56 protein-coding genes, 1 other RNA gene and 5 pseudogenes (2 of these 62 cut by a window edge) are annotated in these 57,671 nt (G+C 42.3%); 39 read left to right on the forward strand and 23 right to left on the reverse strand.

Annotated elements, in window-relative coordinates; translation table 11 throughout:
• From JCM16418_RS01765 to JCM16418_RS01775, 3 genes and pseudogenes are all read right to left on the reverse strand, one after another.
• On the reverse strand, positions 1–947 hold the 5' portion of the coding sequence (locus JCM16418_RS01765; protein WP_036645516.1) for an MFS transporter. The gene continues 274 nt to the left of window position 1, outside the view; only the first 947 of its 1,221 coding nucleotides appear in the window; the start codon lies at positions 945–947; its stop codon lies beyond the left edge, outside the window.
• Positions 948–1,114: 167 nt separating this feature from the next.
• Positions 1,115–1,312 (reverse strand): hypothetical protein, encoded by a 198-nt coding sequence (locus JCM16418_RS01770; protein WP_036645518.1) that lies wholly within the window; start codon positions 1,310–1,312, stop codon positions 1,115–1,117.
• Between the two features lie 140 nt (positions 1,313–1,452).
• A pseudogene (locus JCM16418_RS01775) lies at positions 1,453–2,057 on the reverse strand (helix-turn-helix domain-containing protein).
• A 310-nt stretch (positions 2,058–2,367) separates the two neighbouring features.
• Here JCM16418_RS01775 and JCM16418_RS01780 point away from each other — a divergent pair.
• The 10 genes and pseudogenes from JCM16418_RS01780 to JCM16418_RS01825 all read left to right on the forward strand — a co-directional run bounded on the left by JCM16418_RS01780 (position 2,368) and on the right by JCM16418_RS01825 (position 9,921).
• On the forward strand, positions 2,368–3,510 hold the full coding sequence (locus JCM16418_RS01780) for a polysaccharide deacetylase family protein (protein ID WP_036645520.1): 1,143 nt from the start codon (positions 2,368–2,370) through the stop codon (positions 3,508–3,510).
• Positions 3,511–3,650: 140 nt separating this feature from the next.
• Positions 3,651–4,055, forward strand: coding sequence for a phage holin family protein (locus JCM16418_RS01785; protein ID WP_036645522.1), 405 nt, complete (start codon positions 3,651–3,653; stop codon positions 4,053–4,055).
• Positions 4,056–4,155: 100 nt separating this feature from the next.
• A complete protein-coding gene (locus tag JCM16418_RS01790; RefSeq protein ID WP_036645524.1) occupies positions 4,156–4,443 on the forward strand; it encodes a Dabb family protein in 288 nt (95 codons plus the stop codon).
• A gap of 151 nt (positions 4,444–4,594) precedes the next feature.
• On the forward strand, positions 4,595–5,020 hold the full coding sequence (locus JCM16418_RS01795; protein ID WP_036645526.1) for a DUF86 domain-containing protein: 426 nt from the start codon (positions 4,595–4,597) through the stop codon (positions 5,018–5,020).
• Positions 5,021–5,191: 171 nt separating this feature from the next.
• On the forward strand, positions 5,192–5,563 hold the full coding sequence (locus JCM16418_RS01800; protein ID WP_036645528.1) for a YtxH domain-containing protein: 372 nt from the start codon (positions 5,192–5,194) through the stop codon (positions 5,561–5,563).
• Positions 5,564–5,762: 199 nt separating this feature from the next.
• Positions 5,763–6,581, forward strand: a complete 819-nt coding sequence (gene racE, locus JCM16418_RS01805; RefSeq protein WP_036645530.1) for a glutamate racemase — start codon at positions 5,763–5,765, stop codon at positions 6,579–6,581.
• Positions 6,582–6,762: 181 nt separating this feature from the next.
• Positions 6,763–7,962, forward strand: coding sequence for a M14 family metallopeptidase (locus JCM16418_RS01810; protein WP_036645532.1), 1,200 nt, complete (start codon positions 6,763–6,765; stop codon positions 7,960–7,962).
• A gap of 211 nt (positions 7,963–8,173) precedes the next feature.
• On the forward strand, positions 8,174–8,422 hold the full coding sequence (locus tag JCM16418_RS01815; protein ID WP_036645533.1) for a hypothetical protein: 249 nt from the start codon (positions 8,174–8,176) through the stop codon (positions 8,420–8,422).
• A gap of 115 nt (positions 8,423–8,537) precedes the next feature.
• The gene (locus JCM16418_RS01820) at positions 8,538–8,840 is read left to right on the forward strand and encodes a HesB/IscA family protein (protein WP_036645535.1); all 303 of its coding nucleotides are present in this window, start codon (positions 8,538–8,540) and stop codon (positions 8,838–8,840) included.
• 257 nt (positions 8,841–9,097) lie between these two features.
• Positions 9,098–9,921 (forward strand): annotated as a pseudogene (locus JCM16418_RS01825) (aldo/keto reductase).
• Positions 9,922–10,101: 180 nt separating this feature from the next.
• Here the strand turns inward: JCM16418_RS01825 and JCM16418_RS01830 are convergent.
• Both JCM16418_RS01830 and JCM16418_RS01835 read right to left on the reverse strand, forming a co-directional pair.
• Positions 10,102–11,961, reverse strand: coding sequence for an LTA synthase family protein (locus tag JCM16418_RS01830; RefSeq protein ID WP_306304738.1), 1,860 nt, complete (start codon positions 11,959–11,961; stop codon positions 10,102–10,104).
• A 79-nt stretch (positions 11,962–12,040) separates the two neighbouring features.
• Positions 12,041–13,177: a THUMP domain-containing class I SAM-dependent RNA methyltransferase gene (locus JCM16418_RS01835; RefSeq protein ID WP_036645537.1), complete on the reverse strand. Its 1,137-nt coding sequence runs from the start codon at positions 13,175–13,177 to the stop codon at positions 12,041–12,043.
• Between the two features lie 170 nt (positions 13,178–13,347).
• Here JCM16418_RS01835 and JCM16418_RS01840 point away from each other — a divergent pair, with 170 nt between their 5' ends.
• Positions 13,348–13,980, forward strand: a complete 633-nt coding sequence (locus JCM16418_RS01840) for an O-methyltransferase (RefSeq protein WP_036645539.1) — start codon at positions 13,348–13,350, stop codon at positions 13,978–13,980.
• A 107-nt stretch (positions 13,981–14,087) separates the two neighbouring features.
• Here the strand turns inward: JCM16418_RS01840 and JCM16418_RS01845 are convergent, their stop codons facing one another.
• A complete protein-coding gene (locus JCM16418_RS01845) occupies positions 14,088–15,341 on the reverse strand; it encodes an MFS transporter (protein WP_052019985.1) in 1,254 nt (417 codons plus the stop codon).
• Positions 15,342–15,506: 165 nt separating this feature from the next.
• On the opposite strand from JCM16418_RS01845, the gene hemE reads away from it, so the two are divergent.
• The 8 genes and pseudogenes from hemE (at position 15,507) to JCM16418_RS01885 (ending at position 24,457) form a co-directional block, all read left to right on the forward strand.
• Entirely contained in the window at positions 15,507–16,553 is a 1,047-nt protein-coding gene (gene hemE, locus JCM16418_RS01850; RefSeq protein WP_036645542.1) for a uroporphyrinogen decarboxylase, read from the forward strand.
• 56 nt (positions 16,554–16,609) lie between these two features.
• A complete protein-coding gene (gene hemH, locus JCM16418_RS01855) occupies positions 16,610–17,554 on the forward strand; it encodes a ferrochelatase (RefSeq protein ID WP_036646089.1) in 945 nt (314 codons plus the stop codon).
• Between the two features lie 137 nt (positions 17,555–17,691).
• Entirely contained in the window at positions 17,692–19,137 is a 1,446-nt protein-coding gene (locus tag JCM16418_RS01860; protein WP_036645545.1) for a CapA family protein, read from the forward strand.
• Between the two features lie 33 nt (positions 19,138–19,170).
• Positions 19,171–19,895, forward strand: a pseudogene (locus tag JCM16418_RS01865) (glycerophosphodiester phosphodiesterase).
• Between the two features lie 61 nt (positions 19,896–19,956).
• Positions 19,957–20,571, forward strand: coding sequence for a fumarylacetoacetate hydrolase family protein (locus tag JCM16418_RS01870; RefSeq protein ID WP_036645547.1), 615 nt, complete (start codon positions 19,957–19,959; stop codon positions 20,569–20,571).
• A 3-nt stretch (positions 20,572–20,574) separates the two neighbouring features.
• A complete protein-coding gene (locus tag JCM16418_RS01875) occupies positions 20,575–21,399 on the forward strand; it encodes a DUF92 domain-containing protein (RefSeq protein WP_036645549.1) in 825 nt (274 codons plus the stop codon).
• A 235-nt stretch (positions 21,400–21,634) separates the two neighbouring features.
• A complete protein-coding gene (locus JCM16418_RS01880) occupies positions 21,635–23,590 on the forward strand; it encodes an ABC-F family ATP-binding cassette domain-containing protein (protein ID WP_036645551.1) in 1,956 nt (651 codons plus the stop codon).
• 141 nt (positions 23,591–23,731) lie between these two features.
• Entirely contained in the window at positions 23,732–24,457 is a 726-nt protein-coding gene (locus tag JCM16418_RS01885) for a YjgB family protein (RefSeq protein WP_052019986.1), read from the forward strand.
• A 101-nt stretch (positions 24,458–24,558) separates the two neighbouring features.
• On the opposite strand, the gene JCM16418_RS01890 is transcribed toward JCM16418_RS01885, so the two are convergent.
• The 5 genes from JCM16418_RS01890 to JCM16418_RS01910 all read right to left on the reverse strand — a co-directional run bounded on the left by JCM16418_RS01890 (position 24,559) and on the right by JCM16418_RS01910 (position 28,449).
• Positions 24,559–25,599, reverse strand: a complete 1,041-nt coding sequence (locus JCM16418_RS01890; protein ID WP_036645553.1) for a M42 family metallopeptidase — start codon at positions 25,597–25,599, stop codon at positions 24,559–24,561.
• 8 nt (positions 25,600–25,607) lie between these two features.
• Positions 25,608–25,943 carry a LapA family protein gene (locus JCM16418_RS01895; RefSeq protein ID WP_036645556.1) on the reverse strand — a complete coding sequence of 112 codons (336 nt, stop codon included), beginning with the start codon at positions 25,941–25,943 and terminating at the stop codon, positions 25,608–25,610.
• Positions 25,944–26,014: 71 nt separating this feature from the next.
• A complete protein-coding gene (gene pepF / locus JCM16418_RS01900; protein ID WP_036645558.1) occupies positions 26,015–27,805 on the reverse strand; it encodes an oligoendopeptidase F in 1,791 nt (596 codons plus the stop codon).
• Between the two features lie 220 nt (positions 27,806–28,025).
• The gene (locus JCM16418_RS01905; RefSeq protein ID WP_036645561.1) at positions 28,026–28,208 is read right to left on the reverse strand and encodes a hypothetical protein; all 183 of its coding nucleotides are present in this window, start codon (positions 28,206–28,208) and stop codon (positions 28,026–28,028) included.
• Positions 28,209–28,215: 7 nt separating this feature from the next.
• On the reverse strand, positions 28,216–28,449 hold the full coding sequence (locus tag JCM16418_RS01910) for a hypothetical protein (protein ID WP_036645563.1): 234 nt from the start codon (positions 28,447–28,449) through the stop codon (positions 28,216–28,218).
• A gap of 164 nt (positions 28,450–28,613) precedes the next feature.
• Here JCM16418_RS01910 and JCM16418_RS01915 point away from each other — a divergent pair, with 164 nt between their 5' ends.
• Together JCM16418_RS01915 and JCM16418_RS01920 are read left to right on the forward strand one after the other, a co-directional pair.
• A complete protein-coding gene (locus JCM16418_RS01915) occupies positions 28,614–28,811 on the forward strand; it encodes a cold shock domain-containing protein (protein ID WP_036645565.1) in 198 nt (65 codons plus the stop codon).
• Between the two features lie 209 nt (positions 28,812–29,020).
• Positions 29,021–29,767, forward strand: a complete 747-nt coding sequence (locus JCM16418_RS01920; RefSeq protein ID WP_036645567.1) for a YebC/PmpR family DNA-binding transcriptional regulator — start codon at positions 29,021–29,023, stop codon at positions 29,765–29,767.
• Positions 29,768–29,835: 68 nt separating this feature from the next.
• Here the strand turns inward: JCM16418_RS01920 and JCM16418_RS01925 are convergent, their stop codons facing one another.
• Entirely contained in the window at positions 29,836–31,023 is a 1,188-nt protein-coding gene (locus JCM16418_RS01925; protein ID WP_036645569.1) for an MFS transporter, read from the reverse strand.
• A gap of 381 nt (positions 31,024–31,404) precedes the next feature.
• Here JCM16418_RS01925 and JCM16418_RS01930 point away from each other — a divergent pair, with 381 nt between their 5' ends.
• Positions 31,405–32,436, forward strand: a complete 1,032-nt coding sequence (locus JCM16418_RS01930; RefSeq protein ID WP_373280686.1) for a tetraprenyl-beta-curcumene synthase family protein — start codon at positions 31,405–31,407, stop codon at positions 32,434–32,436.
• 19 nt (positions 32,437–32,455) lie between these two features.
• A pseudogene (pfkA, locus tag JCM16418_RS01935) lies at positions 32,456–33,423 on the forward strand (6-phosphofructokinase).
• Positions 33,424–33,533: 110 nt separating this feature from the next.
• Here pfkA and JCM16418_RS01940 read toward each other — a convergent pair.
• From JCM16418_RS01940 to JCM16418_RS01955, 4 genes are all read right to left on the reverse strand, one after another.
• On the reverse strand, positions 33,534–34,895 hold the full coding sequence (locus JCM16418_RS01940; RefSeq protein ID WP_036645571.1) for an MATE family efflux transporter: 1,362 nt from the start codon (positions 34,893–34,895) through the stop codon (positions 33,534–33,536).
• Between the two features lie 129 nt (positions 34,896–35,024).
• Positions 35,025–36,200: a putative glycoside hydrolase gene (locus JCM16418_RS01945; protein ID WP_036645573.1), complete on the reverse strand. Its 1,176-nt coding sequence runs from the start codon at positions 36,198–36,200 to the stop codon at positions 35,025–35,027.
• Between the two features lie 308 nt (positions 36,201–36,508).
• Positions 36,509–36,703: a hypothetical protein gene (locus tag JCM16418_RS01950; RefSeq protein WP_036646095.1), complete on the reverse strand. Its 195-nt coding sequence runs from the start codon at positions 36,701–36,703 to the stop codon at positions 36,509–36,511.
• A gap of 183 nt (positions 36,704–36,886) precedes the next feature.
• On the reverse strand, positions 36,887–37,708 hold the full coding sequence (locus JCM16418_RS01955; protein WP_036646097.1) for a YitT family protein: 822 nt from the start codon (positions 37,706–37,708) through the stop codon (positions 36,887–36,889).
• Between the two features lie 319 nt (positions 37,709–38,027).
• On the opposite strand from JCM16418_RS01955, the gene cshA reads away from it, so the two are divergent.
• Positions 38,028–39,662 (forward strand): degradosome RNA helicase CshA, encoded by a 1,635-nt coding sequence (cshA, locus tag JCM16418_RS01960; protein WP_148298716.1) that lies wholly within the window; start codon positions 38,028–38,030, stop codon positions 39,660–39,662.
• A 70-nt stretch (positions 39,663–39,732) separates the two neighbouring features.
• On the opposite strand, the gene JCM16418_RS25440 is transcribed toward cshA, so the two are convergent.
• Entirely contained in the window at positions 39,733–39,864 is a 132-nt protein-coding gene (locus tag JCM16418_RS25440; protein WP_201769745.1) for a sporulation protein YjcZ, read from the reverse strand.
• A gap of 174 nt (positions 39,865–40,038) precedes the next feature.
• Between JCM16418_RS25440 and JCM16418_RS01965 the strand changes: the two genes are divergently transcribed.
• The 3 genes from JCM16418_RS01965 (at position 40,039) to JCM16418_RS01970 (ending at position 41,673) form a co-directional block, all read left to right on the forward strand.
• On the forward strand, positions 40,039–40,848 hold the full coding sequence (locus tag JCM16418_RS01965) for a YesL family protein (protein WP_036645577.1): 810 nt from the start codon (positions 40,039–40,041) through the stop codon (positions 40,846–40,848).
• Between the two features lie 82 nt (positions 40,849–40,930).
• Positions 40,931–41,124, forward strand: a non-coding RNA gene (gene ssrS / locus JCM16418_RS24115) — 6S RNA.
• A gap of 156 nt (positions 41,125–41,280) precedes the next feature.
• The gene (locus tag JCM16418_RS01970) at positions 41,281–41,673 is read left to right on the forward strand and encodes a DUF1499 domain-containing protein (protein WP_036645579.1); all 393 of its coding nucleotides are present in this window, start codon (positions 41,281–41,283) and stop codon (positions 41,671–41,673) included.
• Between the two features lie 63 nt (positions 41,674–41,736).
• Here JCM16418_RS01970 and tpx read toward each other — a convergent pair whose 3' ends face one another.
• Complete coding sequence (gene tpx, locus JCM16418_RS01975; protein ID WP_036646100.1) at positions 41,737–42,249, reverse strand: thiol peroxidase; 513 nt, start codon at positions 42,247–42,249, stop codon at positions 41,737–41,739.
• A gap of 130 nt (positions 42,250–42,379) precedes the next feature.
• Here tpx and JCM16418_RS01980 point away from each other — a divergent pair, with 130 nt between their 5' ends.
• Complete coding sequence (locus tag JCM16418_RS01980) at positions 42,380–43,006, forward strand: rhomboid family intramembrane serine protease (protein ID WP_036645581.1); 627 nt, start codon at positions 42,380–42,382, stop codon at positions 43,004–43,006.
• A gap of 88 nt (positions 43,007–43,094) precedes the next feature.
• A complete protein-coding gene (gene gltC, locus JCM16418_RS01985) occupies positions 43,095–44,027 on the forward strand; it encodes a glutamate biosynthesis transcriptional regulator GltC (RefSeq protein WP_036645583.1) in 933 nt (310 codons plus the stop codon).
• A 37-nt stretch (positions 44,028–44,064) separates the two neighbouring features.
• On the opposite strand, the gene JCM16418_RS01990 is transcribed toward gltC, so the two are convergent.
• Both JCM16418_RS01990 and JCM16418_RS01995 read right to left on the reverse strand, forming a co-directional pair.
• Positions 44,065–44,736: a zinc metallopeptidase gene (locus JCM16418_RS01990; protein WP_036645585.1), complete on the reverse strand. Its 672-nt coding sequence runs from the start codon at positions 44,734–44,736 to the stop codon at positions 44,065–44,067.
• Between the two features lie 41 nt (positions 44,737–44,777).
• Positions 44,778–45,217: pseudogene (locus JCM16418_RS01995) on the reverse strand (MerR family transcriptional regulator).
• A gap of 260 nt (positions 45,218–45,477) precedes the next feature.
• Between JCM16418_RS01995 and JCM16418_RS02000 the strand changes: the two are divergent.
• The 3 genes from JCM16418_RS02000 to JCM16418_RS02010 are packed head-to-tail and all read left to right on the forward strand — an operon-like array spanning position 45,478 to position 48,787.
• Positions 45,478–46,932 carry an ammonium transporter gene (locus JCM16418_RS02000; RefSeq protein WP_052019987.1) on the forward strand — a complete coding sequence of 485 codons (1,455 nt, stop codon included), beginning with the start codon at positions 45,478–45,480 and terminating at the stop codon, positions 46,930–46,932.
• Positions 46,933–46,967: 35 nt separating this feature from the next.
• Positions 46,968–48,047 (forward strand): DUF294 nucleotidyltransferase-like domain-containing protein, encoded by a 1,080-nt coding sequence (locus JCM16418_RS02005; RefSeq protein ID WP_036645587.1) that lies wholly within the window; start codon positions 46,968–46,970, stop codon positions 48,045–48,047.
• Positions 48,044–48,787: an exonuclease domain-containing protein gene (locus tag JCM16418_RS02010; RefSeq protein ID WP_036645590.1), complete on the forward strand. Its 744-nt coding sequence runs from the start codon at positions 48,044–48,046 to the stop codon at positions 48,785–48,787. The genes JCM16418_RS02005 and JCM16418_RS02010 overlap by 4 nt, the downstream gene beginning before the upstream one ends.
• A 2-nt stretch (positions 48,788–48,789) precedes the next feature.
• Here JCM16418_RS02010 and JCM16418_RS02015 read toward each other — a convergent pair whose 3' ends face one another.
• Complete coding sequence (locus JCM16418_RS02015; RefSeq protein WP_052019988.1) at positions 48,790–49,251, reverse strand: Mov34/MPN/PAD-1 family protein; 462 nt, start codon at positions 49,249–49,251, stop codon at positions 48,790–48,792.
• A gap of 97 nt (positions 49,252–49,348) precedes the next feature.
• Here JCM16418_RS02015 and JCM16418_RS02020 point away from each other — a divergent pair, with 97 nt between their 5' ends.
• Positions 49,349–49,900: a TlpA disulfide reductase family protein gene (locus tag JCM16418_RS02020; RefSeq protein ID WP_036645592.1), complete on the forward strand. Its 552-nt coding sequence runs from the start codon at positions 49,349–49,351 to the stop codon at positions 49,898–49,900.
• Positions 49,901–49,997: 97 nt separating this feature from the next.
• Here JCM16418_RS02020 and cimA read toward each other — a convergent pair whose 3' ends face one another.
• A complete protein-coding gene (gene cimA, locus JCM16418_RS02025; RefSeq protein ID WP_036645593.1) occupies positions 49,998–51,617 on the reverse strand; it encodes a citramalate synthase in 1,620 nt (539 codons plus the stop codon).
• A 179-nt stretch (positions 51,618–51,796) separates the two neighbouring features.
• Here cimA and JCM16418_RS02030 point away from each other — a divergent pair, with 179 nt between their 5' ends.
• The 3 genes from JCM16418_RS02030 (at position 51,797) to JCM16418_RS02040 (ending at position 55,060) form a co-directional block, all read left to right on the forward strand.
• Positions 51,797–53,119 (forward strand): DNA polymerase IV, encoded by a 1,323-nt coding sequence (locus JCM16418_RS02030; RefSeq protein ID WP_036645595.1) that lies wholly within the window; start codon positions 51,797–51,799, stop codon positions 53,117–53,119.
• 112 nt (positions 53,120–53,231) lie between these two features.
• Positions 53,232–53,501, forward strand: coding sequence for a ferredoxin (locus JCM16418_RS02035; protein ID WP_036645597.1), 270 nt, complete (start codon positions 53,232–53,234; stop codon positions 53,499–53,501).
• Positions 53,502–53,590: 89 nt separating this feature from the next.
• Positions 53,591–55,060, forward strand: a complete 1,470-nt coding sequence (locus JCM16418_RS02040) for a L,D-transpeptidase (RefSeq protein ID WP_036645598.1) — start codon at positions 53,591–53,593, stop codon at positions 55,058–55,060.
• Here JCM16418_RS02040 and JCM16418_RS26210 read toward each other — a convergent pair.
• A complete protein-coding gene (locus JCM16418_RS26210; RefSeq protein WP_256203021.1) occupies positions 55,057–55,191 on the reverse strand; it encodes a hypothetical protein in 135 nt (44 codons plus the stop codon). The two genes, JCM16418_RS02040 and JCM16418_RS26210, sit on opposite strands and share 4 nt — an antisense overlap.
• Before the next feature lie 188 nt (positions 55,192–55,379).
• Here JCM16418_RS26210 and JCM16418_RS02045 point away from each other — a divergent pair, with 188 nt between their 5' ends.
• The 3 genes from JCM16418_RS02045 to JCM16418_RS02055 all read left to right on the forward strand — a co-directional run.
• Entirely contained in the window at positions 55,380–56,474 is a 1,095-nt protein-coding gene (locus JCM16418_RS02045; RefSeq protein ID WP_036645600.1) for a quinone-dependent dihydroorotate dehydrogenase, read from the forward strand.
• A gap of 24 nt (positions 56,475–56,498) precedes the next feature.
• Positions 56,499–57,317 (forward strand): GTP diphosphokinase, encoded by an 819-nt coding sequence (gene yjbM / locus JCM16418_RS02050; protein ID WP_036645602.1) that lies wholly within the window; start codon positions 56,499–56,501, stop codon positions 57,315–57,317.
• 146 nt (positions 57,318–57,463) lie between these two features.
• Positions 57,464–57,671: the start of an RsmB/NOP family class I SAM-dependent RNA methyltransferase gene (locus JCM16418_RS02055; RefSeq protein WP_036645604.1), read on the forward strand. Its footprint extends 1,385 nt past the window's final position; 208 of the gene's 1,593 nt are visible here — the first part of the coding sequence; its start codon is at positions 57,464–57,466; the stop codon falls past the right edge of the window.

Genomic DNA, 57,671 nt, shown 5'->3' on the forward strand with positions numbered 1-57,671 from the left:
ACAATAACACAGATGATAACTGTTTTAGGTGAATGATTCACAGTACCGATACCCATTATAATTAAATCAATGGTAAAGAAGGCAAGCATCATAGAGATGGATGATACAGTTGTCATTCGCTTCTGTAATCTTGGTGCAATGAATACGGAAGTGATTGCAAGCAGCATCCCCCATCCAAAGAATACATAACCCAATCCGTGCTCATCGAGGTTCATAACATAAGGCGAATAGGCCATGAGTGTAAAGAAACCAAAGTTATACAAGAGTGCAGTTATACCAAGTGTAAGCAGAGCCGGATATTTCAGTGCTTTGAATGGATCTGCAAGGGTACTACGGACTTTAGGCTTAGGTATGCTTGGTAACATAAAGATAATAAGTATAAAAGCAAGTGCCATCAGGACACCCACTCCGAAGAATGGACCGCGCCATGAGATAGAACCAAGTTCTCCTCCAAGCAGTGGACCTACAGAAATACCTACGCCAAGTGCTGCTTCATACAGAATAATCGCTTTGGCAGTACCGGCAGTTGAAAGTCCTACGATAGCTGATAGGGCAGTGGCAATAAATAAGGCATTACCTAATCCCCAGCCTCCACGGAATCCAACAATTTGTCCAATACTTCCAGATAACCCACCCAGAACAGAAAAGATAACGATGAGTGAGATACCTGTTAATAAGGTTTTCTTAACGCCGATGCGGCTGGATATCACACCCGTAATGAGCATGGCAACGCCAGTTACGGCATTATAACTCGTGAAGAGAAGCGATACCTGACTCTTCGAGGCATGGAGCTGCTCGGCAATAGCAGGAAGGATCGGATCAACAAGTCCGAGTCCCATAAAAGAAATAATTGAAGCAAACACAATTGCCCATACCGCTTTTGGCTGGGAGAAAAAACCGGCTCGTGCCTCAATTTCATTTGTTGTCTTAGCGTATGATTTGGACAAGTATAGGACCTCCGTAACGTTTGTGGTTAATAGAACATAAATAAAGCCATATAACGGCAAAATTTATTGTAATACTATTTAACGTTAACGTCAACGTTAACTTTATATTTAAATATACTTTTTTATATGATGTCAAAAAGAAAGAGCATGCTCTCGCAGGCTCTAATTTACTCGGTATAAGGCGCTCCTTTGGAATTTATCCATATGCTAGCACTGACGCCTATAGCAGCACCAATCAGCCCTCCAGCGCCTACAACAAGCATAAGCATGCTAGGCTCGAGGCTCATTAAGAATGATATCCCGCTCCCCAGGGTTGTTCCTCCAAGGATTCCTAGCGCAAACCCAATGTCTTTACCAAACTGCATCTCAGTAGCCCCATTTCTTTGATGATTCTTGTTTATTATGGTTGAGATATATGTATTTTATGAGAATGCATAATAAAAAGCTTCGCCGACCCGTATTTGAACCGGTCGACAAAGCTTGAGACGCGAACGTTTTAATTAAATTAATTGTGAGTTTCTTTATAACTATCCTTCAGTATACAGTCCGCAAATAGGATGAACTTGGGAATGCGGAAAAATTGCTCAGCCCGGTCCTGAAAGCTAATGGAAGGAAGCGTACCCTGATGCAGCCATTTACGGAATGTGCCTGGATGAATATCCATCCATTCGCTGACATCACTGACAGATAAATCATGAACCATACATAATCCCGTTAGAATTTTATTGCTGACAGGCGAACGGGTCAATGTACGACGCATGAAGCGTGAAGCTCAGGTTGACAGATAATGGGGCTATTCTCTGTCACCGTGGAATGAAATAAAATATGATGCGGATAACCTAAGTATTGGCACACTTTGTCTAAGTTTTTCTTCCCTGGAATTCGCCCCTCATATACCCACGCACTGACACTACGTGAAGATACAGATAGCTCCTCAGCTAGTTGTGAGAGTTTGATGTCATTCGCCATTAAGACTGCTAGTAGAACGCGGTTTCGAATCTGACAGCGGGTTGGTTTACGAAAGCGTTTAACCCGGATACCTTTTCCTAGATATTTGCGATTGATCAGAGACCACGCCTGAATTGAATGTTGTTCTGGTTGATTAGGCATATTTCCTCCGATGCATTTTTAATAAAATTCTACAATATATGCTACTTTGTTTTCAATAGTAACTATCGACCATTTATGATCTTTATTATAGTCTTTTATTATAGTATAGATGCCTTTAAGAACGCAAAAAGGTCATTTGTACCCATTTTTTTCTAAAAAGGTTACAACAAAGGTTACTGAATTGAAATTGAAAACGTTTAAAGTTAAGGGTACAATTTTAGTAGAGCTAGATTCAGAGAGTAGAATTCAAAGAGAAACGATAAGAATTCGTAGAATGCTAGTTTAATATGCTAAAAAAGGTTGGTAAATCATGTCGAAGAAGAGAATGATCGGTTTCAAATGGCTCTTATCCTTAACTCTAATCTTTTCCGCTGTACTGCCTATAGGTAATGCATCTGTTGCTGCTGTAGGCTCCACTGCAAATATGTCGGAGTCATCCGTTTATATTGCTGTTAATGACACGCTTCTCCATTATGACAAGATTCGTCCTGTTATGAGTAAGCAAACACTGTACATACCGCTTGTCCAAACGAGCGAATTGCTAGGATTGAATGTATCTTATTCGTCGCAGAAAACAACGATAACAGGAAATGGTAAGAAACTAACACTCACTGCAAAACAAGAGGGAATGCTTGTTGCTAATGGCCGAACGATGGTTTCGCTACGCTTATTAAGCTCCTCTTTTGGTTATCCGCTTTCTTACATATCATCGGGTCCTGTGTATCGTATTTTTACAAGCGATGCAAAGCTTACGGACCGGGAATTTATGGACAAATTCGGCAAGGAAATGAAAAAGCCAGTCCAGCCAAAACCAGAACCGGCCCCTACAGGGAATGGTTCGCGCAAGATGTATATTACGTTTGACGATGGACCTAACGCAAATACAGGTGCACTGCTCAAAGTACTAGATCGTTATGATGTGAAAGCTACGTTCTTTGTACTCGGCAAGCAAATCGCTTCACATCCGGCTGCAGCTAAGCAAATTGTGGCGAAAGGACATAGTGTGGGACTTCATGGAATGACCCATCAAGCGAATAAATTCTATGCATCTCCTACTTCAGCACTAAATGAAATGAACAATGATAATGCCCAATTATACAAAGCTACAGGTATTTACTCTAAATTAATTCGTACGCCTTATGGTAGCAAACCTAATTTTAAAAAATCCTACCGTGATCAAACTGCAGCTTCTGGCTATCATTTATGGGATTGGAATATTGATTCAAATGATTGGCGTTATACTAAGAATCCTCAAACGATTTACAATAATGTATTAAGAGATGTACGTGCCAAGAAAAAACAAGGGATCACACCTGTTGTGCTATTCCATGATCAGCAAGCAACGACTTCGATTCTTCCGAAGCTACTTCAAGCTCTGAAGGCAGAAGGATACACCTTTGATGTATTAACAAATGATACAACACCGTTAAACTTTTGGCAGGATAAACGTTAATCTATGAATTCGGTTCAATCGTCGGGATAAATATTGGTGAATCTATGAATTAGGCTGGACACTCAGGTTAGTCGGCTTATCATTTCACTCCCTCTTTTCATACTATTTAATTATAGGAATGAAGGGAGGGAGTTTTTAATATGAACCCACTAATCATTAATGGAGTAAGCGCATTAGCCGGGGGATTCCTCGCGCTTGCGTTTGGTAGTTGGAATCAGATTCTTAGCATTTTTCTGATAACCATTCTGATTGACTATATTACAGGTGTACTAGCTTCCATTAAAGAGGGATCGGGTCTCGATAGCCAGATCGGATTCTGGGGAGTTACCCGTAAAGCATTGATGCTATTGGTTATTGTTCTGGCTCATCAGATGGATCAAGTCATGGGTTCAGGTGGAGACGTGATTAAGACTGGCGCGATCTACTTTTATATGTCAAACGAGCTCATATCTATTACAGAGAATTACGGGCGGCTAGGCCTACCTTTACCTGATAAAATTCGTCGTATTATAGCAGTTCTGCGCAATAAGGAGGAAGATAAGTAAGCTATGAGTTTCTTAGAAAACAAGATTCCTTTTACCTGCGCGTTCGGATATGGTATATTTTTTTTTGTAATCTTTTCATAATGGACAAGGAGATAATTCAATGATTAAGCATATTGTCTTTTTTAAACTTAAGGATAACTCTCCAGAAAGCATTGAGAAAACGGCTAATGTTCTACGTGCTATGGAAGGTGAAATACCTCAGTTAATATCGGTTGAAGTGGGTTTGGATATCATTCATTCTGAACGTTCATATGATATTGCGCTCGTTACTGAAGTGGCTTCACTAGAGGATTTACAGGCCTACCAGATTCATCCTGCCCATCAGGTCGTTGTTCGTCATATCAATGAAGTCAAGGAGCACTCTGTGAGTGTAGATTACGCGATATAAGCAGATAGGAAGATATTATGAGCGATTTAGAATATCCAATGGAGACATTGACTTTACTCGTTGTTTTTGTAGCCGCTATTTTCGTTATGTTTTTCTGGCTGAAGCGTCGTGGTAAGCGTAATAAGTAAAATTCAATCTGGAGGTGAGTTCATTGTATTACGTCAACCAAGAACAGATTGAGCGGCGTTTGGACGCTGTTCCGGACATTGTAGAAGGACTTAAGAAGTCTGCTCAAGGGTGGGATGGAGAATTAATTCTCGGAATGGTACAAGAAAGGGCTTTGCATCTGGCCATTGAAGTTGTGACGGATATCGGAAGCTATCTCATCGACGGTTTTATTATGCGTGATGCGAGCAGTTATGAAGACATTCTAGAAATAACCCATGAAGAAAAAGTGTTTGATGATGAGGTTTTCGCGGTATTGATACAGCTTGTAGGTTTGCGCAAGCCGATTGTACAGGAGTACTATACGTGGGACCGAAGCTCACTTCATGCGTTGACACCTGTTTTGCCTGACATATTAAACCGATTTGAAAGTCAGGTTCGTCAATATTTGAAGCAGGAACTAGGTCATTAAGCTTCAATTGAAACCGAAATTAAATTTTTTTATGGTATGCAGCATGTTCTTTGTGTCATGACAACCCTTTTCTGATTACAATATAGCAATAAGTAGGCATTAGCCCGGTAAACGTCAAGGAATCACTTCATGATTCCGGGTGTAATGGCCTAATCAGAGGAGAGATTCGTGATGAATGAGAAGAACAAAGGATTATTATGGGGTATTCTTTCGGGTAGTGTTATTGGATTTGCTGCGGGTCTGTTACTCGCTCCTAAGAATGGGAAAGAGCTTCGTCAGGATATAGCTGAGGGCGCAAAAGTGGTAGGAGACAAAACACAGCAAATTGCCGGAATTGCTTATGAACAAGGATCCAATATTGTGAACTTATTCAAAGATACAGCAGGTACTGTGATTGAGGATATCAGGTCTTGGGGTAAATCAGACAATGGGATCGATGAGGAAGATGAAGCAGTGGAACTAGCTCAAATCTCTTCCTTTGCTGGTGATGAGGAATTCGTCTTTATCTCGGATCTACAATCTGAAGATAGCGATCTTAAATAACGTTAATTTTAATTATCGCGATAGGCTCTATATCCCTATTATAAGGGGTTCGAGCCTTTTTATTGCGTGTAGAGTGTTGAGAATATCCTTAATATGGACAACCCCTAAGTTGTACTCATAAATAAGGTACGTTTTGTTTATATATCACATATGGTAGCAGGAAGAGTAATAATACTATGCAGAAGGAAGCGGTGTGTTCGTGCAGCAGGCCATTGCGATACTAGATTCGGGAGTGGGAGGTCTCACGGTTGCTAAAGAAGTGATGAGACAGCTTCCGCGGGAAAAAGTCATCTACTTTGGAGACACTGCCCGTACTCCATACGGACCCCGATCGTCTGAAGAAGTAAGGAAGTTCACTGAACAAATCGTTGATTTTTTGATCCAGTTTAAGCCTAAAGCTATAGTGATTGCTTGTAATACGGCTACAGCTGCAGCTCTTGATTATATTTCGGAGAAGGTGTCAATTCCCGTAATAGGAGTGATTCACCCGGGTGCTCGTGCCGCGATTAGTGCAACAAAAACGGGTAATGTAGGTGTTATTGGCACGATTGGCACAATTGGGAGCGGGGCCTACACTACAGCTTTGAAGCAGCTATCCCCTTATGTACATGTCATAAGCGAAGCATGCCCAGCTTTAGTTCCTTTGGTTGAGCAAGGAATGTTTCGTTCGGATGAGACAACAAGAAGAGTGGAACAATCACTTGTAGGAATCCGTAATTCAGTAATTGATTGCCTGATTTTAGGTTGTACACACTATCCATTTCTCAAAGAAACCATCCAAGAGGTCATGGGAGATGGCGTGAAGTTGATCAGCTCTGCAGATGAGACCGCACGCGAGATTAGCACGATCTTGTATGATAAGGGACAACTTGCTCATAGGGATGAAAGTCCAGTTCATCAGTTTTTTTGCAGTGGTGATGCTGAGATGTTTCAGAAGATAGCCAAGCTTTGGCTAGGTGAACACATCGTACGAACTCCTGTCGTGTGGCAGGTTTCTAAATTTGAAGAAACTTATTAATGGTTTATAATCGTTCGGCACAAACCGAGTCTGAGTAGGAGATCATCCTAATTAGACTCGGTTTTTTATGATATATCTGAAAGTTTACTTTTCCGCGCATGGTACAAGATTGCCTAGGCATAAAATGAACTGGAAACGTAAGCTTATAGCGGCTCGTCATCCGCGGAAAGGAAGAACATCTATGCAGCAACACACGGTACGAAAAGGAGATACGCTTCAGAGAATTGCCGCTAATAAAGGTCTGGCTATAAATACGATATTGAGTGCTAATCCTTGGGCTGCATTGCAGCCCTATTTAATTCCAGGTCAAATGCTTTACTTACCATTCTCTCCTCGGAGAAGATACGCGATTCAGCCTGGTGATACAATGAATAGGCTTAAGAATATGTTTCACATTTCGGAGAAGGCATTGGAAGACATGAATCCTGGTATTTCAAGTAGCCATCTTCCAGAAGGGCGTACTATAGTTCTTCCAACGTCTAATCCGCGTCATGTAGTTGAGTTGCGTGGAGAGTATGGGGCAGATCAGGTATGCACGGATATCGAAAAACTCGCTACGAATTATCCTACCGTTGAGATCGGGACTATAGGTAAAAGTGTCATGGGCAAGCCGATTTGGTTTATCAAAATAGGCAAGGGTAGTCGGTGCATTCATGTTAACGCTTCCCTGCATGCAAATGAATGGTTAACCACACCTTGCGCAGTAAGATTTGTGGAAGAATATGCGGCTGCATTGCAGAACTCTGCCAAGTGGCATGGATATGATCCACAGCGGTGGTTTGAGGAATGTACCTTATGGGTGGTGCCCATGGTGAATCCAGATGGTGTAGAGCTTGTGCAGGAAGGCATTGTACCCGGACACCCTTATTACGATCAATTGCAGGAATGGAATGGATCTAAATTAGATTTCCGTAACTGGAAAGCAAATATTCATGGGGTGGACTTGGGTGATCAATTTCCTGCCCATTGGGATGAGGAGTTGCTTCGCCGCGGCAAACCTACTCCTTCACCAAGGGATTATGGCGGAACGGCTCCTCTATGTGAGCCGGAGTCTGCGGCGCTTGCAGCTTTTACACTAGAGACCGCACCGGATGCGGTTATATCTCTACATAGTCAAGGTCAGGAAATTTATTGGAATTACCGTGACTATGAACCCGAAGAGAGCATCGAATGGGCCCGCAGGCTAGGTCAAGCTAGTGGGTATCGACCCGTAAAGCTTAATGGTAGCGATGCCGGATATAAGGACTGGTTTATCCAGCATTTTCGTAAACCTGGATTTACAGTAGAGATTGGTATGGGAAAGAATCCACTTCCACTCGAGGATTTCGAACAGGTAAGTGAGGATGTCGGCCTCATCATTGCTGAATTATTATCGATATAGATTAAGGTATGGGTTTTCTTCCAATCATTTATCAATAAAATTATGAAACAATTTAGGCCCTTTGTCGTAAAATACCTAGTGGAAGCGATTGTTGTCATACGATATGACTTCCGACAAGTTCAGGAATACAAATCATGCTTCGTTCAAGAGGCTCCCTAGCGGTTAATGTATAGTATAGGGGATTTATCCTGTAGATTGGAGGGGAAATGCGATGAAATGGAGTAGATTGTTGTCGTTTAAACGCTGGTCTCATGTTTTTAGTCGAATTTGGAAATACTTGGCCTCACCCCAAGTGACATTAGGCGATAAAATGTTATTTCTCATCCCGGTTATGTTGTATTGGGTACTACCCGATGTCATGCCGTTCGTTCCTATAGATGATATCGGTGTTACCATGCTTATGATGGGATGGTTCGTTTCAAGAATTGAGAAAAAGTATCCAGCACTTATCGCTAATTAACATCATAATTCAGTAATCAGACCGGAATCAGGCGCGCTTCTTGCGTATGGATTCCGGTTTCTTTAAAATAAAAGGACGGAAAGATCAATCTCATTGAAAACAGGAGTGATCACAAATGAAATGCAAAATTACCCGCAATGCCGCTAAAATAATTAAGAATGAATTAGCGAAAGAAGAGAATAAAGAGCTCAAGCTACGCGTCCTAGTTACGCATTCGCATGGGGATCATGCTCATTATGGTATGGATCTGGACAAGCCTACGGACAATGATGAAGTGATTTCAACCGATAAAGAAATTGAAGTTCTCCTTGATCGAAATGAGCCTCTTCTTGATGGTGTGAAGGTCGACTATTTATATCTCCCTAAAGAAGGGTTCGTTATCACAAATCCATCTCAGGGCAACCATGGTGACCACTAGGGAACGAATAAGCATATGAGTTGCTTATACCCGTACCATTTATAAGTTAAATATAATAGATAAGGCGACATCCATTCTACTCTGAATGAAATGTCGCCTTTTCTGCGGCTACACCCAATGAAGGATTTCTTTGATACATTGTTACCAGCACTGATACAGGGCTTTTTTGGGAACAACGATTCAGTGTGATATACTTGGACATGTACCAATGCTATAAAAAACATAACTTTATTCTTTATGAGGAGGCTGTTACGAATATGAAGCATATTACGGATTGCACGATTTTAAATAATGGAGTTACGATGCCATGGCTGGGGTTTGGTACATATCAGGCCAAAGGACAAGAGGTTTATGAAGCAGTTAAGGTAGCATTGAAGGCAGGATATCGGAGTATTGATACCGCTGCAATTTATGGAAATGAAGCCGAAGTAGGTAAAGCGATCGCCGAAAGTGGAGTGGCTAGAGATGAGTTGTTTGTAACGACTAAGGTCTGGAATGATGATCAGGGGTATGAAACAACACTGCAAGCTTTTGAAGAAAGCCGCAAGAATCTTGGGTTAGATGTGATCGATCTATATTTAATACATTGGCCAGGCAAGATAAATATAAAGATACATGGAAGGCACTAGAGCGTCTCTATGAAGAAGGTAGTGTACGCGCGATTGGTGTGAGTAACTTCCACGTACATCATTTGAAGGATTTAATGAAAGACAGCCATGTCGTTCCAGCCGTAAATCAGGTTGAACTTCATCCATCTCTTATTCAGCAAGAGCTTCAGGATTTCTGTGGTGCACAGAATATTCAATTAGAAGCTTGGTCACCGCTGATGCGAGGTAAACTGAATGATAATACGACGATACTGGGCATTGCACAAAAATACGGTAAAACACCAGCGCAAATTATTCTTCGTTGGGATATTCAGAACAAGATCGTTACGATTCCTAAATCCGTTACACCTTCGCGTATTCGGGAAAATGCAGGTATTTTTGATTTTGTACTCACTCCAGATGAACTTAAGCAAATTGATTCTCTAAATGGAAACAAGCGGATCGGTACAGATCCAGATAAATTGATTTTCTAAACTGCTATAATACGAAATTCATTATCGATATATAAAAAGCCCGGTCTCCTTATGGAGCACCGGGTTTTGTTTGTGTTGCGGGTTTGAGATTCTTTAGTAGATCATACTGTATGATCTCATCCGACACCTTCAGCTCGTCATTCGCTTTGTCATATCCTACACGGCATACATTAACAGCTGTTACTGATTCGTTTGTAAATCATAGCAACTTCCGTCATCAAAATTACCATTAGGAGAAGGAATGAAGTATAGTTTACCGTCGGTAAAAGCACCACTACGAAGTGCTACAAAGCGTTTGCTACCATCGAAAAGGTCATTACCCATCATGTGATATGACTGTGTAGATATACCAAGCAGATGCATGATCGAAGGAGCCATATCTAATTGGCCAGCTGGCTCGGTCATATTAACGCTTGCCTGACTTCGATCTGGTAAGTGAATAAGAAGAGGAACCTGATTCATGATTTTGGCCATGTCGAGTTCGCTTAGGCTTTTACCTAGAAACTTCTCGTATGCGGCCTTGTCACTTAGTGAATTATCATGATCTCCGTAAATATACAGAATGGTACGGTCCCACAATCCCTCCTGCTTCATTTGCGCTACGAGTTCACCAAAGGCAGCATCTACATAGTGAACGGATTGTAAGTAATCACCGAATATAGTTCCCTTGAACTCACCCGTGTCTAGCTCCTGAATATTCTTAGGAATCACGTATGGGTGATGACTGGTTAACGTGATCAAGAACGAATAGAAAGGCTCCTGAAGATCCTTCATCTTATTTAGTGACTGTTGGAAAAAGGATTTATCACCAAGGGACCAGCCAAGAGGCTCATCTAACGTGAAATCATTTTTACTGTAAAATCGATCGTAACCTAGTGCTTGATACATTAGCGTGCGATTCCAAAAGCTCGGTTCATAGGCATGGAAAGCATTCGATGTATATCCGTTTTTCTTTAAGATTGAAGGTAGTGAATCGAACTGATGATCGGGATATCTTACGAATACAGATCCTGTAGGCAATGGATGCAGTGAGGTTTGGGATGAAAAATCGGCATCTGACGTTCGCCCTTGACCTGTTTGATGATAATAGTTGCTGTAATATAAACTATCCTTCATCAATACATTGAAGTTAGGAGTCACTTCTTGACCGCCAATTCGCTGACCGATCATAAAATTCATCAGCGCTTCCGTCTGTATAACAATGACGTTGCTTCCTTTATATTTACCGAATAATTCATCTTGCTCAGAGTGGTCTTCTTGTTTCAGTGTAAACCAATCTTGTAAGTGATTTATTTCTTCTGCACTTAGTTGTTGAGAGCCGATATGCTCCTTCGTGTATCGGTAGATATCATAAGCGTGAAATCCGAGTAAGCCGGTAATATTGTATAGCGACATATTCCACCAATTACCTTTAAACAAATCTCCCGCCCATGTGTCTTTGTAGTGTTTGATCGGAAAGAAGGTAAGCGAGAAACCTATAATGAACGTTATCAATCCAGTCATACAACGTATCCATACTTTAGATTTACGGCGTTCTGGTATGGAATTGTGTCTGATAATTCTGCCATGATTACTGCATCTGCGGTATATCATCATAACAGGTATCCATCCAATGAGGAGTAACCAGTCGACGAAGAACCAGATATCTTGCCATCGGAGTAGTGACTGAATGCTGTCTCCAAGGGCACCGACCTGTCCAGCTTGTAGTAGCACAGGAACAGTAATGAAATCTTGGAAATATCGATAGTAAATTAAATCGGAATAGATAAGAGCGGTAAGCAGAATGTCTAAGATGATTAAGGAGATGATTTGGCCGCGGCGTGGCAACCAGAACGTCCAGAATGAGACGAGTATGATAGAACCTAAAGCGATAAGGTCGTCTAGTCGGTTCATATCAACATTTCTGATATTCAGTGTTTCATGTACGTGGACTAACTTGTACATCATAAGAATCAGAAACACAAGATAGTAGAAATAACGAAATTTCAATAATTGATGGAATGAGTTCGCTGCATTTGTCCCAGATGAAAAATTGGACATGTATGCTAGCCCCCCTCTCTACTCAAATTAAACCTTATAGAGGAGCTGCCCAAGGACAGCTCCTCTATAAGACGCTCATTTAATGACGCGGTGGCAATGGCCCTAGGAATTGTAAGTACTGACATTCAATACGTCCGTTGTACAGCTTTCTACGTTTTTCAGCCTTTTGGCCGAAATAATGTTCAAACTGTTTCGTTGGACTTAAGGCGAAGAAGGACCAGGTAGGAAGCTGATCGGCCACACGTCCGAGCTGACGAACGAGCTTCTCGACTTCAGCTATTTCGCTAAGACGCTCTCCGTAAGGAGGGTTTGTAATAAGGCAGCCATAATCACCTTGCGGCTTAACTTGAGATGCAGGGATATTATAGAATTTAATCTCACGTTCAAAGCCAGCGCTTCTGGCAGCTGCATGAGCAACTTCAATGGCTCTAGGATCAATATCACTACCTGTCAATTCAAGTGGTTCATCGTCTCTAACCAAATCAAAGGCTTCTTCGCGAGCGTCCTTCCACAGCTTTTGAGGAACCATATGCCAATGCTCAGATGGGAAGGAGCGGCGCATTCCTGGCGCGATATTCCAGCCAAGCATTGCTGCTTCAATCAGAATGGTACCTGATCCACAACATGGATCATACAAAGGACGTGTTGGGTTCCAGCGACTGATTTGTACGAGCGCGGATGCCATCGTTTCTTTCAGTGGTGCTTCTGTCGCAATCTTACGGTATCCACGCTTATGAAGAGCAGGACCCGTTGTATCGATCGTGAGTAGAGCTTTATCCTTCAGAAGATTTACTTCTATAACATAGCGTGCTCCAATCTCTTCAAACCATTCCGTATTGTAGCTTTGCTTAAGCTTCTCAACAATCGCTTTCTTCACAATACCTTGGCATGCAGGTACACTGCTCAGTTGTGAATTGTGTGAGCGTCCTTCTACAGGAAATTCACCGTTTGCAGGAATCCATTGCTCCCAAGGGAGTGCTTTCGTGCCTTCAAACAGCTCATCAAATGTGGTGGCAGGAAACTCCCCCATTTTGACAAGTACGCGGTCTGAGGTACGCAGCCATAAATTACAGCGGGGGATGTCCGCGTAAGTTCCTGTAAACGTTACTCGTCCATTCTCAACATGCTGATCGGTATAACCTAATTCTCTGAGTTCTCGTGCAACGATGGATTCTAGTCCCATAGGTGCAGTCGCAATTAATTGCAATTCATTCATGTACAAAATTCAACTCCATTTGTCTTGTGGCCTAGCCCGAAAAACCATACAATTAATAAGAAAAGACATGGAAGCATATCGCAGCCAGTCCATCTGTTCAACTTATTCAGTATAGGATAATGTAAAGTCAGATACAAACATTTATACGGGTAAAAAAAGGAGAGTACAAGATCGTGAGTCCAGAAGAACAATATGCGGATCATTTTTTGGAAAATGATGAGCTGTTAAATCGTGTTAAAGAAACCATTGTTGCTAAGGGAATGCCTGAGATTTCAATTGCTCCGGGATTTGGCCGATTACTTACATTACTTGTTCGGTCTACGAAAGCGAAGCAAGTGCTGGAGATAGGTGCACTGGGTGGATATAGTGGAATTTGTCTTGCCAGAGGGCTTGGCCCAGAGGGTAAGCTGATTTCGCTTGAACTGAAGCAAGAGTTTGCTGATGTAGCAAGCGAAAACCTGAAGGAAGCAGGATTTGAATCGCAGGTGGAATACAGGGTTGGTCTGGCATTAGATAGTTTGGAACAATTGAAGCAAGAAGGCAGAACATTTGACTTCTTCTTTATTGATGCGGATAAAGAAAATTATCCAGCATATTTGGAGTTTGCCATTGAGCTTGCCAATCCGGGTGCCATTATTGCGGGAGACAATACATTTTTGCGAGGACGGACTCTTCATCCCGATAAAAATGGCCCTTCTGTGCAGGCAATCCGTCGCTTTAATGAGATGATGGCAACGGATGAGCGACTTATTGGCACTATTCTACCGGCATATGATGGTTTAGCCGTAGCTATGGTGAAGTAGAAGATCCATTCATTTTCAAACAAGAAAAGGTGTCCCTCGTTTATCGGAGAAATCTTCCGTTTATCGATGGACACCTTTTTCTTTAAATTGGCAATAGATGAAATGTCTTATGGGTACGGTGAAGCATTCTTTCTTGAGTACAACTTAACACGCACCCACACCATGTTAATCAACAAAAGACTGCCTGAAATAATGAACAAGCCTTCGATACCGATAAATCCAGAAAGGAAGCCACCGACTAAGGCTCCTAGCATATTACCGAGCGACATGGTACTGGTGTTGAAACCGAAAGCGCGGCTCTCCATTCCGTCTGGTGTGTAAGAACGAATTAGAGCATTAACACTTGGAAGCAAGCCACCCATGAAAATACCCATCGTGAAGCGGATAATGATAAGCTGCCATACATTTTGCACAAACGCTTGTGGAATCAGCATTAAACCTGCTCCGATCAATGCATAAGTAAGAATACGGTGAGCACCAACCTTATCACTGAATTTACCCAGTATAGGCGAGGTGATCATGTTAGAGAGTCCGGTTACAGCGCTGACCATTCCCGCCCAAAAGGCGATGTTGACTGCGGTGCCTTGAAGCTTCTCCACATACAATGGAAGCAGCGACATCGGGCTCATTAAAGCAAATTGCAGCAGAAAAGTAACGGTGAATAAGGCTAGCAACTGTGGAATATGCGCTAGCTCCTTAAAGCCTGCCAGAACAGATATTTGTGGTGCTTGTGCTGCTTCTGCGCGATTGAAGTTCTCTTTGACAAGAAATAGAGCAAGCAGTGAAGCGATGAAGATGAGAACACCGATAATGTAGAAAATAGGCCGGAACCCGATGATATCTGCCAGTATTCCTCCAATTAAAGGTCCTAGAATCGTTCCTGCTACAGATCCAGACTGCATGATTCCCATGGCAAAACCCATTCGATCTTTGGGAGTGGTGCTGGAGATGAGCGAAATGGATGCCGGGTTAAAGCCGGATATGGTCCCGTTTAGTAATCTAAGTAACAGTAGTTCCCATGGATTTCGTGCAAAGCCCATCAATACGATGACGATGGCCATGCCGAAACCAGAACGTAGCAGCATTATTTTTCGTCCGTAGCGGTCAGAGAGTTTACCCCATAATGGCTGGAAGATAAAGGAGGTCAGGAAGTTCGCTGCAAAAATCATCCCTGCCCACATCCCAATTTGATGCTCCCCCTGTACGCCTAAGTCCTTAGCGAGGTAAAGGGATAAGAACGGTGTGATCATGGTCATGCCCGCATTAACCAGAAACTGGCCGATCCACAGCACAATGAGGTTCACTTTCCATGGTTTCAATGTGCTATTCACTTCCTTTCTAAGCTGGTTTGATGCGATCATCAAAAATATAGTTCAATTATTATAGCATATTTGTCCAAATGAAGTTAACGTGAGGTGTCATAGTATTGTCATGGGATAGGCCTGGGGTATGCTTGTTACTTACTTTTAAAAAGGGCATAATATTAGAATAGGAAAATTTGTAGATAGAATACGGGAGGCTCATTCATGACTTACAATGATACGCTGATACGAGCTTGTTACAAGCAAGATGTTAACCATATTCCAGTATGGTATATGAGACAAGCGGGCCGGTATGATCCTGAATACCGTAAGATTAAAGAGAAATACACATTACTTGAAATTTGCAAACAACCGGAGCTTGCTGCTGAAATTACAATGATGCCTGTACGTAAGCTTGGTGTTGATGCAGCTATACTGTATTCAGATATTATGAACCCGGTCGCATCTTTGGGAATTAACTTTGATATTGTTAAAAATATTGGTCCAGTGATTGAAAATCCATTGCGTTCTGCAGCAGATGTGGATAAGCTTCGTCCGATTGATGTGGATAAAGATTTAAGTCATATTATGGAAACGATTCGTATTCTGGACAAGCAATTGGATGTGCCACTTATAACTTTTGCGGGTGCACCTTTTACCATTGCGAGTTATTTAATTGAGGGACGTCCTTCAAAAGGCTACATACGTACGAAAACACTCATGTATAGCGAACCTTTAGTATGGCAGCGTCTAATGGATAAGCTCGGCGATATGGTCATTACCTATGTACGTGCACATATCGAGAATGGTGGTAAGGCGTTTCAATTGTTTGATAGCTGGGTGGGTGCTTTAGCCCCTAAAGATTTCGAACAATTCGTACTACCGACCATTACCCGTATCTTTGCCGAACTTTCGGATTTGAATGTACCTAAAATATATTTCCCAGGTGTTAGTTCAGGTGAACTGTTGCCGTCCTTGCAAAGTTTGCAAACAGATGTGATTGGACTGGACTGGAGAGTATCTATTGCTGAGGGTCGTAAGCGGACTGGTGGGAAATTTGCAGTTCAAGGTAACCTAGATCCGTATGTGCTAACTGCGCCTATGCATGTCATTAAACAATATGCTAAAGATATCATTGATGAGGGTATACAAGAACCTGGGTTTATTTTCAACTTAGGACATGGATTGTTCCCAGAGGCTTCACTGGAGAAATTAACTGAACTAACCGCATACATTCATGAATATTCGGCTTCCTTGTTGAAGCAAGCTTGAGTATTTGAGTAATGAGTAAACAGCAATGTAAATCAACTGAAGAGGTGATGATGTTCGTGAAAAACAAAGTTGGCGTTTTGGTTATGTCCTATGGAACTCCCGAAAGTTTGGAAGGCATTGAAGCGTATTATACGCATATCCGACGTGGACATGCTCCTTCACCAGAGCAGCTTAAAGAGCTTTCAGATCGATATGAAGCGATTGTTGGAGGTGTATTTCCACTTCGCGAGAATACGAATCGTCAGGTTAGCGGTTTACAAGATACGCTTAATCAAGATAACCGCCATCCAGAAGTCGATTTTGTATGTTATCAGGGATTGAAGCATGCAGCACCTTTTATAGAAGACGGCGTAGAGCAGATGGCGAAAGATGGCATAACCGAAGCAGTGGGTATTGTACTCGCTCCACATTATTCTACAATGAGTGTGGGAAGTTACATGAAGCGTGCACAAGAGAAAGCAGATGAGCTCGGTGTTCATATTCGCTTTGTACACAATTATCACCTACATCCGAAGCTAATTGAGGCATTAAGCCGCCGCGTTAGTGCAAAGCTTGACTTATTTGAAGAGGCAGGTTCAGAGCGAGATAAGGTGCGGGTGTTATTCAGCGCACATAGCTTACCTGAGAAGATTCTGGAACTTGGTGATCCGTACCCAGAGCAACTCCTGGAAACTTCACGTGCAGTTGCGGAGCAAACAGGCGTTACTTCGTGGCAGTTTGCTTGGCAAAGTGCTGGCCGCACATCCGTGCCTTGGCTTGGTCCAGACATTCTGGATACGCTTCGTAGCTTGAGCAAAGAAGAAGTTAAGGATGTTCTGGTTGCCCCAATAGGGTTTGTATCCGATCATTTAGAAGTACTATACGATCTGGATATTGAAGCGCAGGAAGTATCTAAAGAATTGGATATGCGCTTAATGCGTATTGATTCGCTCAATAGCGATCCTTTATATATGGAAACTTTATGCGATGCTGTAATTAACGAATGGGAAAAAGATAAATAAAGTATCAAGATAAATATAGTAATGCTTGTAGAACCCCCAGAGTATATTCTCTGGGGGTTCTACTTCTTCCAGTCAATTTGCTATAATGGTAAGGACTTCTAAAAGTGAGACATAGATTAATAATTAAGGAGTGAACCATGTACCCACCAAGATCACAAAAAAATCGTTCGGATAAAAAGGCTGTCAAAAAGAAGTTCGGACGGTTATGGATTACCTTTAATACTTGCCTCGTTGCCATGATCATTATTTTAATATCATTTTATTTCTTAAGTGAAAACAAAAACACCAAGGTAGCCCTTCCTGCGGAAGATGACAAATCAATCTCGGATCAAATGAGTCAAAAGAAAGAGCCGGCAAATTCTGCTGGAACATCCGAGGATATTCCCTCAGTAAGCCCTTCTGAGCCTGAAGGTCATAAACAAACAGAAGCGGTTCAACCGACTGTTAATAAGCCGGAGACTGAGAAAAAGAATGAAGCGCCAGTCGAAAAGGATAAGGTTGCATCAAAAACAAACAAAGGTAGTAAAACGAATATAGATGTATCTTCGAATAAAACGGAAGAGAAGGATAATTCAAGTAAAGCTTCTACTACCGGTTCTACAACAGACGGTAAGAGCTTGATTTCATCAGGTCCGGAGAAGAAGGTACTCATTCAATTTGCTGGAGATATGATTTTTTCAGGTAAAGTTGAGGATCAATTGGAGAAGAACGGTTATTCTTATCCCTTTGACAAACTCGGAAATTTATTTCAAAAGGATGATTTAACTTTAGCTAATCTTGAGACACCCGTTACTACGCGAGGAGTAGGAGCGAAGAATAAGCAATTCGTGTTTAAGTCATCGCCTCTGGCACTTGATGCTCTTCATGCTGCAGGCATGGATGTAGTCAATCTAGCGAATAATCATATTTTAGATCAAGGTATTGAAGGTTTGCTAGACACGATCAGCTATCTGGATTCCAGTGGCATTAAATATGTTGGGGCTGGCAAAAATAAAAAATCAGCCTATGAGCCTGAATATGTTAATCGAAATGGAATAACAATCGCTGTACTAGGGTTTACTCGTGTATCGCCTGAGACAAGTTGGTTTGCGGGTAGCAGCAATCCTGGTGTAGCGCAGCTCTACGAGCCGTCACAAGCATTAAAGAGTGTTGCAGAAGCGCGTAAGAAGGCTGATTTGGTTATCGTCATGACTCATTGGGGAATAGAACGTAGTTTAAAGCCGAATGACAATCAGCAGATGCTTGCTCATTCTCTTGTGGATGCGGGTGCAGACCTGATCATTGGCGGGCATCCCCATGTGTTGCAAGGGATGGAACAGTACAAAGGGAAATGGATTGCATACAGCACGGGTAACTTCATTTTCACTAAATCAAGTACCCCAGCGACTTGGAAAACAGCTGTTTTCCAAGCGAGATGTAGCACGAAGACGGGTTGTGGCCTAAAAATGATTCCTTATAAGGCGGAATTAGGTCAGCCAGTGCCGATGCAGCAACAGGAGGGTCAACAGTTACTGCGAGAAATGCAAGGTCTTTCGATCGGTGGAGTGCGAATTGCTCCGGACGGTACGATCTCAGCGAAATAGCTACGTTACAGGCTGAATGGGAGAGATGCTAAGATGAGGAATGCATGTGTGGCTCACCGGGGATTTTCGAGTAAAGCACCTGAAAATACGTTAACTGCGTTCAAAATGGCAATGGAGATTCCAATTGTACAGTGGATTGAGATTGACGTTCAGTTGTCAGCCGATGGTATTCCAGTTGTGATCCATGACTTCACTCTCGACCGCACGACCAATGGAACGGGTAAAGTTAAGGATTACACTTGGCAACAGATCCAGCGACTGGACGCTGGCAGCTGGAAAGGTCGCGCTTTTAGAGGGGAACGAATTCCTTCTTTAGATGAAGTGCTACGGTTGTGCTGTGGCCGAGTCCGTTTAAATATTGAACTGAAGACATCAGGCTCTATGTATCCTGGTCTAGAGCAGGCAGTGATTAAGCGTGTTGAGGCATATCACATGGAGCAAGACGTGGTATTAACTTCCTTTGATACAAATGCATTGAGAAGAGTAAAGGAAATAAACCCTTCATTTAGAACAGGCTGATTATAGACGCCAGACCGATGGATTTACTAGAACGATTACAGGTACTTCAATGTTCTTTCTTATCCATTGGACATCCCAATTTGGATGCAAATCTTTCAGCGTTGCTCATTTCGCAAGGTATTACGATTATGGGTTGGACGCCTGATGATACGAGAAATATGAAGCGATTAGCGGCGATGTCACCGGAAATTATGATATGTACAAATCGCCCGGATCTATGGGTAAATACCTTTTTATAATACTTTTAATAATAAATGTTGGATACAAAATGAAATGGAATAGGCAAAGGATGGATTAGATATGATACGTAACGTTTATTGTGTTGGACGCAATTATAAACTTCATGCACAGGAGCTTGGAAATGATGTGCCAGATGAACCAATGATCTTTATGAAGCCTTCTCATGCCGTTGTCTCGCTGGAAGAATCCGTATTAGCCCTGCCTGCTGATCAAGGAGAGATTCATTATGAAGGTGAAATTGTTCTTCATATTGCTCAAGAGTACGAAACAGGGATTCAGGTGAATGAATTGGTTGATCAAATGGCATTAGGTATCGATTTCACACTACGTGATGTACAAAATGTGATCAAGAAGAAAGGTCATCCATGGACGGCTGCCAAAGGCTTTAAATCTTCTGCACCGATAACATCTTTTATTCCCTTCCCAGGTACGGACGCGATCCTAAAACAGGATTTCACTGTCATTAAAAATGGCATAGAAGTACAGCGTGGGAATGTCTCTGATATGATCTTCTCCTTACAGGATATCGTTGAATATATTGGTACTCACTATGGACTGGGTGAGGGAGATATCATTTTCACAGGTACGCCAGCAGGCGTGGGTCCTACTGTGTCAGGTGATAAGTTTGAGCTCTTCTGGGGAGAAGACCAGCTTGGAAGCTGCGTCATCGCCTAGGCTATGGCATGGATTATTGGCGCTGTATGTGCACTAGTGGTTGCCTTAGCAGCGTATTGGAAACAATCACTGACCTTGTCTGGTGCCATTGCTGCCGTAGTGATGGGGACCATTTATTATGGAGCAGGTAATATCGTATGGTTTGGAATTTTGCTGGTATTCTTCATCAGCTCCTCACTGCTCTCAAAGTTTCATCAGAAACGCAAGGCTGAGCTTGAGAAATCATATGCCAAAACGGGCCGTAGAGATGCTGGACAGGTTCTAGCAAACGGTGGGATTGGTATGGTGTTATGTATTCTTAATGCAATTTGGCCTTATCCTGGTTGGGTCTATGCTTTTGTAGGCGTGATGGCAGGTGTAACAGCGGATACTTGGGCTACAGAGTGGGGAAGCCTGAGCAAGAAGCCGCCGCGTTCTGTACTGAACGGTCGTATCTTGCCAGCAGGTACGTCGGGTGGTGTGTCGGTACTTGGCAGCACTGCGGCAGCCGTTGGTGGTATGATGATTGGGGTATTTGCTTGGTTATTTCAATCATGGACTGGGCTTTCAGGCCAATGGTTAGTGTACTTAACAGCGTATATACTACTCGGCCTAGTGGGAGGACTTGTTGGATCTTTTGTAGATTCGTTTCTGGGCGCTTCCGTGCAAGTCATGTATAAATGCCAAATTTGCAATAAAGAGGTAGAAGTATTGGAGCATTGTGGTCAACCGACTCAATATGTTCGAGGACTTCGCCTGATGAATAATGATGCCGTAAATATTCTATCGTCCATTGCTGCGGCTTTGGGGGCATGGGGGCTGGCATCTTTGCTCCAATTAGGAGTATAGAAATTGTACGACATCCACGGGTATAATCACTGACATCAGCCGTGGAAGAATGTCAGATTTAATTATATAGGTATTTAAACAAAGTACTGCGGTATACGATTTCTATTGTATGCCGCAGTCTTTTATGATTGATAACCCACTGATCATAGTTATGAGTAGCCACGGTATGGTAAAATGAACTGTGATATCTTAACTATGAACGACAAATCGGACAGATAAGTAGGGAAAAGAAAACATGAACATAATGACAGTTGAACATATATCCAAGAGTTACGGTGAGAAAATATTATTCCAAGATGCCAACTTTGGCATGGGTGACCAAGATAAAATTGGTATTATCGGTGTAAATGGAACAGGAAAATCCACTTTTATGCGTGTAATTGCGGGACTTGATAAACCGGATGAGGGGATCATCTCCGTCGGCAATAGTGTCCGTATTCGCTATTTGGCACAGAACCCTGATTTTGTTCCTGAGATGACCGTGCTGCAGCAAGTATTCCAAGGAAATGATCCACAGATGAAAGTTGTGCGGGATTATACGGAGACGATGGATCTTCTTGAAATAAACCCGGAGGATACGGCCTTACATGAAAAGCTGTTTACGTTAAATGAAGAAATGGAAGAATTACAAGCTTGGCAGCTCGAAAGTGAAGCGAAGACGATTTTGTCTAAACTCGGAATTACTTGGTTTGATGCGAAGATGGAGAACTTATCTGGTGGACAGCGCAAACGGGTTGCCCTGGCAAGCGCGTTAATCCAGCCATGCGAATTGTTAATTCTCGATGAGCCAACCAACCATATCGATAATGCTTCTGTAGCTTGGCTAGAGCAATATTTGCAAAAGCGGCGCGGCGCGCTCCTTATGATTACACATGATCGGTACTTCCTGGATCGCGTAGCGAATGTCATGCTTGAAATGGATCAAGGACGAATGTTCCGCTATGAGGCTAACTACTCCGCGTTTCTGGAGCTGAAGGCACAGCGTGAAGAACGTGAAGCATCTTCTGAGCAGAAGCGTCAGAACCTACTCAAGACAGAGCTAGCATGGATGCGCAGAGGTGCCAAAGCAAGATCGACGAAGCAAAAAGCTCGTATTGATCGCTATGAGACACTAAGGGATCAGCAGGTTCAGCAAAAGGGTGCATCCGTCGACCTATCGGTAGCCTCATCACGTCTCGGACGCAAAATTATTGAACTAGACCATCTTCATAAGAAGTTCGAAGGTCGAACGTTGATTCAAGATTTAAGTTATATTGCCGTCCCCGGAGACCGTATTGGTATTGTTGGACCCAATGGTAGCGGTAAATCAACGCTTCTGAATTTAATAACTGGTAGACTACAGCCCGATGGGGGCGAAGTTATAACAGGAAGCACCGTGAATATAGGATATTTTACGCAAGAGCATCAGGAAATGAATTTGAATTTACGTGTCATTGAATATATTAAGGAAGTAGCAGAAATTGTCAAAACCGATGATGGCAGCTCTATAACGGCATCACAAATGTTGGAACGGTTCTTGTTTCCTCCTGCGTTACAGTGGTCACCCATTTCGAAATTATCAGGCGGAGAGAAACGTAGACTCTATTTGCTACGTGTCCTAATGGCAGCACCGAATGTGCTGTTGCTGGATGAACCTACGAATGATTTGGATATCCAGACGCTGTCCGTACTTGAAGATTATTTGGATGAATTCCCTGGCGTCGTATTTTCAGTTTCCCATGACCGCTACTTTCTGGATCGTACATCAGATAAAATGCTGGCTTTTGAAGGTGGTGGGAAAGTACGAGTTCATGTCGGAACTTACAGTGAGTACGAGGAATGGATGAGTAAGAATGAGACAGACAGCGCAAGCGCAGGACGCATCCAAAATGTGTCAGAGCAAAAACAACAATCAGTATCAAATTCCACAGCTCAAGTAAAGACTGAACCAGCAAAATCGACTCCTACTCAAGAGCCTGCTCGTGAAAAAGTGAAGTTTTCGTTTAAGGAGCAAAAAGAATACGAACAAATTGATGGCATGATTGAATCATGCGAGCAGAAGCTTTCACAGATCCAGACAACGATGGAATCCGCATTTAATGATTCGGTTCTTTTGCAAGAAATGTTACAGAAGCAGAAGGATGCAGAGCAGGAGCTGGAGCATCTTATGGAGCGTTGGACATATCTAAATGAGTTAGCGGAGAAAATGTAGTTCATGCAGCATCTCTCAACATTGGCGCGTCAACAAAAGAGTGAGGATGGGTAGAAAGAAGCTACCTAATCAGGTTTCAAGAGTTACTTCCTTCATACAGGGTAATAGATAGAAGGCACATGTATGTTGGGAGGACTATATATGAATATTTACAAAAAGTTGATTACACCAAGCATTGTCACGGGCGTAATGTTCGCTACCATCCTAAGTGGCTGTGGAGCTTCGGATACGAAGTCAGCTTCCGATGCCAATTCTTCCACGTCAACAAGCTTGAGCAAACCGTCTACTGATGAAAAGAATAACGCATCAAAACATACGAGTTCATCGGAAGATGCAAATGCAACGAGTAAGGATCAAAACACATCATCATCTTCACCAAATCATCAAGCCCCAAGTACAGGTCCATCTTCAAACCATGCTCAGCAAATTAAAGATATCGCTGCTTTGGCGAAGCAAGGTAAAGTTCAGGGAGCTGAATTTGTTTCAGGTGTGAGTATAATTGATGATATTCATGAATCCTGGGGAAAGCCCGATGAAGAATCAAAGAAACTAGATAGCTATGAGACGTATTCTCGTGGCGGGAGCAAAGGAGACTTTGCTTTTGGAGTCGGACGTGGTGAAGTTGTTTATGATATAAGATCTTTTGGTCCAACTGCGAATGAAGATACGGCTTTTCAAGCGATTACTTTCAAAGAGATCAAGAAAACACTAGGTGAACCCAGTTCAATTCGTACAAACAGCGGAGACGATATTCTAGTTTATAAGCTGATTGAGTATGAATTGAAATTTGTAGGACCACATGCTACTCAGCGTCTAGATCATATTTCTGTATATTCTCCAAGAGCAGCTAGGCCTATGGGTGGTTAACAATGTAATAACAACTACTCTAAGGTTGTCTAAGTAAATACAATAAAAAGCCTCTCCAACAGATTTGCTGGAGAGGCTTTTTCTATCTTATATTTATCTGGCTATTCATTCGTAATATATGCTGCCAACAGCTTCGCTGTATTGAATATTGCCTGTTTATGTGTACGCTCCATAGCATGAGAAGCATGAACACCTGGCCCAATCAGAGCGGCACGGATGTTATTGCCTCCAGATAATGCTGCTGACGCATCCGAACCGTAATACGGATATATATCAACAGCAAAGGCGATGCCCTCAGCTTCAGCTAAAGAGATCAGTTTACTAGTCATATTGTAGTCGTAAGGGCCGGATGAATCCTTAGCACATATTGATACATCGGTTTCTTTACAGCTAAGGTCATCACCCATGGCTCCCATATCGACTGCAATCATTTCCTCAATATCCGATGGAATATATGAAGCGCCATGTCCAACTTCTTCATAGTTTGAGATGAGTAATTTCACATTGGTCCGCGGTTTCCAGCCTTCAGACTTCATAGATTCAAGCATACCGAACAAAGCAGCAACGCTCGCTTTATCATCCAAATGACGGGATTTCACGTAGCCGCTATCTGTTACAATCGCTCTTGCATCGAAGGATACAAAGTCTCCGACACCAATACCTAGCTTAAGTACATCATCCTTACTATTCACAACCTCGTCGATACGGACCTCCATATGGTCTTCCTGACGTTTAAAGTCCCGAGCATCACTATATACATGCACAGAAGGATGCGTGCTTAGAATCGTACCTGTATACGTTTTACCGCTACGTGTATGAATGATGCAGTATTCGTTCTCAATACTGTGCATCATGAAGCCGCCTACGGAAGTCAGGCGGAGTGTTCCTTCGGATTTCACTGAACGAACCATGGCTCCGAGGGTATCAACATGAGCGCTTAGACCAATCGTCCGTGATTCGTCTTCGCCCCTTACTTCTAGAATAGCGCCACCTTTTTGATTCCAAATCAGTGGAATGTTAAGAGATGCAGCTTCTTGCTCAATCAGTTTCATGACCTCGGCTGTATAACCACTAGGGCTTGGTGTATCCAATAGCTTCTTCAGAAATGTAAGTGTGTAATTCTCGTTAATTTGTATGGACATGATGTTGTTTACCTCCTAAATGAACGTTTGGTGCTGGTTTCGTTTTCTTTCGTAACAGCTGCTTCAATTGGTTCAGGAAATACATAACCCGTCTCAGACTGAATCTGATCTAGTTTTGCAGTGAGAAGTTTAACTTGTTTTTGTAATTTATACTGCCTGAAGATACCATAAGATCCGACAATAATACCACCAATCAATGTACAACCCAGTATTAGAAGTATCAGTGGGATATTCACCATACTGAACATAAAATTAACCTGTACAGGTTTAACGTTAATGACAGCAAATACGGCAGTCAGTAAAGCAAAAACCAGCCCAGCGATGAGTGACCATTGCATTTTCATAAGGGATCCTCCTTCCACAGACAGTATAAAATCCCTTGCCTCGATGGACAAGGGATTTATCTACAATCCTTTTATTTAGTGAGCTCTTCCATTTGTTTAATCACATCTTCAAATACGCTCATTGCTTCGCGAATCGGCTGAGGTGAAGACATATCAACTCCAGCTTTTTTCAAGATGTTAATCGAGAAGTCACTGCCGCCGCTCTTCAGGAAGCCTAGGTAACGCTCAACTGCAGGCTGACCTTCTTCAAGAATCTGCTTCGAGAAGCTGGTTGCAGCTGAGAATCCAGTTGCATATTTGTATACGTAGAAGCTGTTATAGAAGTGAGGAATACGAGCCCATTCCATTTCAATGTCCTTATCTACAGCCATTTCTTTACCATGGTATTTCACATTAAGATCGTAATATATTTCTGACAATGCCTGTGGTGTCAATGCGTCACCCTGCTCAGCACGCTCATGTACGATTTTTTCGAACTCAGCAAACATCGTTTGACGGAATACAGTCGTACGGAATTGGTCTGCATAATAGGTAAGAAGATACATTTTCTCTTTTGGATCTGTGGATTTCTTAAGCAAATAATCCATCAGTAAGGCTTCATTCGTGGTTGAAGCCACTTCCGCAAGGAAAATGGTGTATTGTGCATCACGATATTTCAATGCGTTATCTGAGTAATAGGAATGTAGCGCATGGCCCATTTCATGTGCCAAGGTAAACATACTATTCAGATTATCCTTATGGTTCAAGAGCACGTAAGGATGAGTGCCATAGGCACCCCAACTATAAGCTCCCGTCCGTTTACTTTCGTTTTCATATACATCAATCCAGCTATTGTCGAAACCTTCTTGTAGCGATTTCAGATAATCGGGACCAAGTGGCTTTAAACCAGCAGAGACGGTTTTCTTAGCGTCTTCATAGCTAATATCCATTTTATATTCATCTACAAGGGGTGCGAATAGATCATACATATGCAATTCGTCGACACCAAGAAGCTTCTTGCGCAGCTTCATATAACGGTGAAGCAGAGGAAGGCTCTCATGGATCGTATCTACGAGATTGGTGTACACTTCCTTCGGAATGTTATCGCCATACAAAGACATTTCCAGTACGGATGGGTACTTACGCACGGTGGAGTAAAAAATGTTTTTATTAACGTTCGCACTTAAAGTAGCTGCAATTGTATTTTTTTGTTTAGCATACGTTTCATAGACGGCTTGGAAAGCTCTACGGCGTACGTCACGGTTGGGGTTTTCTAGGAATTGAATGTAACTGCCATGTGTTAGCTCGACTTCTTTTCCATTCTCATCTTTAATTTTCGGGAATTTGATATCGGCATTGTTCAGCATACCAAAAATGGTTTGAGGCGCTTGAGAGAGATTGCCCACTTGAGCAAGTAGAGCTTCTTCTGCTTTGGAGAGGACATGTGCCTTCTCGCGCTTCATTTCCGTAAGGGTGAACTTATACTCTGCTAAAGTTGGATCTTCGATGAAGGCATCAAGCTTATCATCCGGCAAAGACAAAATTTCAGGAGTGATAAACGATAGAGCTTCTCCGATTTGTACACTGAGTTTCTTAGCTTTGGCAGAGAGCGCTTGGTATGTAGGGTTAGCTGTATCTTCATCATGATGTAAATGCGCATATACAAAAAGGCGTTCTGTTTTTAATGAAATATCATCTTCTAAAGCGAAGCAGGATTTAACTGCATCGGAGGTATCTAGTTTGCCTTCAAATTCGGCTGCTTTCTTCACTTCTTTTAGTAGGTCGGTGTATGTCTGATCCCAGGCTTTCTGGTCAGCAAATAAGTCTTCAATCTTCCATTGATGTTCTACGGGCACTTCAGAGCGTTTCAATAATTGTTCCATAGGAACCCTCCTCAAAGGTTTGGATGATGATTTGTTGTTTCCAAGCGGTGTTACCACTGCCGGAGCGTACGGAACGGCCAGCAAGCTCATAGAAATAGCCAGCTTGAGCATGATCATACTATTCACAGGAAAAGGGGCCCCCTCTAGTTGTGCTAGGCACGAGATTACAAGTTTGCCCTTTAGTATGACCGTTCCGTACTAACAATATGAGTGTACTCCGTCAGCTTGTGGAACCCAATGTTAACATCGAGTATAGAATAAGGATAAAGGCAATTAGAATCATGACGATAGCGGACAGCGCTAGACCTCGTTTTAATCGAGGAGGAATTTCATCCTTCTTTAAGACAACGACTGCGCCCAAAGCGAAGGCCAAAATGACAAAAATCAGAATACTGCTTCCCATCTAATTCTTATACTCCTTTAAAAGCAGCTATAATTTCACGCCACTCATCTTCGTTATCAACAAATTCTTCTTTAGGGAAGCGATTGTTGGCCCATTGCATTAGAGCGGGGCGACTCATAAAGGTATGGGTTTCTTCACCCCATTGGTCAGAAATCTCGCGAAGGACAATATAACGCCCCTGTACTTCAACTGTCATCATATTCCACTTGTCTTTTTTGTATATTTCATGTTTTTTTATCATATGCATTCTCCGTTTGCTCTTTTGGTAAAATGATACCGCAGAGGTCGCTGTAAAAGCAAATGAAAAGAAACGATTGAAGCGGATTGTTGGATTGCAATGTAAAAGTTCTTGAAGTATAATGTATGTATTCGCCATACATGGCGGTATTTTAGGAGGTTTTTTATTTGAAAGGTACAGTTAAATGGTTTAACGCAGAAAAAGGTTATGGCTTTATTCAATTTGAAGGCGGCGAAGATGTATTCGTTCACTTCTCAGCAATCCAAGGCGACGGTTTCAAAACTTTGGAAGAAGGTCAAGCGGTAGAATTCGAAATTACTGATGGTAACCGTGGTCCTCAAGCTGCTAACGTAACTAAATTATAAGATTTGCTCCGGTAACGGATTTCTTATAGCTTTGGTTAAAACTTTCACCTATCCAAGCACGGTTCTCCTTTTGAGAGCTGTGCTTTTTTTGTGAGCAAGTTTATAACTACACAAAACACTCAAAAACTAGGTCTAACTTTGACCAGAACAAGCTACGAGTGATACACTATAATCGATGGTTTATATACTGTAATAGGGAGCGTTATGCTATGCCAAAGTTTAAATTGTTTAAAGACCGCAAAGGTAAAGCGGATCAGGCTAAGAATAATCAATTTGTAAAGCTTGCCCGTGAGATTTATGTACAAGCCAAAAAAGGCGGCCCTAACCCGGATGCTAACTTTGCATTAAAAACAGCGATTGCAAATGCCCGGCATATTAATATGCCTGTAGACAACATCGAACGTGCCATTAAGAAGGCAGCTGGTGCTGGTGATGATGTCGATTACGAAGAAATTTACTATGAAGGTTATGGACCCGGTGGTTCAGCAATTATGGTTAAATGCTTGACTGATAATCGTAATCGGACCGCGGCTGATGTTCGTTCTATTTTTAATAAACGTGGTGGCAATATGGGTGAATCCGGCTGCGTATCGTATATGTTTGATCAAAAAGGAATTTTAATTATTGATCGTGAGAAATTTGAAGATCTGGATGAAGACACATTGATGCTACAGGCTATTGAAGCTGGAGCGGAAGATTTGATTACCACAGACGAGAATTTCGAAGTGTTGACGCATCCACATGAAGTTGAAGCTGTGAAGAAATCACTCGAAGAAGCAGGTCTCGAATTCTCGAACTCTGAAGTGCGCTGGATTCCACAGAATACAGTAGATGCTGAAGGGGAGAACGCAGAGAAGCTGATGAAAATGATGGATGCTTTTGATGATAATGATGATGTACAAGACGTATATGCAAACTTTGAAATCAGTGATGCGGAAATGGAACGTATCGGTTAAGACTGGATTCAAATAGAATAAGAGCCTGTGACCCGCAATTAGGCGGGTCACAGGCTCTTATTCTAATTTTAGCCATTCATATGAGTGGAAGTACTTCCTGAGGAGTTCAGTAGATGCCTACTAAGAAAGCCGATAAAAGCTAGGAATGAAAGGCCCACAGCAACAAAATAGAATGAACTGCGGCCCGCATTTTCAAAGAGCATTCCCCCAAATAAACCACTCATTAGACCCGCCGCGCTCGACCATACGACAGCGAAAAGTCCAAGTCCAGTGGCTCTAAACTGATCGGGTATCATTCTCGTTATATAACGTACAGCCGTTACATAATAAATACCAAAGGTTACACTATGCATCATCTGAATGATAATAACCATGCTAGGCTCATGTGTCATCGACATGAATAAAAAGCGGACTGCAAACATGAGACTCGCAAAAGCTAGTAAGGGCAATTCTTTAAATTTATCTCCATATTTGTTCAGTAGAAAGAATATAGGAATTTCACTTACGGCAGATGCAAGCATTGACCATCCAATGAGACCTTCACTCGCACCGAGCTGCTTGAGGGTGAGCGCGATAAACGCATCATTCATCCGATAAGGGATGGCAAGACAGAACACGCACGCAAAGAACCATAGTAATTCTTTTTGCCGTAAAATAGTCCAGAGCTCGCTAATTTTCATTTTTTTCTTTGATTGAGCTTTACTGTCACGAAGTCTTGTAGAGAAGAGGAAAGCCAGCGTAATTACACCCATACAAATGTACATGGTGCTAGATGTACCGGCTGCGCCTAGGACATAGCCGATGAATAAGGCAAAGAAGGCATAACCAATCGACCCAAACACACGTATAATAATAAAATTTTTCCCATAACGCTGGGCGGTTTGGATTGCCATCGTATCCGTAAGAGGATTGAGTGGGTACCAGAAGAAATTAAACATCGTTATAAAGATAAATATGATATAGAACGATGACATATATGAAAGAAATGTAATCATGACCAGTTGCCCGATAAGCAGGACCATCATAATTTTTTGAATGGTTTGATAACGGTCGCTGGTCATACTCCAGAACATGTTTGTGAACATGGAGATAAATGGCCCAACTGCATAGAGATAACCGATCTGCGAACCGCTAAATCCCAAGTGGCTGAAATAAAGTGGAAAGTAAGAAGATGATAATACCGTAATTCCGTAAATAACGAAGGTAAATGCGCGTAACCAGTTTAAATCCGGACGAGCGCTCATTGCAAATTTCATTTCGTGTTTTCCTCCGGCTTCGTGAAATAAAGCTAGTATAGCACAAGCGCTGAGGAATACCTTTTAAAAAAATCATGCTATCTCATATATTAGATTCGTTTTCGGAATCACCTTCAGTTATGCTCCTTGCAATCAAATAACACGCAGCACTTCCCCTTTGACAGATATGACCCTCGTACTTTATATTTCAATTTATGTAGAAGTTTTCGTTTGTAGAGATGCTTGTGATTTAGTTTATTTGTACAAAATCCAGGTCCATATTATAATAAGTGATAATAAGGTTATTAAGATAGGACAAGTAGACAACAATGTGGAGGCACCGTCATTTTGAATGAAAAAGGGCAAATCCAATATCAAGTTCCCCGGAACCCTGTTAGTTTAATGAGCAGGGTGTATAAGCATATATTGCCGGAAGTGCGTAAAGAGTTAGATGGGTGGCGACAAGCAGCAAGCGAGATCCCGGATGCCGAGCTGAGAAAACAGGCTTTGGCAAGCATTGAAACAAAGCAATTTCATTGCGAAGGTGGGGGTATTTATGCTGCTGTTGAGTTGCCGTACAGGCTCATACTTACGAAGTTGATTGTGGCTTACCAGACGATAAGCGATTATCTTGATAATTTATGCGATCGTAGTACATCCATGGATCCCGATGATTTCAGATTGCTACATAAGTCAATGCTGGATGCTGTTGATCCCGGGGCTGTACCGGTAAATTACTATGCTCTTCGTGAGGAACAAGACGACGGAGGATATTTACACGCTTTGGTTACAACATGCCAGAGTTGTATTCGTCAGTTACCAGGTTACAAGGCTGCAATGCCTTACGTACAGGATTTAGCTGGTTTGTATACAGATCTGCAGGTATACAAGCATATTAAGCCAGAATTGAGAGAACCGGCACTACTTGAGTGGTGGGAATTACACCGTAATCGTACTCCGCATCTGCAGTGGAATGAATTTGCTGCTGCTACGGGTTCGACGCTCGGCGTATTTATGTTTTTTCTCGCAGCAACCGATCGTCATTTAGACGATGCGAATGCGGCTAGAATTCACGCTGCTTATTTCCCACATGTCTGCTGCCTGCATATCATGCTTGATTATTTGATTGATCAGGAAGAAGACAGGCTAGGTGGAGATCTGAATTTTTGTAACTATTATGATAGTGCGGAGGTCATGCTTGACCGAATCAGCTCCATAGTAGAATCGGCACGCAAGGACGTTGCGATGATTCCATCGACTTCGTTCCATCGTATGATCATTGAGGGTTTACTGGCTATTTATCTTTCCGATCCTAAAGTCAGTGAACAGCAGGAAGTTCGTGCAGCATCTAAACGCTTGATGAAGGGAAGCCCTTTAACACGTTTGTTTTTCTTCTTCAACAGCAGGTGGATCCGCAAGCATTTGTATGAGTGATAATGAGGAGGAATAATTCATGTCTGTTCAGAAAATTGCAGTTTTAACAAGTGGTGGAGATTCTCAAGGGATGAACGCAGCCGTACGCGCCGTGGTTCGTAGCGGATTGTTTTACGGTTTGGAAGTATACGGTATTCAGCGTGGATATCAAGGGCTGTTAAACGACGATATTTTCTCAATGGATTTACGTAGCGTGGGTGACATAATTCAGCGCGGTGGTACAGTACTGCAATCCGCTCGTTGCAAAGAGTTCATGACACCGGAAGGACAGCAGAAGGGTGCAGAAATCTTGCGCAAACGTGGCATCGATGGTTTAGTTGTTATCGGTGGAGACGGCTCATATCATGGCGCGAACAAGCTCAGTAAACTAGGTATTAATACGATGGCGCTGCTGGAACGATTGATAACGATATTTCTTTCACTGATTTCACGATCGGATTTGATACTGCGGTTAGTATTGTTGTGGATGCAGTGAATAAATTACGTGATACGATGTCTTCTCATGAACGTTCTTCAATCGTTGAGGTTATGGGACGTCATTGCGGAGATATCGCTCTACATGCAGGTCTTGCATCTGGTGCAGAGACGATTCTTGTTCCAGAAGTTGAGTATGATATGGATGAAATTGCTGACCGAATGAAACAGAATTTCCAGCATGGTAAGCGTCATAGTATTGTTCTTGTTGCTGAAGGTGTAGGTACAGGTGAGGAAGTTGCAAAGGCACTAACCGATCGCTGTCCAACGCTTGAACCTCGTGTAACTGTTCTAGGTCATATTCAGCGTGGTGGAACTCCGACTCCGATTGACCGGAACCTTGCAAGTCGTCTAGGGGATTTCGCTGTTCGTATGTTAATTTCGGGAGAGTCTGACAAAGCCTGTGGTATTATAAAAGGTGAGTTAGTTCTTACCGATATTGATAAAGTAGTGAACAGTAAGAAAGACTTCAATATGGAGTTATATGAATTAGCATCGCGTCTGTCTCAATAATCGAACCAACAATAAGTCCTTGGGATCATGCATCCTAAGGGCTTATTTTATTATGAAAGTAAAAGGCCTTCCCCTGTTATGGGCGAAGGCCTTTTATAATCATTAACATTTTATGAGGAGGTTATCTTTATAATTTGGTCACGCTGCACACGAACTAATCGTCCAAGTAGGAGAGTGGCACCGACAATAAGCCCTATGATTAAACCAATCCAGTATCCGAAAGCACCTAGATTCGTATACTCAGAGAAAATATAACCTACCGGAAGCCCAATAACCCAATAGGAAATGAAGGTGATGACAAAGGAATGATTGACGTCTTTATATCCGCGTAATGCACCTTGAACGGGTGTAGCGATTGCATCGGATATTTGAAAAAATATGGCGTAAATCAGAAAATGTTGAGTGAGTTCAATCACTATACTTTCATCGGAATAGATACCCGCAACAAATCTTCCGAACAATAGCAGCACCATTGCTGTAATTAGTGATAATAAGACAGCGGTGCTAATACCAAGTTTGGCATATTGACGCGCATCTTTCAGCCGTCCGGCGCCCTTTTCAAAACCGACTAGAATGGTCAGAGTCATGCTGATACTGAGAGGTATCATATAGAGTGTGGTTGCAAAATTCATCGCTGCTTGATGAGCTGCGATCGTGATGGTATCGAAGCGACTCATAAGTAAAGTTACGCCTGCAAACACGGCTGTCTCGAAAAAGATTGAAAATCCAATGGGTACGCCAATTTTCAATAGCTCTTTCCATGCCTTTAGAGATAACCCATACCATTTGCGGAAGACGTTAAATTCTGCAAATGGCTTCACGCGATGCACGAAGAATATCGCAAGGGCAAAAACACACCAGTACGTGATAGCGGATGCTACACCGGCTCCGACACCGCCAAGACGGGGAAAGCCCCAATAGCCGAAAATGAGTAAAAAATTTAGTAAGATATTAATTGGCAATGCAATGAGAGTAATCGTCATTGATATTCGAGTTTTTCCTAGTGCGTCAATGAAGCTGCGCAGCACGGTGTAGGCGAACATAGGTACAATACCTATAGATAAGTATCCTAGGAAATGAAAGGCTATATAACGTACCTGTGGCTCCAAATTCATCCCATCGAGAATAATGGGGAGAAATAGTACGCCAACTAGCATTACAGCTAGTGCGAGTACCAGTGCAAGCCATAATCCTTGTATGATCTGATATGCCACTTTGGATTTGTGCCCGCTACCCATCAAGTGGGAGACAATGGGTGTAATTCCCATTAATATACCGCTGATTCCAGTCTGTAATGGAATCCATAGGCTAGAACCGATAGCTACTCCGGCCAAATCAGTAGAACTTGCCTTACCTGACATATTCGTATCGAAAAAGGTAATTGCGGATAAAGCAATCTGTGTAACCAGTATAGGGAGTAGAATAATCATAAATTGCTTCAGTTTATCTTTATAATTCACTGTTGTTATCATGATATGGCTCCATTAAAGTTTGATTTTCGGTGCAGAGTCTATTGTAAGCAAGACGCATGAAAGACCCGGTTTTCAGGCCGGGTCTTTGCAGGCATTCTCTTTATTGGTTTAGGATTACTAATTATTTGATTATTTGTTGTAATTAACGCCAGGGCTATAGCGGTTTGTTGCATTCCACAATAAAAACTCGTCGACATTCATATCTTTTAATGCCCGAATTTGTTCTTCGACTTGCTGCTTACCATATTTCTCGTAGTGACCGCTACCCAGCCAACTTGCGGTAAAATCTTGAATCCAAGGACGGATGATCGGTTTCTGGTCAGCTAGTGGCTCCAGTTTCTTATGGGTATCGACCATAGAGCCTTTAATCGTCTTGTAAGGTTCTTTATCGGGATCTTTAGCACCGAACCAACCCGTTGTGTAGTGACTTGGATAAATCATAGGACTAATAACATCCACATTCTCCGAAATTTTATTGAAATCTTGACCAATACCTTCAGCTGCAGGAACAGATGCGGCATAGCCAAAAATATCAACAGATACTCGTACACCGAGTGGAGCCATTTGTTTACGCGCATATTGGACGAATTCTGCCACTGCATCAACGCGTGATTTGTCAGTCTTCGTATATTTTAGGACATCTGCACGCTTCTCAAAACCCTCTGGAAAGCGCACATAGTCAAATTGGATTTCTTTAAATCCTAATTTTGCTGCTTCCTTCGCAATTTCAATGTTATAGTCCCATACTTCTTTATTAAAAGGATTGACGAAGCTATCCCCTTTACCATTTTTCCATACCGAACCGTCGCTTGTTACGAATGATAGATCAGGGCGTTTTTTAGCGAGTACGGTATCTTTAAAAACCACTACACGAGCAATTGGATATACATTATGTTTTTTGAGACGTTCCATTAACTGATTGATGTCATGAATAAACGGTTGAGGTTTACCCATTTTAATCAAATCAGGATTATCTGTCTTATAAGTTATGTATCCGGCATCGTCTTTAATATCTATAACCATTGCGTTAAGATCCGTTTTGTCCATAAGATCAAGCAGTTGGGTCATACGAGAACCACCTGCGCTATATGCTGTTACATAAACACCCTTGACCTTTGGGGCTGTAGTTTGTGGATCAACCTTAGCAACTGGATTATCAGCACTTACAGGAACATCCTTTTGTGAAGCGATTATTGCGGAATTAATGGAGGATTTCAAAAGATTTGCAACTTGATTGTCTTCGTTATGCTGCTGATTCCCTGTGCTGGATCCCAGAATCATCAGAAGCGCCCAGATGATATTCATAAATTAACTCTCTCCCTTGTCGGCATTTCATTTTATAAAGTATAAAGGAACTAGCCCCCTTAAAAACAACAGGTTTGTAACAATTTGGTCGGTTTTTGATTAAGACATATTCTCTGTGTTTTTTAAACAAAATAAGGACTTTTCAAACTTAAAAATGAGAATTTCATAAGAGTAGGGCTTACATAGGGTTTACCAGTAGTCCCGTAAAATACATTCAATTTGCTGGAATAAAAATGCCGCCTTTGACTTCAGCAGGATACTGAAGGAGGGCGGCATATCGGTTTTTTAAACAACTACTTATTAAAACTTTAATGAAGTGGCGCTGTACTTTGATGTTCACAAATGCTGTACTGGATAATCTCCATAGCATCATTAGGTTCCAAAATGCTAAAACCGTCTCGAAGCATGATGAGGGAATTCAGCTCATTTTGTTTCAAGAATGGCATCATATCTGGGAACCATTTCATGACGATTTGGGACAACTTTACCGTTTCCATTTCCATCTCCACAAAAATCACCCTTTCCTCACGAGTCTGTACTGTCAGAGAAATCTAACGTAGCGAATCGGAAAAGCGTTTAAGTGCTGGGGAAAACCGGGTACATCCTAATCTCATGGAACTATTGTAGGAACCGCGCATTAATAATATACCATATAAATATTGTCTTTTACACCGATCGGCAATAAATCAGCTTCTGCGGAATGATCCCATGACTCCAACCGTTTCTACGATGTTAACAAAGGCTTTAGGATCATTTTCTTTTATGATTCGTTTGAGCTCGGCTAATTCATACTGTGTGGTTACAGTCATAAGCATGTCTTTTTCCACATTGGAATATGCGCCTTCGGTCTTGATTTTGGTAACTCCGCGAGGGCGCTCTAGAAGCTGAGACAGGAGCTTCTCAGTTTCATTCGTAATAATATAGACAGTGACTTTGAAATGGCTAACATGAATCATATCCACTGCTTTACCTGTTACGAAAATAGATACCATAGACGCGAGCGCTAAATTCCAGTCATTCTGCATGTACCCGGCCGCCAAGATAACAAGTCCATTCATGCTGACTAATACATTGCCGACAGGAAAGTCTCGATAACGGGTTACGATCGAGCCAAGGATGTCAAACCCTCCGGTTGATCCGCCTGCGCGAAATGATATTCCGCTTCCCACACCGACAAGAACGCCGCCGAACACGGCAGCGAGCAACGTATCCGAGGCAAGAGATACAACGGGTATGATGGCAATGAACCATGTAACTGCTGCTACAGATACAATACTAAGCACGATGAAACGTTTGCCTAGCATGAACCAGCCTGCGACCAGAATTGGAACATTGAACAGAAAGTAGAGAATGCTGAGGCTAAGTGAAGAGAAATATCCAACAAGCATGGATAAACCAGAAACGCCTCCGCTCAGCAAATGTTGTGGGACCAGGAATAAATTAAAGCCGCATCCTACTAAAAAGGCGCCCAGTATAACAACGATGTAATTTCCAGATTTTTTGAGCAAACTGTTCACCTCAAGTATTTTTTTATATGTAAATTTCCCATTGTTACCATCCATAACTGGTGTTTGCATTTTGTTTTGTGATATACTGTATAAGATGTTCTTGAGTAGGGTTGTACAATAGTATTATTTTTGCATTGTTTCAGGAGAATAATTACCGTTTACTAAAATCTGTAGGCAATTAACGCCCCAGAAAAACGCTATTGACGAAAAGCCATGCAACTTTTTTCTGATTAATGGCTACCCTATATAATGTTTACCGCTACTTAAGAATACAGACAAGATTGTGGAATGTCCACTATATAGAAGGAGTATGAATATTTTGAAAAATTTTGCAGATTTCGGCTTAGAACCTAAGGTTCTTCAAGCCATCTTGGAGCTTGGCTTTGAAGAAGCTACGCCGATTCAAGCTCAATCCATTCCAATTGCGATGAGCGGAAAAGACATGATCGGTCAAGCACAAACAGGTACGGGTAAAACCGCAGCGTTTGGTATTCCGTTGATCAATAAAATTTCTAAAGAAACTGATAAAATCGTTGCGCTAATCATGACCCCAACACGTGAGCTTGCGATTCAAGTTGCTGAAGAAATCGGTAAACTAACTCGTTTCAAGGGAGTAGGATCCTTAGCCATTTATGGTGGTCAAGATATTAGCCGCCAAATCCGTGCTCTGAAGAAAAAACCACAGATTATTATTGGTACACCAGGACGTTTGTTAGACCACATCAACCGCAAGACAATCCGTCTTGATGATGTAGAAACTGTCATTCTGGACGAAGCTGATGAAATGCTGGACATGGGCTTTATGGAGGATATTCAATCCATCCTGAAGCTAGTACCAGATGAGCGTCAAACAATGCTTTTCTCCGCAACAATGCCAACCAATATCCAAAGACTGGCACAGCAATTCTTGAAAAACCCTGAGCATGTGTCTGTAATTCCTAAACAAGTCAGCGCACCGCTGATTGATCAAGCTTATATTGAAGTTCCTGAGCGCCAGAAGTTTGAAGCTCTGAGCCGCCTTATTGATATGGAATCACCAGAACTTGCAATTGTATTTGGACGTACGAAGCGCCGGGTGGATGAACTGGCTGAAGCACTTTCCAAACGCGGATATTCCGCAGACGGTTTGCATGGTGACTTGTCACAGAACCAACGTGATGCAGTTATGCGTAAATTCCGCGATGGAAGCATCGACGTACTTGTAGCGACAGATGTAGCTGCTCGTGGTCTAGATGTATCTGGCGTAACTCACGTTGTAAACTTTGACCTTCCACAAGATCCAGAAAGCTATGTTCACCGTATCGGCCGTACTGGACGTGCAGGTAAAGAGGGAACTGCTTGGTCATTCGTAACTCCGCGTGAAATGGATCACCTTCATTTGATCGAGCGCGTTACGCGTCACCGTATCACTCGTAAACCTTTGCCTACGATGGCGGAAGCTATTGAAGGTAAACAACGTATTACTGCAGAACGTTTGCTTGAAGCAGTAGAGAGTGCTGAGATTAACGAATATAAAGGCTTGGCTATTCAATTGCTTGAGCAATATGATTCCGTACAATTGCTTTCAGCAGCATTGAAGATGTTGACTGGTGAGAAGAAGGATTCCGAAATCCAATTGACTCCAGAAGATCCGATTCGTGCTAAACGTCGTAACTACAACAATGGCAAACCTGATCTGCGTAGCGGACGTAAGCCATCTAGTGGATACGGACAACGTACAGGTGGTAGCGGTTCGGGTAGCAGCGGCGGAAGAGGCGGTTACAACCGTGATGGAAATTCCGGCAACCGTGGCGGATATGCTGGCAAGAGCTACAGTAACAGCAGCTCTGGTAGCAGTAATGGCGGCCGTAGTGGGGATTCGTCCTACCGTGGTAACAGCGACCGTAAACCACGTACCAGCAATTCTGAAGGACGTCGTCCTGCACCAAAACGCGAAGATTCTTCATTTGAGTAAATCATTTTTATAACCATATGTAAAAAGCCAAGGTGCCTACGCACCTTGGCTTTTTTGGTTGATTCATTAATTACAGAATAAATGCGCGGGAGATAATAACTAGCAGGATGAATAATACGAGGATTGCACCAGTTGATCCCCATAGTCCTACGCCACCAACGCCGCCACCATAACCATAACCATAACCTGCTCCAACTGCCATATTAAATTACCTCCTTAAGTGATTACCTCTTTGGTTTACTTGGTATTTTATGACATTCTGCCTTGCTTGGAATGGACAGATACCCATATAGCGGAAATTAGGCTCTGGCAATATGTAGCCCAAATGCGGTATATTATTATATACAGGCATGTTAGTCGAGAGGAGATTTTTTACTTGGAACTTAAAGGCGCAATGGGTGGGATTTATAGAATAACGGAATGGATTACACGGATTGCTTACAGCAACATATTGTGGTTGGTATGCTCATCACCATTTTTCTTCTTTTTGTTAACAAAGTTTCTGATTGTATCGAATAACGGCGGGGCAAATGAATCATTACAAATGAACTGGGCTATGGCAATTGTGGCACCGTTTACATTGTTTCCAGCTACCTCTGCATTATTTGCAGTTGTTCGTAAATGGGTAATGGGTGACACGGATATTAGAACATTCAGCACGTACTTCAAGTCCTATAAAGATAATTATAAGCAAAGTCTAATTGGAGGCATTTTTTACACGCTTTTATTGGTAATTATGCTTGTAGATTACACCATTTATATGACTCAGTTCAGCAATATGCAAATTGTAGGTATTGTTATGCTGATCTTGCTCATCGTTTTATTCTTATCATTGTTTAATTTCTTCTCCATGGTCGTTCATTATCACATGACGATTTGGCAGATATTGAAGAATGCTGTACTCATTACAATCATTCGCCCTTTCCGGGTAATCGCAACGGTTCTAGGAAGTGGTTTAATGCTATTTATTGGCTCCAAGTATCCAGCAGTCATCATTTTCTTTGGCGGAAGTGCGATTGCACTATGGACGTTCTATAACTTCTATGGAACATTCATGAAGATGCAAGAGCAGTCAGAGCGGTTGAAGCAAAAAGAATTGGATGCTCAAGAAGAATTAGAAGCCGAGGCGCTTGCCAATGCCAACGTTAAGTCTGACGATCAAGTCAACCTAACGAAAGGCAAATAACATTAGATCAAGGAAATAAAATTGGGATAAAATGTGATCATAAGAGCGTTTACTTTTTCAACTTTTGGTACTATAATAAGACTACATCCTGCGATGTTCGCCACGGTTGATTGTTATTTTGAACCAATGACAATGTCTACCGGGAGATCAATTATGAAACGCGGCTGAAAAGCCCTGTCTATACGACATGGGGACTTCAAAACCGTTTATGAGATCACCCACCTGCTAAAGCAGGTTCAGAAGACAGATTGATCGGACGGCATAGGCGGGTTTCCTACTAATTTTGAAGATGCACTCTTTTTGCGAGTCTTTCGTAAAAAGAGTGCTTTTTTGTCTAAAATGGTACAAATCCCCCTACTTTCTCTTTTGTTCTGAGCCTAAGAGTGTTAAACTTATAAGTATTGATGATGCTACTACAAAGGGGGAACGGTCTTGTCGTTAAAGAGAGTTTTAGTGGGGGTTATTCGTAGTCAAGAAGGAACAAGCGACCGGGCGAAAGATCCTAAGATGAAAACGCGCTATTACAATTTATCGAAAGACAAGGCATGGGAGGAAATATCTTCAACACTTAAGAAAATACCAGGTTATAAAGTGTTGCATGAGGTTCAGAACGTCGGGGAAATCACGCTGGAGAAGCGGACTTCACTGGGTCGTACTGTTGATATTACCGTGTCTGTACTTTCAGTTGGACCGGTACGCAGCGCAGTGGACATGTATTCAGCTTCACGTGGATCTCTTGGTGATCTCGGTTCGAATTACCGAATCATTCTGAATTTATTCGGAGCACTTGATAAAAAGCTGGCTAAATATAAAACGACCTCATAATCCATAAGATTAAAAAGCGGGAGAAAGATGAAGCACTTTTCTCCCGCTTTTTTTACAATTGTATTACAACAATGCTTTGACAGCTTCAACAGCTTGTTCGTAATTTGGATGTTCTGTCATTTCTTGAAGGTACTCAACGTACGTAATTTTATCATTCGCATCAATAACGAAGATGGAACGCATATCGAGACGGAATTCCTTAATTAGTACGCCGTACGCTTGTCCAAATGACATATCTTTATGATCGGACAATGTCACCACACGATCCACACCGGAAGCTCCACACCAGCGAGCTTGTGCAAACGGGAGGTCTGCACTGATCGTAAGAATGATCACATGGTCTCCAAGCCCAGCTGCTTCTTCATTGAAGCGGCGAGTTTGAGCGTCACAAACACCTGTATCTAGGGAAGGGACAACGCTAATTAGTTTGATTTTACCAGCATAGTCCTTGAGGGATGCTTGCTCAACCAAGTTTTTACTAACTGTAAAGTCTGGAGCGGAATCGCCCACTGCAAGCTCGGGTCCTACGAGGGTAATTGGATTACCTTTAAAAGATGCTGCGCGTTGTTGTGTCATCATGATTCTCCTCCTTGATTATAAAAAGTATTGATCTTCAATTGGTGATTCGTGCCAAATAACATTATAATCTTTTTAAAATGACATTGTCCAATCCGGATGGTCGGTTTTGGTGAAGGAAGGGTTCTAATTGCTATTTGTTCGGTATGAGAATTTAAAGAGTTATCTACGGTATTATCCGATCACTTCCATTTTGTTTGTTGTGAATATTGTTATGTTTCTAGTGACTTTGTTTAATGGTGGAATTAATAATTTGACACTAGCTAAGTATGGAGGATTAATTAACGCGGAGCCGTACTCCGAGGAATTGTGGAGATATGTAAGTTCTATCTTTTTACATGGAAGCTTAATGCATCTGGTTTTTAATAATTTTGCTCTAGTGGTATTTGCTCCACCTTTAGAACGTATGCTTGGTTCATGGAAATACCTCATATTGTATATATTAAGCGGTATTCTGGGTAATGTGATGTCTACGGTTGGATATAACATGCAAGACAAGTTGACGCTGTCGATAGGTGCTTCAGGTGCAATTTATGGAGTGTATGGTGCTTTTCTATATATTGCCTTGTTGAAAAAGGATTGGATGGATGATGCATCACGCAAGACTCTGTATGGACTATTGGTATTTAATATTATCTTCTCGGTATCTTCGCCCGGCATAAACTGGTTGGCTCATGCTGGAGGATTAATTGGTGGATTTATTATATTTGCAGTGATGATTCGTTTCCTCATATCCAGAAATCAGAGGAATTTATAAAGAAAAGTGTATGTCCTTAGATATGGTTATTGAACTTAAACTTAAGCGAATTGTGGAATGGTTGTAAGCAGAATGGAGCGAGTAATAGGTGGAACTTAGACAGTTGCAGTATTTTTTAAAGGTCGCACAGAAGGAGCATGTAACTCAGGCGGCAGAAGAGCTACATGTGGCCCAGTCTGCAGTGAGTCGTCAGATTCATCAGCTGGAGGAAGAGCTAGGGGTTAACCTTTTCATGCAAAAGGGTAGGAACCTGCAATTGACGCCAGTAGGACAATTGTTCTGTAAGCGTGTGGATGGTTTGTTGAAGGATTTGGATAAAGCGGTCGCAGAAGTTCATGAATTTCTTGATCCAGAGCAGGGGGAGATCCGTATAGGTTTTCCGCATAGCTTGGGTATTCATCTTATTCCTTCCATTGTGGCTGAATTTAAGAAAAAATATCCGAACGTGAAATTTAGGTTTAAACAGGGAATGTTCCCATCACTTATTAAAGATGTTATATCCGCAGAGGTGGATCTTGCATTTATTTCTCCTTTCCCAGAGAAACATGACCAAGTAGAGGGAGAAGTCATGCTGACAGAAGAGCTATATGCTATTTTGCCACCCAATCATCCTTTAGCCAATGAGGAGAGTATTGCGCTAAATCAGTTGAAGGAAGATAAATTCGTCTTGTTCAGCAAAGGGTATTCGCTTCGCCCAATTGTGTGGCATGCTTGTTTAGAGGCAGGATTTACTCCTAAAATTGCTTTTGAGGGTGAAGAAACGGATACGATACGTGGATTAGTTGCTGCGGGTATGGGTGTCAGCATTCTTCCAGAGCTTGCCTTATTCCAGACGAATCCATTACAACCGGCTCGTGTGAGAATCTCAGAGCCTAAAGTTACCCGTACAATAGGGTTAATACACCGTTCGGATGATAAACTTCCACTTGTTGCTCAAGCCTTTCGTTCGTTCTTGCTTAATTACTTTGGTTTACAGCAGCAGAATGGCAATAACAATAATAATACCCCGGTCGGTTCTTAACCGATGCCGGGGTATTATTTGTTTCAACCGATTATAATTAGTTGCGATTATTACTATTCGTAAAGATCATAACGTAACGCAACAATTCGAGCATGGAGAGCAATGCGGCTGCTACGTATGTGAGTGCGGCTGCATTTAGTACTTTGGCAACGCCTCGTTCTTCGTTATTGGCGATATAACCTTCCTGCACCATCAGATCACGTGCTCGGTTACTAGCGTTAAACTCAACGGGTAGTGTGATTAGCTGGAAAGCAACTGCAACGGAGAAGAAGATGATGCCAAGTCCGATAAGACCGGTCCAAGAAAATATGAAACCTCCAAGTAATAAAAAAGGTGCTATTCCTGAAGCGAAATTCACTGCCGGAAAAATACGGTGGCGAAGGACAAGCATAGGATAGTGCTGTTTGTGCTGAATTGCATGTCCGACCTCGTGACAGGCAACCGATACGGCTGAAATGGAGCTCTCGTAGTATACGGGCTCAGATAACCGGACTACACGATGGATCGGATCATAATGGTCGGACAGTGCTCCACGCACAGGCTCGATGGCGATGTCATGAAGTCCATTCGTGTCAAGCATGTGCCTAGCGGCATCATATCCCGTCATTCCACTGGATGTTGCAACCTTAGACCATTTTTTGAAAGTACCTTGAACCCTGAATTGTGCCCAGAGTGTAAATAAGAAGGCGATAATAATAAGTATGAACATGCTGCTTCAGACCTCCTGCTTTTTTCAAAATTAAAGCCTCATTAAGTGAAAGGGCCTTGCCCCAACAAGAGTCGAAGTGCTTCGATACAGCTGCGCCTTGAGGGAGGAGATTGAGGAGCATATGCCGCGCTTGGCTTGGTTTCATATCACGCATAAGCGGACTTAGTTCCCTTACCTCTCGTTCTAATTGCTGCATGTGGAGTTCTAGATGAGTCAACTTATCGGAGACTTGAGTTTCCTCGCTAACCAGATCCCACTTTTCGAGCGTAGCCTTAATTTCTTCTAATGTATATTTCTCTTGTTTCAATTCATTAATACGTTTGAGCCGTGCTAAGGTTTCATGACTGTAAAGTCGATAGTTTTTGAGCGTACGCTTCTCGGGAGAGACGAGGCCAAGTTTCGTGTAATAATCAATCGTGCGCTCACTTACGCTTCCTGCCTTTGCCAATTCACCGATTCGATACAAAGTCGTATTCTCCATGTCTTCACCACCTCGCGACATTTAAACTCGTAATATTATTGTAATCATCCATTTATAAAATTATGATACATGATCTAGAACCATACAGTCAAACGTGATAGTTAGTAAACGTATTCTTTAATGTTAAGTTATCTAACACAAAAGAAAAATAATATGCTAAACTATAGAAATATATTGTCAATTACATCCTTATCTGCTTATAATGTCATTAAGAGTTCAGTTAAATGTTAGAAAACATAACATAAAGAGGAGCGGGGTATATGAGACAAAAATGGCTGAGTATCACATTAGTTATTCTTACCTTATTAAGTTTTCCAATTACGGTATTTGCGGATGACGGTGCTTCAAATGTAGTCTTACAGGCTGGACTAAATACGTTCTTTGTATTTATGGCTGCAATGCTAGTGTTCTTTATGCAAGCGGGATTTGCTCTATTAGAAGCAGGATCGGTGAGAATGAAGAATGCCGGTCATGTGGCTGGAAAAACAGTTTTAACGTTAGGTATATCGATTTTGGCTTTTTGGACAGTTGGTTTCGGACTTGGGTTTGGCAACGGTAACGGATTCTTCGGTATGGAAGGTTTTTTCTTCGGAGGGGATTCGGTAGCCCATTCATTTGATTCTTTAGCCGCTTCAGATGTTTCTCTTACTGTTAAATTTCTATTTCAACTCTCTTTTGCTGCGGTCTCACTTGCCATCGCGTGTGGGGGGATGGCTGAACGTGCTAAATTAAGCGTCTATATCCTATTCGGTACCTTATTTATGGTTATTATTTATCCGGTTGTTGCTCACTGGGTATGGGGTGGTGGCTGGTTAAGTAGACTGGGTATGCAGGATTTTGCAGGCTCCACGGTAGTTCATCTCACAGGGGCTACAGCAGCTCTTGCAGCGACATACTTACTTAAACCACGTTTAGGAAAATACAATAAAGACGGTAAACCCAATAGTATCCCGGGTCATAACCAAGTGTATTCAGTCCTTGGGGTTATCATTCTTTGGATTGGCTGGTTTGGATTTAATCCAGGGAGTACTTTATCTGCATTAATGGACGGATTCTTCGGCTATGTTGCATTGACTACAAATGTTGCAGTAGGTGCAGGTGCAGTGGCCACGCTACTCATTTCGTGGATGATCTTCGGCAAAGCGGATATTCCAAGTATGCTGAATGGTGTACTATCTGCGCTGGTAGCCATAACGGGTGCTTGTGCTTTTGTAACCCCTTGGGCGGCAATGGTTATCGGTGCTTTAGCTGGAATCATTACTTTCTTTACGGCTCAGTGGTTTGAGAGAGCGGGTCTGGATGACCCGATTTATGCCTTCTCGGTGCATGGTATTGCCGGGATATGGGGAGCTATTTCTACGGGGCTATTTGCAACACCTGAATTGGTTAAAATAACGGGCGTTGGTAAAGCAGGCTTATTCTATGGTGGTGGTTTTAGTCAACTGGGAGTTCAATTGTTGGGTGTAGCTGGTACGTTCTTATTCGTCCTAGTCATTTCGTTTATCATTATTGGCGGAATGAAAATGATCATGGGTATTCGAGTAACCGAAGAAGAAGAATTAATGGGTCTGGATATTAGTGAACATGGATCGTATGGTTATCCAGAGCAAATGAAGCTTTTGAATGATGCTGAAGCAAGGCTCCTAGCCGTTTCTGATTCTAATGGAACGCTTACCCATAAACCTTCCTCTGGCATCAACGAAACCATTGTCTAAGTAATCATATGCTATACAAGGAAGGTGAGGTCAGCATGAAGCCGCTGGAAACAATACCTTATCACGAGAGCTTGCTCAACATTGCCGACGCGACTACGCCGGAACAATTAAAGAAGCTGCGAATTGAACATAATATGTATCTCCAGCTGCGGCGTGATGAACACTCCGTTACAGAATGGGTTGCGATGGTAAACGATATGCATGATGCAGTTTATGCAAGAGCGGTATATATAAGCGAGAGGGAGATGGTGGAGGCAGGTTACGGGCTGCCTCCCGTTCCTTATACATTTATAGTTTTCGGAAGCTCTGGTCGCCAAGAGGCTATGCTTTGGAGTGATCAAGATAATGGGTTAATCTTAAGTGATGAGCCAGCTGAAAATAAGGAACTCTACTTTCAAGTGTTTGGTAGGCGGCTAAGTAATATGCTTGGGTATTTAGGCTATGAGAAATGTAAAGGTAAAGTCATGTGTTCAGAACCATTGTGGTGTATGTCACTTAAGCAGTGGCAACATCAACTAGCAACATGGAGATGTGATGATGGTTGGGAATCTATACGTTATCTGATTATAGCTTCTGATATGAGATATATAGCAGGAGATCGGTCCCTATCTGAAGTGTGGAAAGCAGCATTCTATCGGGGGCTTGATGATGTACCTGATTTGCCCATAGCTGTACTTCGTAATACGGTAAGGCACAAAGCAACGCTTAACTTACTTGGGCAAGTCGTAACTGAACGTTTCGGTGAACATGCGGGTAGCTTTGATATTAAGTATGGTGTTTATATTCCGCTAGTTAACAGCATACGATACATGGCATTACAACAAGGAGTTAAAGAATCCTCCACTTTCAAGAGGTTAGAAAGGTTGACCTCTCTGGATGCAGGAAATGTATTGCTAGATAATTGTCTGCAAGCCTTTGTAACTGCAATGAATTTAAGAACGATAACACCTTTTACCACCAACGAGGGTATGTTTATAAGTAGCGGATATTTGCCGGAGGCAGAATTGAAGAAGAAACAAATTTCCTATGAATTAAGAGAGTGCTTGAGCGTAGTAAGGCGAATCCATCGAGCGTTACAGAGGCAACTGCGCTTTGTGGAACGGAGAAGATCATGAAAGAGCAGGAGATGCGAGGAGGCGGGGGTTTCTGGAGCACATTACGTCAAGGTGGAATGCCTTCCGCTCTTGCATCGATGAGGGGTAATCCTTCTGCACAGCAGATGGCATTTATCCGTTCTCTGATGAGAGAGCAGCGCAGGCCAGAAGTTCTTCATACACCATTAACTAAGCTTGAAACTGTTGTATTTGATTTGGAAACAACCGGTTTTCATGTGCAGCATGGAGATGAGATTTTATCTTTTGGCGCTGTTCATATGGTAGGTGGAGAAATAAGCGATGCTGAACCTTTCTATACGTTGGTTCAGAGTAGAGTACCTGTACCTGAACAGATAACGGAGCTAACGGGAATTACCCAGCAGATGGTTAATGAGGCCCCCCCTTTAATAGAAGGTCTTCATAATTTCATGAACTTTGTGGGCGGAAGGGTTATGGTTGCGCATGCGAGTGTGCATGATAAATCTTTTCTAAATGCGGCCCTGTGGAGAACTTCCAAGGTGAACCTGAGTCATCGTGTTATTGATACCTTAATGATAGCTCGCTGGCTTCAGCCTGAGATGGGAAGCTACTCACTTGACGAGCTGCTGAGTAATAAGGGCATTACGATCCAAGGAAGACATCATGCATTAGAAGATGCGAGGATGACTGCGAAGCTATGGTCAGCTTATTTGGCGGATATTTCTCATCATAGGCAAGTGGAGACGCTTTCCGATCTATACGCTTATCTCAGCAGAGCGTAAGGCTAATTCGTAATTTGCAGAGCAGATTGGCGTAAAATCGGGCTGGGAGGATTCTCACTCGTATCAACCCTATAAGCATTCATATGAATCGAGACTCCATCCGGAGCAGGTGATGCAATGAAGTACGTTTGTATTAACTGTCCAAACATAGGGAGTTGATTGAGATCTTCCGATGATGGGATGGGGGGTGTGCGTGGATGAGAATGCACGATACCAATAAGACCTTGTGGATTTAAACACTGCCGTATCCACTCCTCTGGTTGCAGCGTGAAATGATGAAACGGTTCGCTAGATGTGTTAAGGATGGGGATGAATTCGATAATATGTATTCTCCCTGCCTGTGAAGTACCTCGTAATACCCCGCAAATCTCCATCGGCAGATGAAGAAACAGATGCTCTGCAATCATACGGAGACAGGTGTAATTAAGCATGATTCCTCCCTCGTTAGGTTGGGTGTTAGACATATCGATGTTCAGGCCTCCTATTTGAAAAGCATTTGTAAGTTATCGTGAAAAGAGGGTACAATATCTAATAAACTCTCTACGAAAAGGAACGACTTCAATGAAACGTAACTTATATATATTGCTTGCGGTAGTTATTCTGATCGGTATTGCAGTGTATCAGAATAAGGGACCTGGAGTCCAGTCCGTATTTCAACAAGAAAAAGCACTCCCCACGGAAACCGGGCCGAAGGCAGGATTGCTAGCCCCTCCATTCACAGCGACTGGACTTGATGGTAAAGAATATCATGTTGGCGGCACACAAGACAAGGCGATTATGATTAACTATTGGGCATCATGGTGTTATCCTTGTCAGCAGGAAGCGCCTGAACTACACAAATTAGCCGAAAAGTATAAGGATAGTCTAAATATTTATGGTGTGAATGTGACCAAGTTTGACAATAAGAAAAATGCCCAGGAATTCATCAAAACATACGAAGTTAATTTCCCTGTCATGCTGGATCCTAAGGCATCTTTATATGACTTGTACCGTGGAGCGGTGTTTCCGACAAATGTATTGATTGACAAGGATGGCGTCATCCAGGAGATTATTCTTGGTATTCTGTCACCGAAGGAATTGGAGAAGAAGGTTAAGAAATTGGTTAAATCTTAAATAAGAACAAGAACCAAGGCATTAAGCGTCCAGTTATTGACGAGCAAAAGCCCTAAGTATCCAAGCGGGATACTTAGGGCTTTCTGTTTATTGAAAATTAATGGTTCACAAGACCGCGATGGGTTGTATCTTCGCCTTCTTCGTTACCTTGCATGATCTTGCCCATCAGCGCATAGCGCATACTGTCAACTAGAGCTTCCCAGCTAGCTTCAATAACATTCTCAGAAACGCCAACGGTATTCCAGCTATTACTGATGTTACGAGACTCAATAAGTACACGAACTTTAGCAGCGGTAGCGTCCTTTTCATCAAGTACACGAACTTTGTAGTCAGACAGGTGCATTTCCTTGAGATCAGGGAAGTATTGCACTAAGGCTTTACGCAAAGCGTTATCAAGCGCGTTCACCGGTCCGTTACCTTCAGCGGCAGTGTAAACCATGTTACCAGCCACGTTCAGTTTGACAAAAGCTTCAGACACGACAGCGCGTCCGGCTGTTTTTTCAACGAGCATTTTGAATGATTCGAAGCTAAACAGCTCCTTCATCTCTCCGTTAGCTTCGCGCAGCAACAATTCAAGGGAAGCGTCAGCCGCTTCGAATTGATAACCTTGATGTTCCAAATCCTTGATTTTATCAATGACTTTGCGCGAGTGCTCGCTTGTTGAATCTAGTTCAAGACCCATATCTTTTGCTTTGGAGACGATATTGCTCTGTCCTGCCAGTTCAGATACGAGTACACGCTGCTTATTTCCTACAAGCTCAGGTACGATATGTTCATACGTACGAGAGTCTCTTAAGATTGCCGATACATGAATTCCACCTTTATGGGCGAAGGCTGCATTACCGACATAAGGCTGGTTCACAGGCATATTTACGTTCGCAATCTCGCTAACAAAACGTGCGGTGCTGGTTAATTGCATCAACTTATCTGTTCCAATGGTTTGATAACCCATCTTAAGTTCGAGGCTAGGAATAATGGAGCAAAGATTAGCATTGCCGCAACGTTCTCCGTAACCATTAATGGTTCCTTGCACCTGCCTTGCTCCAGCTTGTACTGCGCTTAATGTATTGGCTACAGCAAGCTCACAGTCATTATGTGTATGGATGCTAAAATGTGCTTGAGGTATCATTGAAGTTAAACTGGACACAATCTCGTGCACCTCATGAGGAAGTGTTCCTCCGTTAGTGTCACACATCGTGATCCAATCTGCTCCAGCTTCTTGAGCTTTTCTTACTACAGATATCGCATATTCAGTATTGTTCTTGTAACCATCAAAGAAATGTTCGGCATCAAAAATAACTTCTTGGCCTTGCTGCTTGAGATAAGCGATGGAATCATAAATCATGGCTAAATTTTCTTCCAGTGTAGTTTGCAGTGCAGTATGCACATGGAAGTCCCACGCTTTACCAACAAGTGTAGCAGCCTGACAGCCGGATTCAAGGATCCGCTGAAGATTAGCGTCTTGACTTGCTACGGTTCCCTTGCGGCGGGTACTACCGAATGCAGTAATTTTGGCGTTTAACCCAAGTTCTTGGACTCTTTTAAAAAATTCAATGTCTTTGGTATTGCTTCCGGGTATACCACCTTCAATATATTGTACACCGAGATCATCTAACTTTTTGGCGATTTTCAATTTATCATCTGCGGACAAGCTGATTCCCTCACCTTGGGTGCCGTCGCGCAAAGTGGTATCGAAGATGGATATGGACTTAGACATGATAGTCCTCCTTTGGAAGATTGTGATAACCAGAATTTTATAATTAATAATTATAGCATTTCTTCGCGGGAAAGTAACAAAGAATTACGGCGACAACGTAAACATGTATTCTTGACCTCTTTTGCAGGGAAAGGTATGCTGTGTTCAATGAAATATGTAAAGGTAAGAAGGGGTTTACCGTGAAAAACGTTGATGAATACTATCCAACGAGTGGGCGAGTCATACTTCATGTGGATATGAACGCTTTTTATTGTTCGGTTCACGAAGCAGAGGAGCCAGATAAGTATGGCGGACAACCGACAGCTGTAGCGGGAAGTATGGAGCTTCGCAAAGGCATCATCGTTACTTGTTCGTATGCTGCACGGCGCCTTGGGATCTCAACAGGAATGGTTGTGAACCGCGCACTCAAATTATGTCCTGACCTCATTATTATTAAGCCAGATTTCGATTTATACCGGAAATACTCTAGCGCTTTTATGAAAATTGCTTATTCCTATACCCCGAAGATGCAGGCCACTTCCATTGATGAATGTTACCTAGATATCACCGGTTCGAAGCAGTTTGGAACGCCTGAGCAAATTGCTGTGGAAATCCAGCGCCGTATTTACGATGAATTAGCTTTACCTTGCTCTGTAGGCATTGCGCCCAATAAACTTCTTGCCAAAATGGCATCAGATATGAAAAAGCCCAATGGAATATCCGTATTGCGATTAAGGGATGTTCCACGTTTGCTCTGGACTAGGCCTTCAGGCGAGCTGTTCGGCATTGGTTCTAAGACGGCTGAAAAGCTGCGGAAGATCGGTATTGATACGATCGGTCAGTTAGCAAACACGGATGAGGCCACGCTTACAAGGGTCTTTGGTGTCGTCGGTGGATGGATGAAGCAGGCTGCCAATGGTATTGATCATTCGCCCGTACTAGATGAGCGTGAACAAAGTAAGTCAGTAGGTCATACGACGACGCTTCCTAATGATATTAGCTCAAGGGAAGACGTGCATCGTGTACTCCTGAACCTGAGTGATCAGGTAGCTCGCAGACTAAGGCGTAAAGAGTTGGTAGCTGGGGGGGTACAATTAACAATCCGGACGCCGGATATGAAGACGATTACTCGTTCGAAGATGTTATTATCGGCTACGGATAATGCCGAGGATATTTACATTGAATCGAAACGTCTATACTCTGAGCACTGGGGTTTTGATAAACCCGTTCGATTGCTTGGTATTACATTGCAGCACTTGACGGCAAAGCAGGACTCCGCGATCCAGCTAGATTTATTTAACTACGAGAAGCAACCGAAGAAGGACTCATTAACGGAAACGATGGATATGCTTCGGAATAAGTTCGGGGAGAATGCGGTTGTGACCGCAGGAATGCTGGGGGATGATCCTTCAGTGCTTATCCGAAACCATAAGATTAGAGGTACGTCCCTACAAATGGATCACTTGGATAAGCCAAGTGAAGATAAATCCAATAAAGATAAACCCAATAAAGATATTCCTTAATGTCTAACGATTTAGAATGAAGAAGGATATATAAATGTGATATAAGTTATAGAGATAATCATTACAACAATATATAATTGTTTGTGCAACATTTAAGAAAGGGGGCAAAAAGATGGCGAAGTATACGTGGGTGGAGAAAAACACTTGTATCGCTTGTGGTGCATGTGGCGCCACAGCACCGGACATCTATGACTATGATGATGAAGGCTATGCTGAAGTCGTGTATGGCGGCGATTGTAACCGCGGAATCATTGAAATTCCTGATCATATGATGAACGATTTGGAGGATTCCCATGAAGGATGTCCAACGGATTCTATTAAAGTAGCAGATACCCCCTTCAATGCTGAAGGTAGTCATTACAAGAAAGAACAGCATAAATAGATTCTCCCAAGACCTTTTTAAGGCTTGGGATTTTTTTTTGAGTAAGAATTGCCGATATATATAGAAAGTCGACTATTCCGGAGGTTCCTGTGAAAAATTCGCTCTACCTCAAAAAATATGTGGAAATTCATCCTAACAATAAAATGGGATGGTATTTACTAGGTAAAGAATACGAACAAAGTGGTCAGCAAGGAAAAGCTAATTATTGTTTCAATCAGTCTGGTGGTATTTATGAAGCTTTCGAGCGAAGTAAAGTTCCGTCTGACATTTGGATTGAATATGAAACTCGGCTTTTAAAACAGGCGCACCGTAAAGAACTTAGAACACGTAATTTACGTCGTGCGATGGTAGCTATGATGCTGATATTACTAACGCTTGTTCCTGATGTTAACACTCCTGGACGGGCAACAAACAAACATGTAGCTAGTACGAAGCCAAACGAAAATCCATCTAATCATAAGGCTGCAAATCAACAGTCTCAAGAAGTCTCAAATCTAGAAGATCCGGCACCGGAATTGATTCATACGAATTCTTTGTTTACGGCTGGAGAAGCTGGCTCTGAATCAGAAAGGGCTCGGATCCTATCCAATCTGCTGGCGAAGCCGATGCAGATACCAGATATGGTGACGATGCTCATGATGAAGAAACGTGGCAGTTGGCTGATGTGGGAGCAGGATATGCCCGTTGGCTATACATTGAAACGAATATCAAGTGGGGGAGCTCTGACATATCAGCCATATGATGCTAAGGAATGTAATTGTGAGCCCCCAGATAATAAAGAACTTGTAGCACAGGCGGCAGAATGGGCGAGGGGACAAGAGCAATTAGCGCTCCTTACAAGTGCCATAAGAGCATATAAGATAAAGACAGGTAAGCTTCCGCAAGCTTTCGGGGATTTAGTGAGACCATTCCCTGGGAACTGGATTTCAGGCAAAACAGATGAAATTAAGCAGTCATTCGAGCCTGTAATGAAACGCTTTAAATCAGGCGAAATTCCAGGACAGGCGCAGCATGGAGGAAGCGTTGGGAACGTCCCTCTTGAAGACAGCAAAGATGCAGCGAAGAAGAATGAAAGTACTCTTTTAACATCTACGTACGGGAATAGGCCATTCTTTACAGAACCGCTTAAGATTATTGTAGATAAACAAAATCATCGGCTGGCTGTGGTCAGTGGAAATATCATGCTGAGAAATTATAAAGTAGGTTTGGGTGGGGAGAAGACTCCGCAAGGCGACTTTGTCATTTCAGATAAGATTATAAATCCAAACGGACATTCAAACGGTGAGTTTGGTAGCAGAGGGATGCAGCTATCTGCAAGTAACTATGCAATACATGGAACGAATGAGCCAGAAAGTGTGGGACTGGATGAGTCACTTGGATGCATCCGAATGTCTCAAGAGGATGTTGAGGAATTATTCGATATCGTTCCGATGGGAACACCGGTTCATATTAATAAAGGGGTTCTGCCTGATGATCTGCTTGCTCCTAAAGAACGGTTCCATACTGAGGAGAAACAAGATCAGACGAACCCCCAAAAGACCTATCACTGGCTGCATTAATTACTTAGAACAACAAGAACAATAATGAGTAGAATGAGCAGAAGTAAGCTGAGTGCCGACCATAATATTGCCTTTTTGTTTACTTCTTCTTTCTTTTGCTGAAGTGTTGGAGGTTTACGTTTGGTTGACATAAAGATTGACCTTCTTTCTAGGATATTCCTGTATTATCCCCATTGTAATGGGTTTGTCTGCAAAACACCAGAAAGAACACAGGGGTATACTTGTGAGTTGGAACGGGCAAAATACTTTCTTTTTACACTGGAAACGGATAAACTGGTGGATAGAGAAAACAATGGTGCAATGAGAGGAAGATCATCACGTGCTGTACAGAAATTTGGCGAAACCTTTATTTTTTAAAATGGACCCAGAAAAAGCTCATCATATGGTAATCGGAGGCTTACATAACGCTAACGCAATACCTGGGGGTTCAGGTATTATGCGTAGTATGTATGGTGTTAAGGAAACACCTGATTTAGCTGTCGATTTGTTCGGTATGCATTTCCCAACTCCTATCGGCCTTGCGGCAGGATTGGACAAGAATGCGGCAGCTGTGGAAGGATTCTCTTCCATCGGATTTGGATTTATGGAGGTTGGAACGGTTACTCCATTAGGGCAACCAGGCAATGATTTGCCGCGCTTATTTCGGCTCCCACCGGACGAAGCGTTACTGAATCGGATGGGTTTTAATAATGAGGGTGCACAGGCAATGGCTAAGCGCTTATCTGCATTAAAAAACCGCCGTATTCCGGTAGCTGTCAATATTGGTAAGAACAAAGTTACCCCTAATGAAGAAGCATATAAAGATTATCAATCATGTATTCAAACCCTGTTTCCATATGGTGATTTTTTTGTTGTGAATATTAGTTCACCGAATACTCCAGATTTGCGTAATCTGCAGTATGGATCGGAACTATCCTCTTTAATTGGACATATTATGGACGAGATGAGGATACAATCCGAACGTTTTGGGCAATCCAAGCACATATTAGTTAAAATTGCTCCAGATGTTACGGATGCGGAGCTTGAGTCTATGGTAGAGGCTCTGGCATCTAGTGGGATATCGGGTATTATCGCCACGAATACGACTATTGGACGGGAAGGCTTGAAACATCCGAACGCTAAGGAAACGGGAGGAATTAGCGGAAGACCGCTTCGTAGCCGTTCAACTGAGGTAATATCTCGTGTGTATAAACAGACGGGTGGCAAGCTCCCTATTATTGGATCGGGTGGGGTTTTCTCTGCTGCGGATGCTTATGAAAAAATACGAGCTGGAGCGAGTCTCGTTGAAATTTATACTGCACTTATTTATGAAGGGCCTGAAGTGAACCGGAAGCTGCATGCAGGCTTGCGGGAGCTGCTGCGCCGTGATGGATTTAATCATATAACTGAAGCGGTAGGCGTGAATCACCGCTAAGGGTGACAGACAGGAGGCATATGAATGGACGGAAGGGATTGGGGATTGTTCTTACTGCCGTATGAACAGACCGTGGAGGAACTTAAAGTCAAATTCAAAACAATGCGTTCAGAGCTGAAAAAGAGAGAAGAATATGCACCAATCGAGTTTGTAACTGGGCGTGTAAAGAGAATTTCAAGCATCCTAGATAAGGCAAAACGTTTGGATGTGCCGATGGATCAACTAGAGAGCGGAATAGAAGATATTGCGGGTATCCGCATCATGTGTCAATTTGTAGAGGATATTCGAAGAGTGGCTGAATATATCCGCAAGCGTAAAGATTTGAAACTACTGTATGAAAAGGACTACATTACGAACTATAAGGAAAGCGGTTATCGTAGCTTTCATATGATTGTAGAGTATCCAGTACAGACTGCTTTGGGTCAGAAAATTGTGCTTGCAGAGATTCAAATTCGTACGCTTGCGATGAACTTCTGGGCGACAATTGAACACTCTCTGAGCTATAAATACCGGGAAAGTCTCCCTGATAATATACGTAAGCGGCTGAAGAAAGCTGCAGAGGCTGCTTCTGTGCTAGATAATGAAATGTCGGGAATACGCGAGGATATTCTAGAATCGCAGAAGCAGTTTGAAGATGACTCAAACGTAACTTCACAAGTGTTGACGCTGATCCATCAGTTGTACTTCTATCATTTGATTAATGAAGCGATGGTGTTCCAAGCACGTTTCCATGAAATTTGGAAGAAGCATGACATGGAATCAATGAAAGAACTTCTTGATGAAGTGAAAGAAATGATATCCAGTCGTAAAATAATGGAGATCCCAGATGATCCTTTAATTTAACATAGGGGAGATAAGCCCGCTGTCGTAAGGATGACAGCGGGCTGTTTGATTCCCGAGGCAATAGTTTTGCAGGATTATGTGATAAAATAAGGCTTAATGTATAGAACAATCGATAATACAATGCACAGAACAGGATGATCTAGTAAATGGCTATACAGCTACCTACAATCTTTCAAGAGCGAATGCAATCACTGTTGAAAGAACAGTACCCCCATTTTATAAAGTCGTATGATCAAGCCCCTCACGGCGGCCTGCGTGTCAATACGTTGAAAATATCCAAAGAGCATATGATGGACATTACGCCGTTTACACTGCGGCCCATTCCTTGGTGCCCCACCGGTTTTTATACCGAAC

It is taken from the genome of Paenibacillus pini JCM 16418 (genome assembly GCF_000576305.1).
In the GTDB taxonomy this organism is placed as follows: Bacteria; Bacillota; Bacilli; order Paenibacillales; family Paenibacillaceae; genus Paenibacillus_AQ; species Paenibacillus_AQ pini.

Bases quoted from the DNA above. Each gene is read 5' to 3' on its own strand.
- JCM16418_RS01810 (WP_036645532.1), top strand. From the start codon at position 6,763: ATGCAGCAACACACGGTACGAAAAGGAGATACGCTTCAGAGAATTGCC.
- JCM16418_RS01890 (WP_036645553.1), bottom strand. From the start codon at position 25,599: ATGTCCATACAAATTAACGAGAATTACACACTTACATTTCTGAAGAAG.
- JCM16418_RS01815 (WP_036645533.1), top strand. From the start codon at position 8,174: ATGAAATGGAGTAGATTGTTGTCGTTTAAACGCTGGTCTCATGTTTTT.
- JCM16418_RS01910 (WP_036645563.1), bottom strand. From the start codon at position 28,449: ATGATAAAAAAACATGAAATATACAAAAAAGACAAGTGGAATATGATG.
- JCM16418_RS01925 (WP_036645569.1), bottom strand. From the start codon at position 31,023: ATGAAATTTGCAATGAGCGCTCGTCCGGATTTAAACTGGTTACGCGCA.
- yjbM (WP_036645602.1), top strand. From the start codon at position 56,499: ATGGACGGAAGGGATTGGGGATTGTTCTTACTGCCGTATGAACAGACC.
- hemE (WP_036645542.1), top strand. From the start codon at position 15,507: ATGACTTACAATGATACGCTGATACGAGCTTGTTACAAGCAAGATGTT.
- JCM16418_RS01990 (WP_036645585.1), bottom strand. From the start codon at position 44,736: ATGTTCATACTTATTATTATCGCCTTCTTATTTACACTCTGGGCACAA.
- JCM16418_RS01870 (WP_036645547.1), top strand. From the start codon at position 19,957: ATGATACGTAACGTTTATTGTGTTGGACGCAATTATAAACTTCATGCA.
- JCM16418_RS01950 (WP_036646095.1), bottom strand. From the start codon at position 36,703: ATGGAAATGGAAACGGTAAAGTTGTCCCAAATCGTCATGAAATGGTTC.
- JCM16418_RS01875 (WP_036645549.1), top strand. From the start codon at position 20,575: ATGGCATGGATTATTGGCGCTGTATGTGCACTAGTGGTTGCCTTAGCA.
- JCM16418_RS02035 (WP_036645597.1), top strand. From the start codon at position 53,232: ATGGCGAAGTATACGTGGGTGGAGAAAAACACTTGTATCGCTTGTGGT.
- JCM16418_RS02010 (WP_036645590.1), top strand. From the start codon at position 48,044: ATGAAAGAGCAGGAGATGCGAGGAGGCGGGGGTTTCTGGAGCACATTA.
- JCM16418_RS26210 (WP_256203021.1), bottom strand. From the start codon at position 55,191: ATGTCAACCAAACGTAAACCTCCAACACTTCAGCAAAAGAAAGAAGAA.
- JCM16418_RS02015 (WP_052019988.1), bottom strand. From the start codon at position 49,251: ATGTCTAACACCCAACCTAACGAGGGAGGAATCATGCTTAATTACACC.
- JCM16418_RS01905 (WP_036645561.1), bottom strand. From the start codon at position 28,208: ATGGGAAGCAGTATTCTGATTTTTGTCATTTTGGCCTTCGCTTTGGGC.
- JCM16418_RS01880 (WP_036645551.1), top strand. From the start codon at position 21,635: ATGAACATAATGACAGTTGAACATATATCCAAGAGTTACGGTGAGAAA.
- tpx (WP_036646100.1), bottom strand. From the start codon at position 42,249: ATGACACAACAACGCGCAGCATCTTTTAAAGGTAATCCAATTACCCTC.
- JCM16418_RS02005 (WP_036645587.1), top strand. From the start codon at position 46,968: ATGAAGCCGCTGGAAACAATACCTTATCACGAGAGCTTGCTCAACATT.
- JCM16418_RS01800 (WP_036645528.1), top strand. From the start codon at position 5,192: ATGAATGAGAAGAACAAAGGATTATTATGGGGTATTCTTTCGGGTAGT.
- JCM16418_RS01895 (WP_036645556.1), bottom strand. From the start codon at position 25,943: ATGAAAATGCAATGGTCACTCATCGCTGGGCTGGTTTTTGCTTTACTG.
- JCM16418_RS02020 (WP_036645592.1), top strand. From the start codon at position 49,349: ATGAAACGTAACTTATATATATTGCTTGCGGTAGTTATTCTGATCGGT.
- pepF (WP_036645558.1), bottom strand. From the start codon at position 27,805: ATGGAACAATTATTGAAACGCTCTGAAGTGCCCGTAGAACATCAATGG.
- JCM16418_RS01920 (WP_036645567.1), top strand. From the start codon at position 29,021: ATGCCAAAGTTTAAATTGTTTAAAGACCGCAAAGGTAAAGCGGATCAG.
- JCM16418_RS01845 (WP_052019985.1), bottom strand. From the start codon at position 15,341: ATGATCGCATCAAACCAGCTTAGAAAGGAAGTGAATAGCACATTGAAA.
- JCM16418_RS01860 (WP_036645545.1), top strand. From the start codon at position 17,692: ATGTACCCACCAAGATCACAAAAAAATCGTTCGGATAAAAAGGCTGTC.
- JCM16418_RS01820 (WP_036645535.1), top strand. From the start codon at position 8,538: ATGAAATGCAAAATTACCCGCAATGCCGCTAAAATAATTAAGAATGAA.
- JCM16418_RS01785 (WP_036645522.1), top strand. From the start codon at position 3,651: ATGAACCCACTAATCATTAATGGAGTAAGCGCATTAGCCGGGGGATTC.
- JCM16418_RS01835 (WP_036645537.1), bottom strand. From the start codon at position 13,177: ATGAATGAATTGCAATTAATTGCGACTGCACCTATGGGACTAGAATCC.
- JCM16418_RS01885 (WP_052019986.1), top strand. From the start codon at position 23,732: ATGAATATTTACAAAAAGTTGATTACACCAAGCATTGTCACGGGCGTA.
- JCM16418_RS25440 (WP_201769745.1), bottom strand. From the start codon at position 39,864: ATGGCAGTTGGAGCAGGTTATGGTTATGGTTATGGTGGCGGCGTTGGT.
- JCM16418_RS01940 (WP_036645571.1), bottom strand. From the start codon at position 34,895: ATGATAACAACAGTGAATTATAAAGATAAACTGAAGCAATTTATGATT.
- JCM16418_RS01780 (WP_036645520.1), top strand. From the start codon at position 2,368: ATGTCGAAGAAGAGAATGATCGGTTTCAAATGGCTCTTATCCTTAACT.
- JCM16418_RS01945 (WP_036645573.1), bottom strand. From the start codon at position 36,200: ATGAATATCATCTGGGCGCTTCTGATGATTCTGGGATCCAGCACAGGG.
- JCM16418_RS01790 (WP_036645524.1), top strand. From the start codon at position 4,156: ATGATTAAGCATATTGTCTTTTTTAAACTTAAGGATAACTCTCCAGAA.
- JCM16418_RS02000 (WP_052019987.1), top strand. From the start codon at position 45,478: ATGAGACAAAAATGGCTGAGTATCACATTAGTTATTCTTACCTTATTA.
- JCM16418_RS01830 (WP_306304738.1), bottom strand. From the start codon at position 11,961: ATGTCCAATTTTTCATCTGGGACAAATGCAGCGAACTCATTCCATCAA.
- cimA (WP_036645593.1), bottom strand. From the start codon at position 51,617: ATGTCTAAGTCCATATCCATCTTCGATACCACTTTGCGCGACGGCACC.
- JCM16418_RS01770 (WP_036645518.1), bottom strand. From the start codon at position 1,312: ATGCAGTTTGGTAAAGACATTGGGTTTGCGCTAGGAATCCTTGGAGGA.
- JCM16418_RS01930 (WP_373280686.1), top strand. From the start codon at position 31,405: ATGAGCAGGGTGTATAAGCATATATTGCCGGAAGTGCGTAAAGAGTTA.